Below are 49,283 nucleotides of genomic sequence, written 5' to 3' on the forward strand. Positions count from 1 at the left end.
TGATCAGGGACTTGCACATCCGCCGACAGACGCAGCTCTCGTTGAACGACATCGCCCGGCTGACCAATCCGCTCCTCAGGGGGTGGATCAGCTATTATGGACGGTATGCGCCAACGGGGCTGCAGCCCATGCTTCGCTACGTCAATCAGACGGTGCTTGCGTGGGCAAGGCGGAAGTTCAGGCGCTTTGGCAGGGGTAAGGTTCGGGCAAGTCGGTTCTTACAACGGATCGTCAAGCAGCGCACCGATCTCTTCGTGCACTGGCAACTCGGTCTGATCGGCACGTTTGCCTGATGGGAGCCGTGTGAGCTGAGAGGTTCACGCACGGTTCTGAGAGAGCGGAGGCGCGCGAGCGTCTCCGCTACTCGCCAACGTGGCATTTTCGCAGCGTTTACAGGAGCATGGCGTGGCTTTGAGGCGAGTTAGAGGGGCATCGGGCGGGATCAGAGGGCTACCCACTACAGGAAGTCTCTGCCAGCAAAATCAGCGCATGCGATGCCGGCCGGCGGCGGCCGGCTTGAGGCCACTGCACGCCCCTTCTCGGGATCAGGTTGGCTTGAGGCGCGTGAAGAGAACGAGGTTGTAGGCTACGATCGAGGACCAGACGTAGGTCTTGAAGTGATCAAGGCCGCGCCAAGTGCAGCGCGCCAGGCCGTAAGCGCGCTTCAGGCATGAGATGCCGGCCTCGATGCCAGCACGGAAGTTGCGCAGCTTGCGATAGACCCATTTGCTCCTGACCATGTCCTCGATCCTGAGGCCGGCTTTCTTGTGGAAGGCCATGTCGGAGACGCCCCAGGCTTTCGCTGTGGTCAGGTTCTGGCGCGTGGCGAAGCCGCCATCGGCCGCGGCTTGCCGCGGCGCTTGGCCGTAGAAGTCGATGTGACGTTCCAGCATCGGCAGCAAGCGGTCGCTGTCAGCCGGGTTGCCGGCTTCGATCACCAGATCGAGGATCATGCCGCTCCTGCCGGTGGTCATGTTGAGCTTGTGGCCGTACTCGGTGTTGCGGCTGCCTTTGACGATGATATCGGCATGCTCCTCGAACAGGCTGACCAGCTTCTCGGTCGCCGGCACCTGCTGCTCGCCGTCCAACACACGCCGCTGGCTCTGTCTGATGATGCGTTCGATCAGCGGCTGATGGTGACGAACCTGGAGTTGCCACACTGTGATGGCCGGTGTGGTCGCTATGGCCAATCGCTCGCTCGCCTGTTCCAGATACGCCAAGGTCGCGCGGGCGATTGCGATGAGCTCGCGGTAGAGTTGGATGCGATTGGGTCGACCGCGCGTGAACTGGATGTTGCGGGCACGCTTCTTCGCGGCGCGGCAATGGTCATGCCACTGTAAGCCGGCGCCGCCGATCAAGGCCTCGGCCTTCTTCAGCAGGCGCACCATGACGCGAACGGCATCCCAAAGCAGGCTGCTGTCGCTTGGCTCATGCATGAGTGCCGCAGTCACGGTGCTGTCCAGACAGCACGACAGCACCGTCTTCGAGCTTCGCCTGCCGAGATCCCGACAGCAGTATCCGATTTATCTGTTCCCATGTCTCGGACCGGATCGCGCTGATCGTCTTTTGCAGCACCGACTTCTGCGGGCTCCATGACCACGGCAGGCGGGCAAAGGCTCGAAACGAAGCGGAGTCCTCGAGATGGAATGCCAGCTCCTGGTAGCTCAGTTGCCGATACTGCTTCAGCAGCGCGCAACGCAGCACGGCTTCAGCCGGCAGGCCTCGCCGCCCAGTGGCCTTAACCTCGACCCGCACCAGATCGCCGGCCACCAAACCAAGCAGATCGCGATGCTCGTCCAGCCATCGCGACATCGCCTTCAGTTCGTGACCAATCTCGTGCGTGGCGAAAAGATCGAATATACTTATATGAGGAAGATCAATGCGGAACTGTCGTCAGGGTGACATTTTTGCTTTCCGTCGGTTGTTGCGGCATCCACGGTCTGAGCCCGATTGCAAGACGCGGCTCGTTGCCAAGCCAGATCCAACTTATATACGGTCGCTATCTGTTCGAGACAGCGGCACCAACATCCCGCTTGCGGCGGACAAGGGCTCAGGAGGACGAGGCCATTCTGGCTTACGGCATTTTAGAGCCATACATATTCTCGGCTCGTCCCACCTGGATCCGCCAGGACTGATCGGGTCCTGGAAGATTTGCAGAATTCAGTTCGGCTAACGCATCAGGCGGTCTTCATGACTGCACCCTCGATGACGACGCCGGCGCTGACGTATTTCCACAGCGCGACGAGCAGCTTGCGAGCGAGCGCCACAATCGTCGCCTTCTTGAGGCGGCCGCCGTTGTGTTTGACCCGGTCCTGGAACCACAAGGTGAGCGCCGATCGCGGTTGATGGCGCAGCCACAGCCAAGCCGTCTGGATCAGCGTGGTTCGCAGCCTTGGATTGCCGGCTTTCGATACCCCTTGGTCGTGATCGACCGAGCCGCTCTGCCAGGGTGACGGCGCGAGGCCCGCATAGGCGGCGACCTGTCGCCGGTTGTCGAAGTGACGCGACAGTCCCTCCGACCACAGGACAGCGGCAAACTCCGGCCCGATGCCCTTCAGGTCGAGCAGCATCGCCGGTGCCGGCGAGACAACCTGCGTGGCCGCGAGCATGGCATCGCGCTCGGTCTCGACCGCCTTGATCTGCTCGAGCAGCAGTTCGAGCCTGTCGAGTTCCCGGCCGACCTGCGCCTGCAGATGGGCCGGCAAGGGTCGGCCGTCGCCGGTCTTGAGCGCCTCCAATCTCTTCCGCCGGTCGCGGCGCAGCGGCTCGTAGCCGGATACGCCCTGGGCGAACAGCAGGCCTTTGACGCGATTGACGTGTCGCACGCGCTCGTTCGTCAAGGCCTTGCGCTCACGCGAGATGCGGCGACGGTCCTCTTCTTCGGGCGTCGGCACCCGGAGCATCGCACACACCCGCGGCTCGCCTCGCTTGTAGGCCAGCAACGCCCGGACCAGCGCCTCACCGTCGATCTTGTCGGTCTTGGCCCGGCGCCGCCGGCGCGAGGTTGCAATCGATGCCGGATCGACGACGTGGCTTTCGATTCCTTCGGCCTGCAGCACGCGATGGATCCAGAAGCCGTCGAGCCCGGCCTCCTGGATTGCGATGATCGGAAAGCAATGCCCGGTCCGCGCCTCTGCCTTCTTCTTAAGCTCGGCAAAGCGCGCCAACAGCCCGGCGATGTCGCCGGCCACCACCGAATGCTTCGACATCTTCTCGCCGCCGCCTGGCGACAGCGAGGTGATCAGCCATTTCGAGCGGCTCAATTCCAATGAGACGAAAATTGCGCCAAGATCGGTGCGGATAGCGGTCGGCGCTTTCGGTCGGTGAGCTGCAACGGGCATGCTTATCTCCAAGGGGTAAGGTGATAGTGTTTAAGCAACCGCACCTTGCCACAGCGCAGGTCGCTATCCACCCTCCTCATAGGATCTGGCTTGGACGGTGCGTTCTTGGCGCATTGTCGGCTCCGGCGGTGGCAGGCTTTGGAATCAGTGGTATGATCCAATCTACCTGAAACCGCCGGGCCTTGCTCACTTAAAGCTGCGATTCACTCAATAAAATCAACGCTTTGCCGTTTGTGGACGGAAACTAGTCTAGAGCTGATCTCGCCGTGGAATTTCTAAACAACCCAGAACAGACAAGTTCGGAGGGAGGACTTAGCCTCCGCTCACAACCGTCCGCCTCCGAGGTTAATCTCGAACCGATCCAGCCACCGGCCGAACATGCCAGCGCCTACTTGCAAATCGAGCCCGCCAACGAGCATCCATCAAGTAGCGATCTCGCGCTTCCGGCCAGCGGAGCGACTGCTTGTACTCGCGCAAGTGGATGCTTCAGATGCCGCCCATGCAGAGGTATTTCAGTTCGAGGTAGTCCTCGAGCCCGTGGCGGGAGCCCTCCCGCCCGATGCCGGACTGTTTTATCCCGCCGAAGGGCGCCGCTTCCGATGACATGCGTCCCGTGTTGATGCCGACCATGCCATATTCCAAAGCTTCGGCCACGCGCCAGACACGCTTCAGGTTCGAGGCATAGAAATAGGCGGCGAGGCCGTAGATCGTGTCGTTGGCCTCACGCACGATCTGATCCGCATCGTCGAAGCGAATAATCGGCGCCAATGGCCCGAATGTCTCCTCCCGCGCTACCGCCATCACGCTGGAAATTTCGGTGAGGACTGTTGGTTCGAAGAAGGTGCCATCCTTGCCGATACGTTCGGCCCCGCATCGAATTGTGCCACCTTTGGCAACGGCATCTGCGATGTGGGACTCGATCTTGCCCAGAGCATGCATGTCGATGAGCGGTCCGATGTCCACTCCGGGAGCGAAGCCGTCGCCAACCGATAAGTGCCGCACCCTCTCCACGAACTTCTTGACGAACTCATCGTGAACGCTCGATTGAACGTAAAGGCGGTTCGCTGAAACGCAAGTCTGGCCGGCGTTGCGGAACTTCGCCTGGATCGCTCCGTCAACCGCAGCGTCGATATTGGCGTCGTCGAACACAATGAAAGGGGCATTGCCGCCGAGTTCGAGGCTAACCTTCTTGATCTGGTCGGAGCACTGGCGCATGAGCAGCCGGCCAACCTCAGTCGAGCCTGTAAAGCTGATCTTTCGGACCTTGGGATTGGAGCAGAGTTCGCGTCCAACGCCATCACCTTCGGACGCATAGACCAGGTTGACGACGCCGTCGGGAAAGCCGGCCTGGTGCGCAAGGGCAAACATTGCACCTGCCACGAGCGGCGTCTGTTCAGCAGGTTTGAGCACGATCGCGCAGCCCGCCGCCAAGGCCGGCGAGATCTTGCGCGCCACCATCGACGCTGGGAAATTCCATGGCGTAATCGTGCCGACGACACCGATCGGCTGCTTGATCACCAGCATGCGACGGTCTGTCGACGGTGCGGGGATCGTCTCGCCATAGACGCGATTGGCTTCTTCGGCGTACCATTGCAGATACGCGGCCGCATGCGAAACTTCCGACTTGGCTTCGCCAAATGGCTTGCCCATTTCCGCGGTGAGTATGGCCGCCAGATCTCCGGCGTGGTCGACAACCAGCTGATGCCATCGCCACAGAACGTCGCTGCGTTCTCGGGCGGTCAGAGCCGCCCATCCAGGCTGCGCGACATAGGCCTTGTCGATCGCAGTGCGTGTCTCCTCCACGCCCATGTCGGGAAGTTCTGCCAGCACTTCGCCGCTCGACGGGTTGAGAACGTCAAATGTCGGCCCGTCAAACGACGTGCCGGGTGCCGGCAGGCGATCGATGGCTCCAAATAGGTCAGGGGATTTCAGGTGGCGGATCATCGGCAGGCACAGGGGCAATACCGGATTCCTCTTAAACACAGCGGATATGTCTGTCGGCAGTGCGTGGGTGTGTATTCCGCACCTGCGGGCTCCTCATAGGGCCTCGGCCTGACGTCTAGTAGACCACCCACCCAACTAAGGGGATTTTTGTCTCTCTAGTAGATGGCTCGCGGTTCTACGGCGAAGATTGAACAAGGGACATCGGCTTCGCCACCCGCACGCAGTTCATGCTGGCCCGCGCCTACAATCTGGGACCACGGTCGATGGCTGTCCACCCGAAGGGAGGCAGGCGTCAGGAGGAAGGGCTCCACAATTTGGCGGATCGGCCGACTGAACCGGCAAATGCCTCGCACGCTCGCGAAAACCGCTCCGTCATCCGAAAAAACCCACTGGCACCGAGCCGGACTTCGCTCCACACGCGAAAAGGTCTCACAAGGGAAGAAGGATGGCGAAATGAGCTTTTGGACTCATCCTTTGGCTCCCAGCGGCGGTCCGACCACCATAATTGCGGGCTCGCCCGAAAGAAGCTTCTTCGCTGCCGCCTTGACCTCATCGAGCGTCACCTGATCGATGAGACCGGCTCGGCGCTGGATGTAGTCGATGCCGAGATTGCTGGACTGCAGCCCGATAAGCGTGTCTGCAATCGAGGCGGAGGAATTTAGCTCGTTGATGGCAAAGGAGCCGATCAGATATTTCTTAGCCGCCGCGAGCTCGGCCGCCGTCGGTCCGTGCTCTGCCATCTGCTTGACGACATCCCGGATAAGGCTGAGCGTCTCGGCGGCGCGATCCGAGCGTGTCGCCGTTGCAACCAGCAGCGCCTGCGAATGCTCTTGGTCATCAAGATCGGAGCCGACGCCATAGGCGAGACCGCGCTTTTCGCGCACCTCATCGAACAGGCGGGAGGTAAAGGCCGAGCCGCCGAGAATATCGTTCATCAGCACCGCGGCGTAGAAGTCCGGCGCACTGCGCATCACACCAGGGTAAGCGAGCTGCAGCGAGGTCTGCGGCAGGTCGCAGTTCACCTCGACCTGCTGGCCGAGCTTCGGCATGACATCGGCAACTGGAGAGAGGGTCTGCTTCTCGCGCAAATCGCCGAATAGGTGGTCGAGTTTTTCACTCAGGCTCTTCGCATCAATGTCACCGACCGCGGCAACATGAAGCCCGTCGCGAGCGAAAGTGGCCTTATGGAACGCGCTGAGATCGGCCGGCGTGATGCTGGCGATGCTCTGTTTGGTCCCTTCTTCCGGCCTCGAATAGGGATGCGCGCCGTAGATCGCGCGCAGCCATTTGCGCTGAGCGAATGCCTCGGGGTCGCGCTCACTGGCGATGATGCCGGAGATGATCTGGCCGCGGATGCGGTCGATCGGCTCCTGGTCGAAGCGCGGTCTGTTGACCGCAAGCCGAAGCAGCTCAAACGCGGCGTCCTGCTGTTCGGAGAGCATGCGCATCGAGCCATAGATGCCGTCCCGTTGCGCCTCAAAGCTCATCTCGGCGCCGACCTCGTCAAGCTTCACCTGGAAGTCATCGCTGTCAAGACCGCCGGCACCCTCGTCGAACAGGGCAGCCATCATGTTGGCGAGCCCCTCCTTACCGATCGGGTCCTGCGTCGTGCCGCCGTCGAAAACGAAGCGGATGGTGATGATCGGCACCGTATGGTCTTCCACCAGCCAGGCGCTAGTGCCCTTTTCAGATTTCACCTCCTGGATATTCATCGCCGCGCGGGCACTGAGCCCCGGCAGGAGGAAGAGAATGGCGAGGAGGAGGATGGCCAGCGCGGGGACGAGGCGCGCGACGCTGCCTTCTGGCGCTGAAAGCAAAAAAGGTAGGCTTTTTGCAAAGGCGGCACGGTGTTGGATCATCGTCACATCAATTCTCCGTCTTGGGCAAGAGATAGCCGGTGGTCGAATGGTCGGACACGAGATAGCGCGCGGCAACCGCTTTGACCTGATCGGGCGTGACCTTGCGGATGCGGTCCGGCCACTCCTCGACATCTTTCACGCTGCCGCCGGTGGCAAGCGTCGAGCCATACATGTTGGCGAGGTAGTCCTGCTCGTCTTGGGCAAAGATCACTGTGCGGACATAGCGGTCTTTGGCCTGGTCCAGCTCCTCGCTGGTGACACCATCCGTGGCGATGTTGGCGACTTCGGCATCGACAGCGGCTTCTAGGTCGCGAAGCATTGCACCGCCGCGCAATGAGCCGTGGACGGTGAACTGGGTGTCATCCAGCCTATCCCCCTGAAACCAGGCGCTGGCGTCGGTGGCTATTCCCTGTTTCACCACCAACTGCTGGTACAGCCGGCTGCGGGTGCCGCCACCGAGAATCTCGGCCAGCAGCTCGAGCGCCTCGGCCTCGCCATGCTCGGCCGTCCGATAGGACGGCACCACCCAATGCGTCGAAAAGCTTGGCACCGACACGCGCGCGTCGGTGAGCGTCACCTGGCGCTGCGTGTTCTGCTCCGGCTCGACCGGCCGGACTCGCGGCAGCAACTCCGGTCCGCGCGGGAGCTTGCCATAGGTCTTCTCGGCCAGAGCCTTCACCGTCTTCGGCTCGACATCGCCGGCCACCACCAGTACGGCGTTGTTGGGGCTATAATGTTTGTTGTAAAATGCGACGGCGTCAGTGCGGTTCAACTGCTCCATCTCTTGCATCCAGCCGATGACCGGGATGCGGTAGGGATGGTTCTGCCAGAGTGTGGCGTCGGCCTCCTCATCCAGCACCGCCTGCGGGTTTGTCTCAATACGCCAACGGCGCTCCTCCAGGATCACGTCGCGCTCGGTCTTGATGACATCGTCGGCGAGGATCAGGTTGCGCATACGGTCGGCCTCGAAGCTCATCATCTGCTCCAACGCCGAGGGTGCCACTCTCTGGTAGAAGGCGGTATAGTCGTAAGAGGTGAAGGCATTGTGCGAGCCGCCGATCTCGGCCACCGCGCGGTTTAGCTCGCCGGCGGCGTGATTGGCCGTGGCCTTGAACATCAAATGCTCGAAGAAATGCGCGATGCCGGATTTCCCGATTGGCTCGTCGGCACTGCCGATCTTGTACCACACCATATGGGTGACGATCGGCGCGCGGTGATCGGGGACGACAACCACCTCCATGCCGTTGCTGAGCAAGAAATCCGTCACCTTGCCGTCGTCGGTGGCGGCCAGAACCGGAGCAGTCGTCGCGAACACCAAGGCGGACGCAATGAGCGCCCTGCACAGCCACTCAGACGGCATCATGGGCTCCGGTTGCGGTGGCCGAACGATCGGCACGGTTTGAGGCAAAGTGATTTGTTCTGCATTTTGAAGGCGCTGCGCGTCCGTCTCCTGATGTGGGAGAAAGCGGGCCGATAGGCAGCGCCGATCCACCTGAGCCGTCTCCATGTTGCCAGCCCTTGCTCGAGCCTCATCTTTGGATGAGTCCGGGACACGTATGGCGTTATTTTTTGGTGAGGTGATCATGGGACGGCTTCTCCTTGGTCCGCGACGCGTTTGCGGAGGACCGCGCAGGTACCGTGCCAAATGAGAAAACCGTTTCGGCAATGTGATTAATCCGACTCTGCTATGTTGCGTGCGACATTGTCGGACTTCAGACAGGGACGAATGCAACGCGCTCCGGATTGGGAAGATATCTTGCTCTACAAGAAAGACGATTGAGCGTTCTGCCGCGGCGGGGAATAGAATCGCCTCGAACTGGCCGCGGCACTGAGAGGGTTAATGGGGACGATGGCAGTCGCCATAGAACGCTGTCCTCGACAGGCAAGGCCAGGGTCGACGCGCGAGCAACGGAATCAGGCACCGCCGGTAGGAAAGAGCCGGCGGCCAGGCTATTCGCAGTGGAGGTTGCGGAGAGGGCGAGAGGAAGCTTGGCAGGCCGAGGTCGCTGCCTTGTTTGTTTTTTCAAAACGGCTAGGCGCTGTCTGCCGGCTTGGGTGCACGGCCCAGCGTCTCGCCGCCCCGAGATTTGCTCGGGAGGCATACACTTTGCCTCGCGATCCTGGATAGCTTTGGACAACTCTGACAACTGATCAAGCAAGCTGCCTAGGGCTGGGGAGGCGACGAAGTTTTTTGTGCACGCCATGCAAGCAGTTCTTGCGCTGTTTAGCCGACGAACAGATCGATGCTTTCTAACCGGCTAAGCTCAAGGCTATGATGGTGCTTCTATGGCAAACACCAGAGCATCAAATCAAGCGATAAGTAATCGATCGCTCGGGCGATTATTGTAACTCATAGTAGCCGCCGCGTCGAACTGATCCAGCAAAACGCGCGCCTTATCGATCGCATGTGCTCGCCGCATCGATTAACGCCTCGATCCTTTCGAACCAATCCAATGCCGAACTCCTTCAAAGGCCTCGCCAGGGGGCTATGCACTAGGTGGCTACGTGAACCATCCGGCCCTTGACCCACTGGCGCGAGCCGCCGCCGGCCGATCGAGCGGGCCCTTGTAATTTTTGTTTTTGCTGCGCCTAAAGTCTCGGCTATGGTTCGGGCTGGCCTAAAGGCCTGCTCACGCTGCAATTGTTACAAAGGAATACCCATATGGCGATCGGAACGGTGAAGTGGTTCAACAGCACCAAGGGATTTGGATTTATCCAGCCCGACAATGGGGGGCAGGATGTTTTCGTCCACATTTCCGCTGTCGAACGCGCGGGCCTTTCGACCCTCAATGAAGGTCAGAAGATCAGCTATGAGATCGAACAGGACCGCCGCACTGGCAAGTCATCCGCTGGCAGCCTCAGCAAAGCTGGTTGATCTTTTCGACTGCGTCCCGCAAGAGCGGACGGGCTGACCTGCTTGAAAACAGTGGGTGAAAACATGGCTCGATCGGAAGGTTGGCGCAGCAAATTGCTGCAAGCCGTCGCGAACGCTGTCTCCAAAGTAAGGCGGAGTTGGCCCCCCGCCTTTTCATATTCCCTACAGATCATGCCAATGGCAGCTGCCGCTCCAAACGAATGTCGACTACCGTACCGCAGTTAAGCTACGACCTTCTTGCGGCTCCGCTTCGCCGGCGCCGGCGTTTCCTGCTCCTTCGGTTTGCGGCCGAGCCCCATCGTCTTGGCCAAGGCCGAACGCGCTGCGGCGTAGTTCGGCGCGACCATGGGATAGTCCGCCGGCAGGCCCCATTTGGCCCGATACTCATCCGGCGTCAGCCCATAGTGTGTAGACAGATGGCGCTTTAGCGATTTGAATTGCTTTCCGTCCTCAAGGCAGATGATGTAGTCCGGCGTCACCGATTTCTTGATCGGGACGGCTGGCTTCAGGACCGCCCGATCTTCTGCGGAAACGGTTCCGGCCGTGCCTTTCAGAGCCGCGTGCACTTGGCCGATCAGAGCAGGGAGTTCCCCAACCGGAACCGGATTGTTGGAAACATAGGCTGATACAACATCGGCGGTGAGCTCGATGAGGGCGTCGATGTTTTTGTCGGCTTCTTCTGTCATGAAATTCTCCGGGCGGCTTGAAACATAGTCGGCGAAGCGTCGCTTCATAGTGGGGGTTGTCGATGAAGGCAACAATTGTTTCGACGGATTATTGCGTGCTCATCCAGCATCGCGGTCTATAACGCCGCATCCCACCGTCATGCACGTTGATCCCTTCGGTGTTGGGCTGTCCCGTAACTGGGTCGGCGTTTGCTTTGAATGTCGATCCTTTCCGTTTGAATTTTGCCAAACGAAAAAGCCGAAGGTGTTTGGCGCCGCTTAAGGCTTCTTGCGCCGTTCGAATACACGGCTTCGACCCTTCATAGTCTTCATGATGCTTTCCGCGTTGGCATTGTCATGGCGATCGTCGTCACGCTGCATGGAGCCAAATAGGCCGTCAGCGCGAGCAATTGCAAAGGCGCCGGCCAAGTGTTGGCCTCCACGGTTGGAACGATAAGGCTGGTGGCGGCTCCCGTCATTCGACCGTTGATCTAGCGCAGGGTGTTCACGAACCGGATGCCCATAATGGCTTGCGTGCACAACGCTCGGAGATCATTCATGAGAATGCTATTCACTATGATGGCTACCGCCTTGCCGGCAGCCACCGCTTTTGCTGCGGGCCCGATCCCCGCCGACCTCAGAGAAAAGGCGCTGGCCACCTTCAAGGCTTTGCCATCCACCACGCCAGCAGTGGCCAACAACCCGATCACACCGGAAAAGATCGCCCTCGGCAAGGCACTGTTCTTCGATCCGCGCATCTCAGCGTCAGGCGTTTTGTCGTGCAGCTCTTGTCACAACTTGGCCACCGGCGGCGACGACAATCTTGAAACCTCGATTGGCCATGGTTGGCAGAAGGGGCCGCGCAACGCGCCGACGGTGCTGAACGCTGTCTTCAACATCGCGCAGTTCTGGGATGGTCGCGCCGAAGACCTGAAGGCTCAGGCCAAGGGACCGGTCCAATCCGGTCTCGAAATGGCCAACACACCTGGTCAAGTCATCGCGACTCTCAAGTCGATGCCTATATATGCCGAGTGGTTCAATGCAGCTTTCCGGGGTGAGGCCGATCGCGTCACCTTCGACAACTTAGCCAAGGCTATTGAAGCCTTTGAGGCGACGCTGGTCACGCCGGCCCCCTTCGATGCTTTCCTCAATGGCGATGACGGCGCCATCACTTCCGAACAGAAACAGGGTTTGGCGCTTTTCATGGAGAAAGGCTGCTCGTCCTGCCATTCCGGTATTAACGTTGGTGGCGAGGGCTATTATTCATTCGGCCTCATTGAAAAGCCCAGCACCGACGTCCTGCCAGAAAACGACAAGGGCCGCTTTTCCGTCACCAATTCAGCCGATGATTCCTATGTTTTCCGTGCGGCGCCGCTGCGCAATGTAGCGCTCACCGCGCCATACTTTCATTCGGGCAAGGTTTGGGATCTGAAACAGGCCGTAGCCATCATGGGGACCACCCAGCTCGGCGAAGAATTGAAGGCACAAGAAGTCGACCTGCTTGTTGCCTTCCTTAACTCTCTGACCGGAGAGGTAGCTGAGGTCGTCTTGCCCATCTTACCCGCCGAAACGGCGACAACGCCTCGATCTGCGTTGCAGATCTTAGGGAAATAAATGGTCGGAGCTGGCTAAGGAAACTCGCAATGAAGAATGATTGCGACCATTCCCAGGATGGGACGATCGCGACTCTTTGAGAAGGCGATGCCTGGCATGATCCCAAAGTGCAGACAATGCTTCCGTCGCCAACTCGTTCCAACGGCATCATGTTCCATGTCTGGCCCGAATCAGGCCAAAGGCTTCGAAAAGTTGCAGGATTGGCGCAGATACTACAACGAGGTGCGTCCATATGAGGCGAAAGGGCACAAGGCCCCGATCGTCAGTCTCAGTCTGTGCCAAAGTCAACGGTGTTTCACCGCCCAGTTCCGCTAATTCCCTGCGCAGCTACCGGTTCGCTTTGCCAGGAATCTCCGTTGCAATGAGGCTTGCCGCGCCATCGTCTCCTTCCTGTGCCATCGCGACGAGTGACCGATCGGCGGTCGCGCGCTCGAGCAAGATGGCGTCATCGTTGTATTCCAAGACGCGAGCGTCACGGACTCCATCCCACCAAATCATGAGATCTGCGTCCGCCTTTTCCTACGGCACGGTCGCAACCTTCAGCATTGCCGACTCAGCGCCTCTGGAGACTGGGGCAAGGAGGCAGCAATGCGTAACGAGCGCTTGGGGTCAGCCCCCATCTGCGTAGACAAGCCGAAGCTCCGAGAGCGAACTCGAGCGTGCTCAGTGCACGAACGATGATGGTGTCACTAATTCGGCCGAGGTCGGTGTGCGCTATGTGCAAAAGCATCTCGGCCACGCCTCGGCCGAGATGACGCGGAAAATGCCAGCGCCGACATGACCGGTTCCGCGTCAATCTCACCAAGCCGTAGAGATTGCAGGCGAAAGAAAGCCCTCATCACGCGCCAAACAGCCGCCGATCCCAGTAGACGGGCTGGTGGAGACTTGTCTGGATCCTTGAAAACTCCGGATGCGCCGGATTGATCAGCACATTGCAATCGAGACGCGCCACGATACTCGGCACCAGCAGGATGACGCTGCGCCGTTCTAAACACCAGGTTTCGCCAAATCCCTTGCTCACCGTCGCCGGCATCGTGTCCCAGCCGGGCAGTGACGGCTGGGAAAAGACCTCGTAGCTCAGTCCACGCGGGATTGTGATTTCGATGTAATGCTGGTTGGGCGGCAGTCGCCCGCTGCCATGCACCAGCTTTTCCAACAGGGCCGTCGAATAGTGCTCGCTGGTGTAGATGATAGGACTTCCGGGCGTGTTCCATCGCCCTGGCGCGATTGTCGAGCCGGTCGCGTCGAAGATCGGGTAGGTGCCGGCCGGGTCGCCGATGCGAAAGGACAATAGCGTGCGATCGAGAGTCTGCGCCGTCACGCAGCGCTGCCGTACTTCAGACCTCCGAGGATATCGACCACCATTTCGGCGCCGAACTCGCTCAGGATAACGACGTCTATCGGTCGCTTGTCCTCAATCATCGGGTGCGGCCGAAACAAGAAATCGCGCGCCTCCTCTTCGTTCTGCCAGACATCGACAGCCAGGCCCCAGACACGCGCCACGCGGGCCAATCGCGTGCCCTCGTCCGATGAGAGGCGATGTACCGTCTTGCGCCGCTCATAGGTTGCCTTGGGGATCAGCCGGTATTTGAACTGAGCATCGCCAGGCGCTAGAAGATGCGCGACGCGCTCGAGCGCTCCGATGGGAAGTCCATTCTCGATCCGGGAGATCAGCCCGAAAGGCGACCGTGACGCCACCTCCTTAACGGGCAGCCCCAACACGTCGGCGACATTTCCGAACGCTAGCATGACACTCTCCAATTCATGTGAGGCGTCATATAGCCTCACATGATGCGGAATGCAAGCCCCTGCATCAGCGCGAACCAATCCGCCAGCGCATTACCCTGTCATCCTTACTGCCACGGGCGAGTGCAACGGTAGCAACACCCGAGTGACAACGATTATTTGTGACAAGGTGGCCTGCGGCCTAAATTTTGAGGTGATGCCATATGCAGTGGATCCGCAATGCTACGCGCTGGAGCAGATGCAGGGCTCTACCGGCCGAAGACGAAAGGACCTGACATCAACACCTTTGCCCGTCGCGAAGGTCCTGTATGTGGCTGAGCGCAAGTCAGCTTCATGTCAGGAAGGACGGCTACGTGCAATTGCCGACCATTGCCGCAATGAATGACCCTTTCGCGCTCGCTCTTGTGCCGAGCGCTCCGAAGGCAGCGGGATCGAAATGAAGTCCATTTGGATTTCAATGAGCCAATTCGGCTCCGACTGTTGCATTGCCGACTTTTCAAGGAGTAGCCGGCAATTAGATGAATGGGGATTTCACAATGGAAAAAGGTCCTTTGGCGCAGCTGTTGGTCGAACGGTTCGAGAATATGCCGCCACAGCTGCGGGTCGCCGCGCGTTTTGTGCTGGATCGTCCCAAGGATGTCGCACTGATGTCGATGCGCGAGCAGGCGCACCAGGCCGGTGTTTCGCACAGCACGATGATGCGGCTGGCGCGATGGCTTGGCCTTGAAGGCTACGAGGACATGCGCAGCCTTTATGCGCGCGCATTGCGTGAGACGATCGCCGGAGAGCCGGCGCGACAGGATATCGGACAGAATGGCGACCCGGGATATTCGACTGCCGGCGTCGTTGCCGACACGCTCGCGGCCCAAATCTCAAGTCTTGGTGGATACGGCAACGCGATGCAATTCATCGCGGCAGCTGGTCTCCTTGTCCGATCTCCCAATCTGTTCGCTCTCGGTTCACGCGCTGCTTATTCGATATCGAGCCACTTCGTTCACGTCATGTCGTTTCTGGCTGGCGCTGACCGCAAGGTGACGCTTGTCGGCGAGATGGCCGGACAGGATCTGGATGCTCTCCAGCACGCGGGACGTGGTGACGTGCTTTTTGCTGTGGCCATGTCGCCTTATGAACGCACGCCGATCGACGTCGCGCGCCAGTCGGCCAGGCAGGGCGTCGGCGTGGTGGCAATCACTGACAGCAGCGTGTCGCCGCTGGTCCGGATCGCCCAGGAAACAATCATTGTTCCGTCAAATTCGCAGTCGTTCTTCCGCAGCATGGCGCCGGCGTTCGCCGCGGTCGAAATCCTGGCCGCGTTGACGGCTGCGCAGTCTGAAACGAATGCCGCAGAACGAGTGGAGCAGTCGGAAGAGCAGCTTGCCGCTTTCGGCATTTATTGGAAGCCCTTCGATAAGACCTGAAGGGTTGCGATCGGGCGAGGGCAGCCAGGCTGTCTGCCGTAGCGATTCCGGAAGTTCAGATTGTGCGCCCGGTAACGCCTACCGAGCCCCGTCAGCCGTAGAAGGCCAATGCCGAGGCGACCGCCGCGCAAATAACGCGGTTAGAACCACAGGCAGCGGAACTCCGAGAGCAGATCCGGCTCGCCTACGTCCGCTCAGCATCCGAGAGCGGTTGTCAGCCGAACATCTGTCTCAATAGTCGCCGGTCAGCCATCTCTTTGCCGGTATCAAGCCCTCCTCGTTCACCACAGCTGAGCGATGCGCACCGATAGCCTGCAGAAGTTTGCAGCCTCGGCATCGACATCGAGCCCTGGAACCTCTGACCGGAGAACTTCGTCAAATTGTTGCTATCCCTGACAAGAACGGCAGAGATGCGGCAGCCGGTAAATCACAACAGAATTAGGAATCAGGAAAGCCTCCGGCTCGCACTTTCTCCCGCAGCGCGCATGCTGCAGCGACCATGTTCATGAGGGCAGGGCGGACCTCGTCCCATTTGCGTGTTTTGAGGCCACAGTCCGGATTTACCCACAATTGGCCGTCAGACAGTCGCTTGCGGGCAAGCATGACGAGGTCCGAGATCTCGTCGACTTCCGGGACCCGTGGCGAGTGAATGTCGTAGACTCCGGGACCGATTTCGTTCGGATATTTGGAGTTCTTGAAGGCGTCTAGCAGTTCCATCTTCGAGCGCGACGTCTCAATCGAAATTACATCCGCATCCATTTCAGCGATCGCGTCGATGATCTCGTTGAATTCTGAATAGCACATGTGAGTATGAATTTGGGTCGCGTCCTTTACACCCGTTGAAGCGAGCCGGAAGCATTCGACAGCCCAATCGAGGTAGACTTTCGAGTCGGACTTGCGCAGTGGCAAGCCTTCGCGAAATGCGGCCTCGTCGATCTGGATCATCCGAGCACCGGCTCTTTCGAGGTCCGTCACGTCATCGCGGATGGCTAGCGCGATCTGGCGGCAGGCCTCGGCGCGGGGTACGTCGTCGCGAACAAAGGACCAGTTGAGAATGGTCACTGGGCCTGTGAGCATGCCCTTCACCGGCTTTTCCGTCAGCGATTGGGCAAATTGCCACCAGCGCACGGTCATCGGATTCGGCCGCGATACGTCGCCGAAGATGATGGGAGGGCGCACATAGCGGGAGCCATAGCTCTGCACCCAGCCATGCTGGGTGCAGGCGAATCCGGACAGCTGCTCGCCGAAATGCTGCACCATGTCGTTTCGTTCGAACTCGCCGTGCACCAGCACGTCCAGCCCGATCTCTTCCTGCCAGCGAATAGCAGCTTCAGTCTCCTTCTTCAGGAAGGTTTCGTAATCGATATAGCTCAGTTCGCCCTTCGCATGAGCGGAGCGCGCCTTGCGCACCTCGGGTGTCTGCGGAAAGGACCCGATGGTCGTCGTCGGGAATGGTGGCAGGCCGAGCGCGCCACCTTGAACTCGCGAACGCTCGGCAAATACGCTCTTTCGTCGCTTCATGCCACCGTCAATGCCGGCGATCCGCCCGTCAACCAGAGGATCATGGACCTTCGTGGACTTTGCGCGCGCGGCGGCCGCCTCGGCAGAAGCTTTCAATGCGCCTGCTGCGCCCTCCCTGCCTTCGGACAAGGCTTGCGCCAGCACGACCAGTTCTTCGGTCTTCTGGTCCGCGAATGCCAGCCACGAACGGACATCCACATCGAGCGCGGTCTCCATCTGCAAATCGATCGGCACATGAATCAGCGAGCAGGAAGGCGCGATCTCGACGCGGTCCAGGGGCCAGCCGGCGACGATCGGCTTGATGCGGTCGAGAATGGCAGGCAGGTTCGCGCGCCAGACGTTGCGGCCATCGATCAAGCCAAGTGAGAGCACCAGATCCTTCGGTGCGAGCCGACCAGCCGTCTCCAACTGCTCGGGAGCGCGCACGAGATCGAGATGCAGGCCCGCCAAGGGCAGAGAAATCGCGGTCTCGAAATTGTCTCCCAGCGGCCCGAAATAGGTAGCCAGCATGATCTTCAACTCGGGCGCGGCTTTCGACAACTGGCCGTAGGTGAAGTCGAACGCAGCTCGTTCGTTGGAGTTAAGATCGAGCACAAGCGCCGGTTCATCGATCTGCACCCAGTCAGCTCCTGCGAGCCTCAGCCTCCGCAGGAGTTGCTCGTAGACAGGCAGCAGCCGTGGCAGAAGCGCTATCGGATTGAAACCTTCGGCCGGTGACTTCGCCAGCTTGAGGAAGGTGACCGGTCCAAGGATGACGGGGCGTGTGTGAATGCCGAGGGCTTTAGCCTCGAGGAAGTGATCAACCGGTTTCGTAGACGAGAGGGCAAATGTCTGATCGTCGGTCAGCTCCGGCACCATGTAGTGATAATTAGTGTCGAACCATTTGGTCATTTCCATCGCTGTTAAGCGGTGGTCTTGAGCCGCATGCTCGTGGCCGGCATGTCCACAACCTGCGGCCTCGCCCTGCTTGCCGCGCGCCATCGCGAAGTAGATGTCGAGTGGGGCTTCGCCGCCCTTCCACGCGTAACGGGACGGCACGGCGCCGACCATGGCGGCGGTGTCTAGCACATGGTCGTAGAGTGAGAAGTCGTTCGACGGGATTTTCGCTACGCCGCGATCGTGCTGCCCCTTCCAGCTAGCGGCACGCAGCGCCTTCGCTGTCGCCAAAAGGTCGGCAGCGGAGGATTTTCCGGACCAGTAGCTTTCAAGCGCGAATTTCAGTTCTCGCCGGCGGCCGATACGCGGCATGCCGAGCATTGCAACAGGAATTTTCTGAGAGATAGTCATGCCATACCCCGATGGTTGGGGCGTGGGGAAAAGGAGGGCGCCAGCAGGCCGGCATGAAGGCCGAGCTGCTGCAGCCGCCGAGACACCCCGCCCGTGGACGCTGTTCGCCGTGGCAGGTCTCCTGGCTCGCGGGTCACAGCCTCTGCCCGTCTTCCCAAGGCTGTTACGCCTCAGTGACATCAATGGGCTTGGCTCGCCGCTAACAGTTGCGGGGGCAGCGCCGGCATCGCACTGGCTTTCCTCTTAGCTCCGTTACGGCAACGCCGCACCGAGAACCACGACACGCACACAATCACAGCAGTTCGCTCTTTTGTCAATATATGGCATAAAGAAATGCTTATGTGTTTATGTGAACACCTTCACCTGCCGTATGTTTCCAAGGTCCTTTATCGTGTCGTCCTGCTGTTGGCACGCAGCCACTTTCCAGTCCACGCAGGCTGTGAGGGCCGCAAAACGCCAATCACATGATTTCGACACTGGACGCTGCGACAAATGTCGGCGGATTAAGGATCGAGAACGCCCGGAGCTTTCCGCAAGTGCGTCAATGTTGCTGGGTCCCGACGACCAGAAACTAGATTGCAATTGCCATCTTTAAAGGACAGGCACGTAATATCTCGATTTGCCGGCGCTTGCCTGGGCCCGCAAAAAGGGGAGGGTGGTAGCATCTGGCCGAATGCCCGCGCTACAGCAATCCCGCCTGCTCGGCCTCGCGGCGCAGATTCTGCCGCGGTCTGGGGCCGATCTGCTGGATCACCAGTCCGGCAGCCAGTGAGCCGAGATCGCCGCAGGTCTTGAGGTCGCGGCCTTGCGTGTAACCATGCAGGAAACCGGCGGCATAAAGGTCACCGGCGCCTGTCGTGTCGACAAGTTCCCGGATCGTCGTCGCCTGGATGATGACCGTCTCGTCGCCGCGCACGATGACCGAGCCCTTTTCCGAGCGCGTCACGGCGGCGATTTTACAGTCCTTGCGGATCTGGGCCAGCGCCTCGTCGAAGGATGCGGTCTGGTAGAGCGATTTGATCTCGTGGCTGTTGGCGAAGACGATATCGACGGTGCCCGAGCGCATCAGGTCGAGGAACTCGTCGCGGTAGCGGTCGACGCAGAACGAGTCCGACAGCGTCATCGACACTTCGCGCCCGGCGTCGTGCGCGAGCCTGGCCGTCTGCCGGATCGCTTCCTTGGCGCGCGGCGGGTCCCACAGATAGCCCTCGAAATAGCTGACTGCGGCGCCCGAGGCCTTGTCTGCCTCGACGTCCTCCGGGCCGAGCTCGATGCAAGCGCCGAGATAGGTGTTCATCGAGCGCTCGCCGTCCGGGGTGACGAAGATCATCGAGCGCGCTGTCGGCGGTTCGCCTTTGAGCGGCCTGGTGTCGAAGGCGACGCCCTGGGCCTGAATGTCATGGGTGTAGATTGCACCGAGCGGGTCGTTCGATACCTTGCCGAAGAAGGCGGCACGGCCGCCGAAGCTGGCGACGCCGGCCGCGGTGTTGCCGGCGCTGCCGCCGGAGGCTTCGATCGCCGGGCCCATGCGGCTGTAGAGCAGTTCGGCGCGCCTGGTGTCGATCAGGTTCATCCCCCCCTTGATGATGCCGTTGGTTTCGAGGAAGGCCTCGTCGCATTGAGCGATGATGTCGACAATGGCATTGCCGATGCAAAGCACGTCATAATCCGGCATCAATGTCTCCGCTCAACAGTCCGCCGACAGGGCGTAGGCCTGGGAAGTTGGGATGGACTTTCCGCATGGCCCTCCGGCGGCGTCCCTCACGCAGCTGCGGGTCCTGCCTCACGCAGCAAGTCGTCAGCTCTGTCCGTCCTTTCCCAGGTGAACTCAGGCTCTTCACGGCCGAAGTGTCCGTATGTCGCCGTCTTGCGGTAAATCGGGCGTAAGAGATCAAGCATCTTGATGATGCCTTTGGGTCGGAGATCAAAAAGCTCAAGAACAAGGCGTTCGATCGTTTTCTCGTCAATCCTTGCGGTTCCGAAGGTGTTGACCATGACGGAAACCGGACTGGCAACGCCAATCGCGTAGGCAAGCTGTACCTCGCAGACCTCCGCAAGTCCGCTGGCAACGATATTCTTCGCGACATACCGGGCGCCATAGGCGGCCGAGCGGTCAACCTTGGACGGGTCCTTGCCCGAAAAGGCGCCGCCGCCGTGACGCCCCGTTCCACCGTAGGAATCGACGATGATCTTGCGTCCAGTGAGGCCGCAGTCGCCGGCAGGCCCACCGACCACGAACCGCCCTGTTGGGTTGACCAGAAATCTGATCCCCGAAGTATCCAGGTGGGTCGGCAGGACCGGTTTTATGATCTCCTCAATGACGCCTTCGCGGACTGTATCTTGGGAGACCGCCTCGTCATGCTGAGTCGACAGGACTATGGTGTCCAGCGCCACCGGGCGGAGACCCTCGTAGCGCACGGACACTTGAGATTTAACGTCCGGACGCAGCCAGCCAAGCTGTCCCGTTTTCCGGACCTCTGCCTGTCTTTTCGTCAAACGGTGGGCGAGTTGGATCGGCAAGGGCATCAATGTATCCGTCTCGCTGCATGCGTACCCGAACATGAGGCCCTGATCCCCCGCCCCCTGCTCGAGATCCTGCCCTCGTCCTTCATCAACGCCCTGGCTTATGTCGGGCGACTGCTCGGTGAGAGCCAGAACGACGGCGCAGCGCCGACCATCAAAGCCGGTGGCATCGTCGTCGTAGCCGATATCGAGTATCGTATCGCGGGCGACTTGGCTGTAATCGATCTGCGCATGAGTGGTGATCTCGCCAGCCAGAACCACCATCCCTGTCTTCACCAACGTTTCACAGGCGACGCGCGCCTTCGGATCGGTGCGGAGAACCGCGTCAAGGATGGCGTCTGAGATATTGTCTGCCATCTTATCGGGGTGTCCCGCGCCGACGGATTCAGAAGAGAACACGAACTGCCTGGTCATAAAATGCCCTCGCTTCAAGTGGTGGAGTTGGGTGGGGAGTTTCTGGATTCGGGTGGCCTACGGGTCGGGGATGCCGGGGACCTCGAACGCAGTGCAGAAGTCGGCGACCTCTCTTCGTACGCTCGCATGAACTTCCTGGTCATCGGGCTGGCGGCAGACGGAGTCGATGAAATCGGCGATCTGCACCATCTCCGTCTCGCGCATGCCCATGGACGTCACCGCTGGCGTCCCTAAGCGGATGCCGCTTGTGAGCGCCGGATGCCGCCGGTCACCCGGCACCATATTGAAATTGGTGATGATGCCTGCCTTGGCCAGGCGCTCGGCATAGGCTTTGCCTGACAGCGGCCGGGCCCGCAGATCAAGGATCAGCATGTGATTGTCAGTCCCGCCGGTGACCAGGTCATAACCTCGCTCCAGAAGCGCCTGGGCCAGCGCCTTGGCGTTCCTGACAATCTGGTGACCGTAGGTGCGGAAAGAGGGGGTCGCGGCTTCGTGCAAAGCAACAGCTAGCGCGGCGATGATATTCACATGGGGCCCGCCTTGTAGTTGAGGAAAGACCGCGCGATCTATACGTTTGGCGAGATTGTGTTTGCTCATCGGATGATAGAGTGGCTGATAACGGTCTTCATTCCTTGACAAAATGAAGCCACCGCGAGGGCCGCGGATCGACTTGTGAGACGTGCTGGTGACGACGTCGCAGTGGGGCACGGGATTTGGGTGCGCGCCTGCGACAATCAGGCCGCTGATGTGCGCGATGTCAGCCACCAAATACGAGTTCACCTCCGCAGCAATTTCGGCCATTGCCGCGTAGTCAAAAATACGTGGATAAGCAGTTCCGCCGACCCAAATCAGCTTCGGGCGTTCCCGCTTGGCGGTCTCGCGCAAGCGGTCATAGTCAATTTGCTGCGTCTTTTCGTGCAGCCTGTACGGGATTCGCTGATAGTCGGTGCCGGAGAAGTTGACTGCCCAACCGTGGGTCAGATGGCCGCCTTCGGGTAAAGGCAAGCCCATGACTTTGTCACGGGGGCTCAAAAGCGCGCGATAGACAGCCTGATTGGCCGGGGAGCCGGAATATGGCTGGACGTTAGCGTGTTCACAGCCGAATAGCGCTTTCAAGCGCTCGACAGCGACGTTTTCAAGCTCATCGACGATCTCGTTTCCGGCGTAGTAGCGCGCACCGGGGTATCCCTCCGCGTACTTGTTGGTGAAAATCGACCCGGTCGCTTCCAACACCGCAGAGGAGGCAAAGTTCTCGGAGGCGATAAGTTTGAGAGTTGTCCGCTCCTGGCGTTCCTGTCTTAGAAGCAGTTCGTGAACGCGGCAATCGACCGCGACCAGGCTAGCCTGTCTGTTGGTGTCGGGCCGCGCGATGGAGACGTCAACGGAGTTCTTCATGGTAGTCGCGCTCCAGTTGGTTTGATCTGTTCCACGATCAAGCAGCAGCCCCCTTCGACCACCAGTACCGCCTCGAGCCGCTCCAGGTCCCGCTTATGATACCCATCGTCGTGGGGAAGGAGATCGACCAGGAATTGAACCAACCCTCCATCCTTGCCCCCCGCATCGAGATGATATGAGGGCCAAGGACGTTGTCCGTTCCCGCAAAGAAAGTCGGCTCTGGCCAGCATCCGGACGTGTCGGACGACGTGCTCGCGACGCAGACCCAGAATCTCTGCTAGCTCGCAGACAGTTAGGTCCGCATGCGCGCAAACACCGAGGATTCGGAGATGATCAATATGCGCTGCCGTCCTTAGGCGACTGACCAGTGTCATCATTGGTCAGTATAAGCCAGATAGAAAAAAATTGGCGTCTGTCCTGCCGACTTTGTCATCTGGAAGTCTCCGATACACGTTTCGAACAAGATAACTTAATGTATATAGCCAACATGACGCGAAAAATATTGGAATAGCAACATATTATCATTGTATACTATTCAGTATAGTAACAATTCTTCTTGTGATGCCTTTAAAAACTGCGGCCGTAGAAGAGTGTACGGCGATGCGGTTTTTACCCACTGACCTCTAGGTTGCGATTAGTGTACCATCCCCAGTGGTTTGGAGTTGCTAAGTGTCTATGAATTTCTTTTAAAGATCTGTTGCAATGCCTGCACGCGCATTGGCGAGGTCCGAGCAGGGGTAAGACAGGCGCACAAATCGACACGCACCCGTCACCGCCGGCTTGGATCGCCGTCTCAGCATTCAGGAGTGCAGCTTGAGGCGTCGGCTGAATCCGTTCAGGCGCGACTCGCTTTGGGCCGGCATCAGGCGCGAGCAGGAACCAGGAAGGGGAGGCCAGTTCCCCGAGTACGTTCGACGGCTGTGCAGGAAGCAGCACCGCACACCTCGATAACAGGGCCGCCGAGTATTCCCACCATGCCGCTGCGAAAGCGGGAGCGGGCGATGCAGAGCTTCCGTTCCCCGGCAAGCCCGCAGCGCTTCGTCTCGATCATCTCAACTTTTGCAATCTCGTCGTCCCAGCCCGCTCAAACCGTCAGCGTTCCAGATCCGTCTCGATCGTCTCAACGCTATCGCCGAACGGAAAGGCGCGACCCGAGCCCTCGGCTGATATCTTGTCAGCGCTCCTGTCGCCGCCAACCTCGGATCAACGTGACAGCGCCCCGCGCAAGCCCAGGCGGCCCGATGCGGCCTTCGCCGGCCGCTGTAGGCCACAGCCTGAATTCATAAATGGCCAACGCTTAAGCTAGGTCGGATTTTCTTTTGTGCATCCGGGAGAAGGCCTTCGTCAGCCAATCGTCAGCCAGGCCGTCTATCCGAGACCTGCCGCGCCTAACGCGCCTGAACTCAATGCGAAACATGGAAGTCCGAATCGCCATGTATGGTGGACTTGGCGGCTCGTCCGATATGCACTGCCCGCCTGGCGAAGCTGACGAAACGTTTCCGTCCGCTGCCGCCGAGCAAACGGGTGCAGGAAGCCAAAAGTTTGCGGACATATCTGCTCGGATGCACTTAGCCGGGTCAGGTTTTCCAGCCGCCGCTCATCTTCGCGTAAGGGGACGAAGAGCAGTTCCGGTGAAGACCAAACCTCAAATCTGCCTCTGCAAAACTGAGGACAGCGAGAGCAGTGATGCCAGAGCGCACCATGTTCCCGCAGATACTCGTACGACGATGACTTTATGTGACCAGACGGCGATTGCGCTTATACGCCAAAGGCCTAGGGACGACAGATGAGCGACATCAACCCACAACATCATAGGCAGCGCATTGTCGCCTATATCGGAGATGGAATATGACGGGCATTGGCCGACCAGGGAGATCGCGCACAGGGGGTGCTGGAGCCGACAGCGCGAGGGGAGCAAGCAGTTCGCGCTCGGAATCAAGTCTTGCCCCCGGGGAAGGCAGTCAGTCGTTCGATTCGGTCGTGGAACAGATGCGCTCTGGGCCTCACGATAGAGGGACGTCCTCCGCTCGCACTGCGCGCGGTGACGATGATGACCTTGGCGACAGGTCTTCCGGTGCCCCCGTTGGCGGGCATCGAATCCTGCGCGCTGCACCACGTGCAGTCACTGCGCGGCGGCGCGGTTTTCCCTCGGTGCCAGAAGATAGAGCCGCCGGCCCGGTCGACAGCCAGCCGTCAACTTCGGCTGTGGCAATCCCCATTTCCTTGACAGACGAGGAAATCAACGCAGCAAAGCGACGAATGGACGGCCTGCTTGAGGAACTTGATGCTTGCCGTAATGCGGCCAAGCGAGCTCGGAACTCTGAGGAGGCGCAGGAGCTGATCGATCGGGTCGTCAATGCAAGCTCAACAGTTCTGGACTGCCGCGCGAGCCTGCCTCCGGCTGTGGCGCGTAGTATGCTGTCCGACGATCAGGCGCGTCGACTCCGCGACGATGCGCTCATGGCGGCGGATGAATGCAACGCATTAGGCTACGCGACTATCTCCCACTTGGAACAGCGCAGGAAGAGTGCGGCCACCGTGCTCGACCGAACGCTCAAGTCCAACGCTACCCCCGTCCAGCTCAGCCGAGTGGTTTCCGCTGTGGCGGAGCACCATGTGGCCTGCATGGAATGGTGGGAAAAGAAGGCAAGGCGCTGCGAACGGATGCGGTCCGTCTGCGCTGCCACTGCTAACTTACCAAGTACAACGGCCGAGATGCGGCAGGACGAAGAGGCCGCACTGCGGCTGCACACGGGCTGGGCACTCAATACGAAGGTCATCCATCTGGAATCGCGGGTCGCTCTCGCGCAGGTCAAGATTGAGCCGCAGGCGAGCACGTTCGAACCAGCCGTGAGGGAAATCCTTATGGGTGAGAACGGGCGGGCGCGTCTGCTGGGGACCTTCGTCGGCGACATTTTTCCGGCATTCCTCTCGACGTCAGACGCTGTTCTGCGCAGCAAAGGGCGCCCACTCGACGCACAGCACTGCGCCGTTCTCGAAGGAGTCATGGAACGGCTTTCGGAATTTGCGTTGGGGTCGCACGACATGCTTGCCAAGCTAAGCGATGACCGAACAGGTGCCGACCACCCGTTGGAACTGTTGGGCCAGATCGTGGACGACGCGTGGATCACTGCGCACGAGGTCATGCACCTCCTGGCATTGCAGTCGAATACGCCCGCCATCATCGCATCGCCGGTCGATGCTGGCGCTGCGATACCGGCCCACATTGCCGGCAAGACTGTGGTGGCCGAAGGACGCATGAATGGGAAGGGCAACCGCAAGCCGCCCGCTGGCGCCGGGAGTTCGGCCGCCGGGCGGCCGGAGCCGCAAGTCGTAGCGGGCGACAGCGAAACAGCGCCAGCAGCCAAAGTTCTCGTGCGCTCGGATCTAGGTACGAAGAAGCTCGTGAGCGCGAAGGAGGCGCATGCGAGTGCATCGTCGGCGGCGGCACACTTGGCGATCTGGCAGGCCCCGGCGTCGACGGAGGCCCTGATGCGAGGACTCACGCGGCTGGACCAACTTTTGCAGTTCGATCTGGCCGATCAGCAGAGGACCGTCTCGCAAGCGCGCCAGATGAAACCCGAGGACGCCGACCACGCCGTGAACACCGTGGTCGAGCGCCTGCAGACGCAGACTGCCGAGATACAGGCCTGTCTGGCCGCGTTGGAGGAGCCTCGTCGACGCGGCCTATTCAAGCCTGCGCAACTGATCGAAGTGCATGACAAAACAGTCCGGCTCAAGGTCATGTTGTCCGAGGCGCGGGGACTGGCCAAGGCTTTGAACGAGGGAAGGGCCACTACTACGATCGAGTGCATGAAGACCTACGCCTTTCCGTCGCAGAAGTACCTTGAACACTTGCGGGAGGCCAAGGAGTTGACGCCTGCGGATCTACCGCGCGCGTTGAAGGGCGAGCCAGGGACGCTGTTCGAGATTAGGCTGCAGCCCAAGGCGCTTCGCAATGGTGCAATGCCGAGTCCGATGTGGGTGCACATCCATACGAAGCGGCCGGTACTTGCGGGGCAGTTGGCGACGCTGGATGATGCCCACTTCGCCGCTTGCCACGTGAAGTCCAATGATCAACGCGGCCATAACCGGCAGTGGCAGGACGCCCGGGCTGCGATCGGTCAAGAGAACGTCGTGATCCACCGCGGCAAGCTTACCCCTGCTTTCTGTAAGTCCTTGTTGACCACAGTGCTTGGCGGTCACTCACGCCATCCCCTTGCCGAAGCGGCGCACCGGTCGACGCAGGCTGCTCGATACGGGATGTAGTGGGGGGCATCAGTCAGTTGAGTGCGCTCGCCCCCATTCGCCCGCCGCCGAGATCGATGAAGATCGTCGGGCAAGAACGCCGAGCAGGCGCAACTGATCTGCTTTATAGGCTTCGGCGCATCGGTACTCGCTAAGGATCCGAGCTTGGGTGGGAGGGGCTGGATTGCTGCGGCTCGGCTGACGCGGGGGTAGGGTGATGGAATCGGCACGGGGCTGTTTCCGGCGCGGATGTCAAAGGGGATGCGTGAGGTCGCCCCCGTCGCCAGGATCACCCTCGATCCGGTGATCGCACGCACCCGGCTGCTGTAGCCGCACGCCCGCACCTCGCCGGCGACTCGCCCGCAACGAGCTGCCGGCGAATTCGATCTCGCCATACTGTCGGGATCGCGCGTATCGCTCGACGGGGTTGCGTCTTCACGGTCGCGCGCTCGATCGATCTCTTGAAACCGGGCGTGCTCGCGGCTTTCGTGACGTGTTCCTGCACCATGGACAAGATCGACAGCCGAGCGCGCGAGCATATCGCCAGTTCGGCCGATCTCGTCACCCCGCCATTCGACTGTCCGAATGCAGCTTCCGGGACTGATGCCGGTACCGACGTCATGGCCGACATTCTCTTCTTCGCAAGAGAACGTCCGGCCAGAACGAGACGTAACCTGGCTCGACATCGACGCGTTTCGCTCCACCGTTGGCGATGGCGCGATCGTGTGTGAACCGCCGGTTCCTGCATCATCCTGGCCTCTTGCTCGGCAGGCGTGCAACCACGTCAGGACCGTTGGGCGAAGTCTATATCTACATGGCAAACCGCGAGTCGACCACGGCACGCGCTTTGCGAGGTGACGCCTGCTTCCGGAAGCTATCTATGACGGTGAACCTATACGATCCATCTCGCTGCCGAGCACGATGATGACAGCGTGGGCGAGGGCCTTTCTGAAAGCGCCGGTATTCCATGGGGACAGCTACTTGATCGGCAACGCCCGTGGCGTTGATGAAGATGGTCGAAGCGGCGCCGTAGCCATCACAGTGCGTAAGGGCCGCGGCGCCGCCGACATTTCCCGACCAGCGCGCCCGCATCGTCCGCAAGCTGATTCCTATTCGCGATGCGGTGTGTAAGATTCTGGCGGCTTAGGAATTGGACCGGTCCTAGAGGACGCGCAGGTCAAGCTGCACGTCGCCCACCGCAACGATTTTACCTGAGGTCAGCTTACCGTCAGCGTGGTCGAGTATCTCTTCGAGAGCGACCTGACCAGCTTTAAACTCATTGTCGAAAAGACTGACGTTGAAAAGAGAAAGGAATCGCCATGTACAGTCGAATCAGTGACTCATCCACAAGCACGAGCCAAGCTGACGAAACGATGCAGCCAATTGACAGCCATCGCTTTGGGCAAACACTTGAACGTGTGGCCCCGAGTTTGGAACCGCCCGATGCTCAGGCTAGTTCGTCTTCAGCCCCAACAGGGCCGTACGCGTTAGTTTCCCAGCCTCCTATCGTCGAGATCGACAGGTCTTCGTTCGGTAGGGAAATGAGGAATTTTTACGGCGGTGAAATCAAACACATTGCCGACAATCCGCAAGAGTACTCGGATTTCGTGTCCTCAAAGGCCGAGCGCACGGCAACGGTTGCAAGGCTCTACGGTGGCACCCATGGTGATACGGATGAGGCGCGATATTTCAGTTATCAACTAGGCGATACAAGCGTTGGGCTCTTAAGAACAGAAAGCGGCTTTAGCATCAAAAGACAACCGTGGCGGCAACAGTTTCCCGAGCAAAAACACGTTACATCCGTCGTTGACCTTCGTGTTACTCATCCACTCGTGGAGAACGCAGGCGATATTCTACTTGAACATCAACTTCGGCTCGACGGCGATCGGCCGTTGGTCATGTCACGACCTGCTCTGCCTGAAATGGAGGCCCGCCTAGATCAGATGGGCTTTGCTCATGTGGGTGACAATCGGTGGGTGCTTGACCCTGCCCAGCATCCCGAAAAGTGGACGAAGAATAGTGACGGTGAATGGCAGCGGGCAGACAAACCTGCTCTATATCTCTCCAAAGCCGAGGGCCGCGATACCGATAGCGAAGCAAGTATTCAAGAGAATTCCAGTGAAGAAAGCTTTGAGACAGACTCGTCCGACGATGACCCATCTTGGTATTTCGAACGTCTTAATTTAGACCGAGGATAGGCTGACATAGAGTCGCAATAGAGAGAGCATCTATAGGTGGTAGCCTCCTCGTTCTCGGGTGCTTCTGGGTGAAGATTGAAGCCGATGCGGGGGGGCGCGACCATGGCCGGCGCCAAGTTCTTCAACGCAGCCATGGTCGACAAACCTGCAGCCGACTTCATGCGCTGGCGAACACTCGAAGCTGAGCATGGGCCCGACACGTTGTTTAATGGGCCTTCCTTAGCGAAGCCCTGGAACGGCATGGTCAACCCGATCGCGTCCGCGTGGATCGATGGCGCATTGCGCAGCAGGGATGCGCGTCAGCGCGATAACACTTCTCGCTTCCTTGCAGCGAGGCTGATGAACAAGCCGTTTCGCCTTGCCCGGTCGAGAAGGCTCTTGACCGGAATCAGGGCCATTTTCTTCCTCCGCGCGGTGCATTTCATACCGCAGCATTATTGTGGCCACCAGCGTGGACCGACCATTTGGCGCTGGCACCAGAGACAGCTACTTCCTTCGCAGCGGCCCCGGGCTGATACCACTGCAGAAGCGAACGGCACCAATCGATGGAGATGAATTCTCCTGTGCAGGCCTCCGCAAGCACACGAGCAGCAAATCATCCCGCCGCTAGCCCGAATATCTCACATAGTTGAGGTGCATCGGGGCTCCGAATCAGGGAAAATGCTTCTGCGACAAAGACTTACCCTAGGCAGAGGAGGCAGAGGTGTTCCCCGATGCAAACAGAGTGTAGCGCAGAACGGTTTGATTTTGGAGCTGTTGAAAAGCGCGCCGTTGTGGCCGGTTTCGACGGCGGGACGATCACGTCGGATGCCCGGCGGGCAATTGCTGGGGCTGACGGACCGGGCGATCGGACTGGTCGACCGCTTTGCCCGCTGCTTCGTGGATGCCCGCAATCCGGGCCTGATCGAGCATGCGGTGAAGACGTTGGTTGCGCAGCGGGTCTTCGCTCTTGCGCTCGGCTATGAGGATATCAACGACCACGATGAACTGCGCCACGATCCGGTGCTGTCTCTGCTGGCCGGCAAGCTCAAGGCACGGCGTCACAAGAAATGTGCCGCCGTCGCCGGCAAGTCGACGCTCAACCGGCTGGAACTGAGCCGGCCGCAGCCCTCGCGCTATCACAGGATCAGCCATGATCCGGCGGCGATCGAGAGGCTGTTGGTCGACTTGTTCCTTGGAGCGCACGCGGTACCGCCCGAAGAAGTGGTGCTGGATCTGGACGCCACCGACGATCCCCTGCACGGCAATCAGGAGGGACGATTCTTCCACGGCTATTACGGCCACTACTGCTACCTGCCGCTCTACGTCTTCTGCGGCAATCACTTGTTATGCGCCAAGCTGCGGCCTGCCAATATCGACGCCGCCGCCGGCTCGGTTCAGGAGATCGAGCGCATCGTGCGCCAACTGCGCGGCCGCTGGCCAAAGGTCCGCATCGTGCTGCGCGCCGATTCCGGCTTCGCCCGTGAGGACCTGATGGCTTGGTGCGAGACCAACGCCGTGGACTATCTGTTCGGCCTGGCCCGCAATGTGCGGCTGGTCCGGCACATCGGGGCCGAACTGGAGCAGGCCAGAGGCGAGAGTTCCCTCACCAGCCGGCCGGCGCGCCGCTTCAAGGACTTCCTGTGGACCACCCGCAAGAGCTGGAGCTGCCGGCGCCGGGTCGTGGCCAAGGCGGAGTGGACGCAAGGCGAGGCCAATCCGCGCTTCGTCGTCACCTCGCTTGACGCCAAAGCCTGGCCGGCCCGCAGCCTCTATGAGGACTTCTACTGTGCCCGCGGCGAGATGGAGAACCGCATTAAGGAATGCCAGCTCGACCTGTTCGCCGACCGCACCTCGGCGGCCACCATGCGCGCCAACCAGCTCAGGATCTGGTTCGCCTCAATGGCCTATGTGCTGATCTGCGCGCTGCGCCGCATCGGCCTGGCCAACACAAGGCTCGCCAGAGCGAGCTGCGCCACCATCCGCCTCAAGCTGTTCAAGATCGGCGCGCTCGTCAGCATCTCGGTGCGCCGCATCAAGCTGGCCATGAACTCCGCCTGCCCGTTCCAGCGCGAATGGGCTCTCACATATGCCAGGCTCGCGGCAGCCGCCTGAGCGCCCCATCCACCCTTCCCCTCAACAGCAACGACATCGCCCAACCACAACAACCGCTCCGCGCGGCCATGGCTCTTGCCTGCAACGCACCCGCTCACAAAAGCGCCGCAACAGACCCACGCCGAAAGACAGTGTGAGATATCCGGCTAGTGGCTTTCGTTTGACGATGCGTCGATCCGCGACCTGTGCGAAACATCGCCAAACCTGCTCCTCGTGCAGACAGCGAAACTTTTGCCGTACCGATAACGCACGGCGTGGAGGTCAGCACCGGCCTGGCTTGGCCGCCGCAGCCAAGCGGAGTCGCGTCCCGAGAAGGCCGGAAAATGCGGCATTAGGTTAGCAAAAACCACCAGATCTCCTGAGCGAGCTGATCTACCCTGTCTCAAGTCGGAATATGAGACAGGGCGGGCATGAGCGTCGCGTATGAGTTGAAACTGAAACGAGCCGAATTGACCAACAGGCTCGAGGAACTGGCGAAGCTGCGAGCCGAGGTCCGCGAGCAGGTCAGTTGCATTGACAAGGTAATTGCCATCTACGAACCCGGTTACGAGCCGACGGCAGCCAGGGCGCGCCGTCCAGGCCGAACCGCCGGGATTTCAGATGAGGTAAAGGCTTCGATGGGGGCGTGAACCAGCGCCAGGTCGTGCTTCGGATTCTCCATGACGCGGCAAGCCCGGTTTCAACATCCGAATGCGCCGCGCAGTTCTCACGGGCGGTCGGCTTGGGCAACGAGGCGGGTATCGTTGACCAGGTGTCGCGCAAGCTGTCGGCTGTCTTGACGCAGCTCACGAAAGCCGGGCGCGTGAGGCACGTCGGCAAGACAGCGAACAGGCAATTCCTCTGGGAAATTGCCGCCTAGACGCTGCGAGTTGTCTGGCCAAGTTTGGGGGGCTATCCCAGGGTCGGGCACATTGGCCTGCTGGCAGCCCTCAACACAAAGCGCCGCAGAGATGGTCGATTGCACGGCTGGACATCTTTATAATCCAGATTATAATAATCGTGATTATAAAGTGGAGCTTGCTGCCATGGACCATTTTATTGGGAGGGAAAGGGAGCTACGGCTGCTCGAACGCGAACTCGACAAGCGTTCCGCGTCGCTCGTTATCGCCTATGGCCGCCGCCGGATCGGCAAGTCAAGGCTCCTGCGCCAGGCAGCCGCCAACCGGAACGAAATCTATTTCCAGGCAACGCGTGTTTCCTCCGTCCTGAACATGGAACAGTTCAAGCTCGAGGTAGCCCGGGTTCTCGGTCCATCACCCGTCCTGGCGTCGCTCGACAGCTGGGAAGGAATTTTCCACTTCGTGGCCGACGTAGCCAAGGCCAAACCCGGGACTGTGGTCACGATCGACGAGTTCCCGTACCTTGTCGACCAGGACAGTGCGTTGCCGTCGGTCATCCAGCGGTTCTGGGACTCCGAGGTAGCACGCGCGGGAAACCTCAAGGTCATCCTGTGCGGTTCTGCCGTCGCTCAGATGGAGGATCTGCTGGCGGAAAAGAATCCACTGTACGGCCGCATGACCTTGCGGCTCGAGGTGCGGCAGCTGCCGCTGCGGGACCTCGCTGGATTCTTTCCGGAGTACGGCGCGGAGCAACTCATCGAGACCTACGCCATCTTCGGCGGCGTGCCGCATTACCTGACGCTCTGCGACCCGCATGCAAGCCTGCGTGACAACGTCATCAACCTGCTTCTTACAGAGACCGGGACCCTGATCGACGAGCCTAACACCCTCCTACAGAGCGAGCTTCGGGAACCGGGAATCTATGCAAGCATCGTGGCCGCGATCTCGGAAGGACTTCATTCCGCCGGAGACATCGCGACGCGGTTGCAGATGCCAACCACCGCTGTCGGCCAGTATCTCGACAGGCTCGAGCGGCTCCACCTCGTGAGTGGCGTCCGGTCGCTCGACGCGGCGGAGAAGACGCGGAACAAACGCGTCGTCTTGACTGATCGGCTTATGGGCTTCTGGCACAGGTTCGTGAGGCCAAACCTGACGGCGATCAACGGCGGTTACGGCGCGGAAACCTACGACCAGTACATCCAGAGACGTTTCCCCGAATATATGGGAGGCGCTTTCGAGGGCATCTGCCTCGACTACGCCCGCCTTCATCTCGCCGAGGTCTTGGGCAGTCCGGCCCGCGAAGTCGGCAGCATCTGGGGCCATGCCGACTTCGACATAGATGTCGCAGGCCGCCTCCTCGACGAGACGTTCTTCTATGGCGAATGCAAGTGGCGCTCGGTGAAGATCGATATAGGAATGCTGGATCTGTTGAGAAAGAGATCGGAGACGACTTCCTACGGAAGGGACAAGCCAGGAAAGCAGTACCTGCTATTCAGCCGCAACGGCTGCAAGCCTAAAGTCGCCGAACTTGCCAGGACCGACGCTTCCGTCCACATCATCGGACCCGAGGATCTGACATCTGCGCCAACGCCAGATCTGGCGGATCGTCCTGCGAGGTCGATTAAGCCTTGAGCTGACGCAATCGAGTTACGCTTCCCAAATTATATCTGGAGGCTTGTTACCCTGCCAGTAGCCACAGAGGAAGCGCGAGGTCGGCCGCGACAGCGCGGTGCGCAGGACGCTGAACGTCTGGCTTCGGTTGCCATGGTACCGCGTGTCCTCGCGCCAGGCGAGCTCGGCGACGTACCAGTCGAAGTACTTGAGCGAGAAGCGGTGGTGGATGCCGACATAGGCTCGCTGCACGCGCGAGAAGAAGCTTTCGATCTGGTTGGTGTTGGTCCCATCCTCGGTCTGGTAGGCCTTGGAGTGGTTGACCCGCTGCATCCTGTTGAGGCCGACGATGTCGTTGTAGCTGGCATGCTCGTCGGCGATCACCGTAGCCGAGCGCGAGACGTGGTCGCGCACGGCCGCCCACGCCGCGTCGCCGTCCTCGTCGCGGATCACGCGCGTGAAAGTCCGGCCGCCGAGGCCGCGCTCCCTGATCGCCAGCGCACACAGCCGCTTCATGTTCTGGAATTTCTTCAGGCGGCGGTCGACCCGGTCTTCCGCCTTGTTCTCGGGACGGATGTGGCCGCCGGCGTACTTGCCGTCGATCTCGACCTCGCCCTCGAGCACCATGTCATCCCGGCGCCAGGCGATGGCCTCGCGCAGCTTCATGAGGAGCACCCAGGCGGTCTTGTAGTGCACGCCGATCTCGCGGGAGAGGTGAAGCGCCGCCTTGCCCTTGACCGAGTTCACCGAGAACCAGATGGCCATCAGCATCTTTCTGAAGCTCAGCTTCCGTGATGCGAAGACCGTTCCGGAGGTGACGGTGAAGACCGCCTTGCAGACTCTGTCATAGCACTTGAAGCGGCCGCGGCTCATCGCGTGGCAGCGCAGCGTGCCACACTTCGGACAGTACGGTTCTCCGTCGGTCTCGGGCCAGCGCATCTTCCTGAACCAGCCATGGGCGGTCTCCTCGCGGACCTTGGCGAGGTCTATGACGGTCAGCGTCCGGCATTCTGGCGACAGCAGGAAATGCTGCCCTTTCGGTTGTTGTCTGGACTTCGCCACGGCTCAGTCCCTCCTCGGCTTGGAAGGCGGCTGGGCCGCGTATTTCCAAGCCTCCGGACGGAGTCGGGACGTGCAGCACCGCGGCAGCAGGCTGCGCGGCGGTCATGGCGATGGCGAAGAGATTGGTCATGTCAGGCTCCGGGTTGCAGGCATACAGGCTCCGCGGCGGCTACTGGGCCACCGAGAGATCAATTCTGTATGTGCGCGGTCCCGAACATCATGGGCGGGCTCATACCTGGAAGGTGCCAGGGAGTCGATCGAGTATTCGTTCGATGGTTAATACCGCCGCTGTCGGAAGAAAGTCACTCGGCTCTGCCGGATGGATCGCGCGTTTACACCGCGGTTAGGATAGCCACGAAGACATTCGTGCCCGTCGGATTGCCATCATGGCTCACGAGCCGAGTTGCCATCAAGTGTTCAGGATCATCTTGGCAGCGTCAAGTGCTGTCCTGAGCGAATATTAGGCTGAAGAATCAGTCGGATAAGTCCCTTTTAGTGGTCTTTGCTACATAATGCCGGGAAAATGTATCAAACCTTTCGTTCGCAATGGCCGGAACGTTGTAGATGCATCACCCGGTGAGCCTGTTCTTGCAGCAGTATTTTAGGGTTCGGCCTGTGGCTGCCGGGGATGACGCGGCTACATTTCTCTTGAAAGCGTCATCGCCCTGACAACACATTTTGCAACGGTCGGCGGGTGTCGTTGAGGCACTAGTCTATAGTCTAGCTGTTCAGCAGGTCGGGAGAATAGAATGAACTCTGAGGTTTTCAGCAGCCCGCTTTTCGTGAGACGTGCAGCGTACATCGTGCAAGAGATTGCCAGTCTTGCGGACGCTATCGATTTCCTCAATCAATGGCCACAAGATCGCCGAGACCTGATCCACGAAGCCGCCCTCAAGGCGTGTTACGATGTATACGATGGGCGAAAACCTGTAAGTGCAGCGCATAACGCTTTTTCCGGCTTTGCAAAACGGGCCGCCATTTTGGAGGATGCAACCTCCGCGATGCAGTGGCTTGCTGCCTGCAAGTCCGGCACCGGAAAAGTACAAATCTAAGCGTCGGCGACGCTGGCTGGCGTTGGCTGCGCCGAGGCGGGCAATGTGTCGAGATTTCACGCCGAGCGACGCGTTCCAACTTCCCGCACGCTGATGGTCCCCGTCATGCCTCTCGGGGCTCGATGGCCAATTCGGGGGCCGGCCGAGCCGCGAACTTGACGATGTCGACGTCGCCACATCCACCATCCATGAATTCGATCTCTAGCATGGAGCCGGCTTACTCAGCCGTCCTTGCTCTCCGGGATCCTGTTGCAAGCGGGGGCAAGGGAGACTGTGCGTCTGCTGGGCTTCACCGCGCTGCCAATTCATCAGTTGCTAACCGCGCTCTTGCCACCTTGGCTCTTCGCGGCTGCCGGAGATTTGCGATTCCGTTCTGGCATGCGCATGCCAGTCTGTGCACAGCTATCGCGATCGTGCCAACGCACTCCGTTCGGACGTCGCGTCAAACGCAAGCGACAGGTTTAGATTGTGGCGCAACATCTGATTTCCTGGCTCTGTTTCGAGAGCTTGCCGATATAGCACTCGTGCCGCGTCATGCCGCCCCTCAATGTCCAGGATAACCGCCTTCGCATTCAATGCACGCAAATCGCCCGGGACAGCAACTAAGACGCTGTCGAGTACCTGAAGCGCTTCATGCGGGCGTTTCCTTGATACCAAGGTCTTCGTAAGACGGATCGCCGCATCGACATTGTCCGGATGCTGCTTCAGATCATCCCGCAAGGCCCGCTCTTGAGCATCCTGACCGACAGCGTGCAAAATGCGTTCGCGCATAGCCGGATCGATTTGATTGGCGCCCAACAATTCTGGGGGCGACGTCTCCTTCACTGAAAGAACTGGCTTATTCCAGCTAGCGCAACCGCCGAGAGGCAAAATGGCGAGTACTGTGAAGAGAAGTGAGTTCAGGCCAAATGAGAATAACGGCGGAGCGACTGTATATTCATGTGAATTCATGCTTCGTTCTCGGCTATCATGGAGTGGCGTGCCTTTCAGTTGGGGGCAAAGTGGATATTGCTAGGTTCCCCTGGCCTTCCACTGTTCGTTCCGGGCGGGAGCTTGACGGATCCGGCGGGCTGAATCGTGAAGTCGGAGGCGAGGTCCTGATAAGACAGCACAGCCAGGTCGATATCGTTGCGGGTGAGAAAACCGCGGACGAAGCGTCGGACATCCAATGAAGTTAATACGATAGGGTGGGGCTGATCCGGAGCTGTGCTCGAAACGATCTGACGCATCTGTGACAGCAGCGCTTCGCTTTGCCGATCCTCTAAAACGAGGTAAGGGCCTGCAGCCGAATCTCGAACCGCACTGCGCACCACCTCCTCGGTCTCACGTTCGATGATCAAGGCGCGCACGATACCGTCTCGATCGGCATAGCGGTGACAGATCTGCCGTTTCATACCGGAACGAACGTATTCCGTAAGCAGGGCTACGTTTTGCTCACGTTCGCTCCATTCGGCCAAGGCCTCCAGGACGAGGCGGGTATTGCGGATCGGGATGCCCTCACCCAGCAGACGACGCAGCACATCGGCAATCCGAGGGATCGGGGTCGTGCGCAGCACCTCCTTCACCAGATCAGCATACTCTTGTTCCATTCGGCCCAGCAATTGACGGGTCTCTTGGATTCCGACCAAGCGCGGTGCATAGCGGGCCAACGTTGCATGGACACGCAACGCGAGTAGTTCGCTGGGGCGGCGATGTCCGATGCCGGCGGCGGCTAGTGCCGGTGCATGGCTTTGTTCGACCCAGATTCTGCCCGTTTCTGGATCATGCCGAAAGGGGATGCCGCTCGATTCGATGGTTGCCGTATCGTCTGTAAGCGTTAGTTGTGTCGGATCAATCAAATCCTGTTCGACTGGCACGCCCTCGACATCTATCCTGAATTGCGACCCGGGTAGATGCTGGTCGACCGCAACTGGAATGCCGGGAACGATAATGCCGAGATCGGCTGAAACTAGTTGCGATACGCGTGCAATATGCTGTTGCAATTCGACTTGGTCGATCACATGCGTAAGGCTCGGCGCAAGGAAGAAGGCGATCGGACGTGCTTCTGCAGGCACGGTTTGCTTTTGAGGCTCTGCTGGAGCTGCGGTTGTAGCGTTGACATTGGCGTCGTCTAGCACATCGCCCTTGACAAAGCTTGCAGCTGCGAAGGCTGCGGCCAGTATAAGGAAGACGGGCATTGGGAAACCAGGAACGAACCCCATAGCAACCAAGACGCAGGCCGCCAGCCGCAATGCTCGGGTACTGGCCGTGAGTTGATTGACTATGTCGGTACCAAGGTTGAGCCTCGCCGAACCAGTTACACGAGTGACCATGGTCGCCGCTGTTATCGAGAGCAGCAGTGCCGGTATCTGCGAGATTAACGCATCACCTATGGTCAGCAGAGTATAATGATGCAGCACCTCCCCAAAGGACATGCCCTTCGAGAGCAGGCCGATCGAAATTCCGCCCAGCATGTTGATGCAGATAACCACCAGCCCGGCGATGGAATCGCCCTTAACAAACTTCATGGCGCCATCCATCGCGCCATAAAGTTGGCTCTCCTTCTCCAATGCGGCCCGGCGCCTGCGAGATTCGTTGGCATCGATGTGGCCGTTCCGTAACTCTGCGTCGATCGCCATTTGCTTGCCCGGCAGAGCGTCGAGTGTGAATCGCGCCGCCACTTCCGCTACGCGTTCGGCGCCCTTGGCGAGAACCATGAATTGCACCATGGTCACCACCAGAAATATGACAAAACCTACAACGATGTTGCCTGAGATTACGAAATCGCCGAACGTGTGGATGATGCTGCCTGCCTCGCCCTCGGCCAGGATCAATCGCGTCGTTGCCACGGTAAGCGCCAGACGGAATACCGTGGAAATCAAAATGATGCCGGGCAAAGAGGAAAAATCAACCGGCGTGCTGACATATAGGGCAACCATCAGCAGCAGTATGGCCAGCCCTATATTGAATCCTATCAGCGCGTCGACCGCCACGACCGGGATCGGCATGACCATCATACTGATCGCCAGAAGCAGCAGCAAGGCCACCATCAAGTCCGGGTTGGCCGGCGCACGCTCGATGAAGTTACGCAGGAGGTTGGCCATCGAGGCCCCTTTTTGATCGTTGAGAATTATTCTGCTGCTACGGGCGCGAATCGTAGCCCGCGGGCGGCTTCGTCCAAGCTGTCTCTCGAGGCGCGCTGGCCACGCATAAGAGCCAGAGCCAGACGCGAAGATGGCCGGTCATCCAGTCTGTTCGGGATCGTCAGTACCGCGCATGGTAGATAGCTGACCGAGGAGTTCTCCTTGATACGGCCTGCGTCCCTGGAAACCATTAATACGGCAGAGCAGCAAGTCGGCCATTTCGGCTCAGCAGCACACGACCGTCTTCGATCCGATCGACCATCCATCCATCATCCAAAAGGGCGCCGACAAAATACTTTTCGCCATCGATTACGAGATACGGAGGGGACCCACGCCAAACGGCTTCAACGGCGATTGCGGATGGCGCCTTCTCCTCTTTGATAACCACTCCATTCACCAATGTTAGAGCCCCATTCGTGCGATGATCGAACCACTGCTGAGCCTTCTGCCAACCGATGACTGATGCAGACGTGACGGTGCCCTCAGCGGTCACGACACCCTTTGCGGAGCCGATCTTGATATCAAGCAGGCCCGCTTTATCGACTTCTTCTTGCAAATCTTTGGCCGCTGCCACGGCAGTTTGATCATCAGCGCGTTTATTGGTCGGCTTGGACTCAAGTTCGGCACTAGGTGAATTGGCGCTCAATGCACCAGCGTTGCCGTAGTAGGAGAAAATGGCCGAAAGCGCGCCGATCCCGAGAGAGCCGAGTAGCACTAAGGCGAGCACAGAGATCGAGAGACGCGGTATGCCGATCGAACCAGCTGGCGCTGCATACTGCGCTGACCAGCGAATGGACATCGCGCCCGCGTGAATGACAACAGGAAGGGGCACCACAACGCACTCGCCTGCGGCAATATTCCGGCTGCCCTCCATGCTGACTCCTATTGCAAGGGCCTCGATCTCGATCGAGTTGCCAAGAAGAGTGATACGAAGATGATGCGGCGCCAGTCCTTGCTCGACGAAGATAATATCGGCATCGAGGCCGCCGCCGATTAGGCTCGTTTCTAGAGCCGCCTTACCGGTCAATCCGGAATAGAGTCCCGACAGCACTTCGAAATGGAGGGAAACGGAGTTATCCACGGAGGATCTCCCGAATAAGGAAAGAAGCCGCACGGCAATTGCCATGCGGCTCATTTTGCTTCCACATCGCGCTCCCCGGGCGACGCGGTCGGGGCAGTTCTAGAGCCCCGCTTCCGACATTACTGAACGCGTTCGTCGGCCGCCTTCTTGATTGTCTGTAGATTGGTCGTAACCGTGCGCAGCTCTATATCCCTTGCCGTTGCCTCCATGCTAACCGCCGTCAGCTCCGCGATTTGCGCCTGGAAAGCGGCAGCGCCCGTGGCTTTGGTAGCCACGTCTGCAGCACCCGCAACGCCGGCGCCAGCCGCACTAGTAGCAGTACCTACTTTACCACCCATATCGTTTTCCTTTCTTAAGAGTGTGCCGTCACCGACGGCACGGGCCTCCTGACGCGGACCATCCGGCGTCAGGCATCTTCTTCAGTTTCTGCCAGAGCGTCCTGAGAGCTTGCCATGGCAGAGTTCAGAATAGTTAGCGCAACGGAACGGAGAGCCGTGTCGAAGGCTTCGCGTTCAGCTGCAGCTTGCGAATCATCCCCAGAACTGGTCGGACCTTCCGCTCGATCGCTATCGCCAACTGGCCTGTTATGACCAGAATGACCCGATGCGTGCTGCTGGTGTCCATTCGAAGTTCCATGCCCCTCACGGGCCAAGGAAACGTTGCCAATTCCACTGCCAATTGCTGCGACCATCAGTTACTCCCGCATCTGTTTTCCATTGGCGGCGACCTTGTAGAAGATCGATATCATCAAGCTATGAGCGCGAGCTTTCGAGAAGCTGACGAGTCCCAAAAAACAACGGCGCTATCGCAAAATAGACCGCTTGTCCCGTTCGCTCAGGTTGCCACAATACTGGTGCTGCGCGTCGACAATCGGCGTAGACCGCGGCCAAGCTGGCATGATTTGGGTGTTGCCAGCACGCGCCAATTGGGAGATCGCTTATGAGACGAGCTCCTCCAGCACCATGACCCTGTAGACGCGGTAGTGCGCGAGATCCTCTACGATTTGCCCTTTGTTCGGGTGGCACCTCTTGAGGATTTCGCCGACGTGATCTTTTTTCCACTGCGTCGTATCGCCGGCGATGCCGCGATGCGAAGGAGCGATGCGCCCGCCGATGCCAAGCATCGTGTCCATTGCGCTGTGAAAATGACGCCGCCGGTTCCAGCGGAAGGCGAACTCGTCGAGTAGGCGTCAAGATGGTTCTCCCGGAAGCTATGGAATGTGCCCAGCGCCCAGCAATTCGGTTTCGCAAAAATGCCAGAATCCACTTGAACACGATGTGTGCGGACATCGTCCTATTGCTCATTGACCTTCCTGAAGCGACGGCCGGGCACGTAGTCGTAAGAGGCAAGGAGTCCGTCGGTGGCAGACTCGTCCACGTCAACAGTTCCGGAAAGCGGTGTCCGGTTAGGGTTGACCATGGCGCGCTTGAGCTTGTGGAGCTTGAGCCAGGCGGTTTGCAGGATACACCCAGCTTAGGCTGAAGCTGCAGCGCCGAAATGGAGTTGGAGTGCGTCGCCATCGACGCAATCCAAGAGACCTGCCGCACAGGGCAAGCCGCGTGAACCGCTTCAACGCAAGGCGGGCAATTGATGTGCTAACAATGGCCAAACTTGATTAGCTACCGGAAGAGAAGGGCTCTCCTCAGCTCACATCGCACCCGCGCGATTGATGTCCTTCGCGACCGGTCCCGCCGGTTCGTCCGTCCATCAAGCCCTTGCGGCTTCGCTACATGCAATCAGTGGGCCGCGGTATGTGTTTCTCGCAGCTCGGAAGGCGAAGCGCCGGCTCCTGGCTCTAATGCAAACCCTGGCTCGGCAACCAAGCACCCAGCAGCTCGCAACCCGACGCGCTGATACCCATAGTCAAACCGAGGCCGATCCAGGTGCAAGACCGGAAAGGCGGCGTTGCGATCCGGCAATGACGTACGGATAAGGCTGATGACGCACTCCCGCCGACACGCTGCGTTGTCGACTTCGATGATCCGCTCGCAGGCAGGAGGTTGCCCGGGCTGTTCAGGTGACTGTTGGTGATGCTGACGAGTACGTCGGCCACGCAGCCGAATGGCTCGACGTCGTTCCCCTGCGCATCTTGATTGGCTGGAGTTTGACCTGTGATGCGGTCGGGGAAGACGGCGTCAAGGTGCTCTGACGCCGTCATCAGATGCGGCTCCCCAACCGCGCTCAAATTCCGCAGGATGCGGTCACATAAAGTCATCCTCGTACGAGTATCTGGGTGAACTTGGCGCGCTCTCGGTATCACTGCTCTCGCTATACCCAGTTTTGCAGAGATATAGCGGTGGTTTGTCTGCACGCTGCCATTCACCCACACTGTTCTTTGTCCACTTTTCGGGATGCTGGGTAGGGTCAAGGACCATGTCGCCATCATCCACTTCAACAAACCCCAATTGCGCTGCGCGGGCTCGTGCTTCTGGATTAGCCGCACGCCAATTCAGCAATGGTCGCTCGCCGTCCATCCGAAGTTGATGCTCCAGCAGAATATCGCCTGCATTCTCAACGAGCGGATGAGCGACCTGTAGATCCACTATGGAGGTGATCTCAGTTCGACCAGGAAATTGTTGCCGCCAATTTTCGGACTCGAACTCAGTCATTCTGAATCCGCCTTCCGTTCTCAGCAGTCCAGCACTCTGATTTCCCAATTGATAGCTGAAATATCGTGCGTGCTCCGTATCTCGACGCATGCCGTATTGCTTAGCAACATCCGCGGTGCGACTGGCCCGTGAGGATACGAAGTCCGAATACTCTTGTGGATTGTCGGCGATGTGCATAATATTATCGCCATGAAATTGCCTCACCTCCCTCCTAAAAGAAGACCTGTCGATCTCCACAACAGGAGGCTCGGAGCAGAGAGAATACGCTTGTGTTGCGGCTGAAGAAGAGCTGCCGCTGGAATCCAATCCAGCTAAGCGCATTCTGGCAAACATATTCGCGAATCCCTCGCTTCCTGCATCTGTTTCCGTTTGCTCGGCGACACCACCCTGGTAGTGGATATCTGACGAGCCATCAATTCGACCATACATGAAATTCGTATTCCTTTGTTTCGCAATTGACTTCAGGCTGGCTAAGCGCGGCAGGTTTAGTTAGGCCGCTTAGTTGACGACAGGCTGACGAAGGCGTCTGAAGATGTACCAATGAATTCAGGCTGCGCCCTACTGGTCGGCCAAGGCCGTGGTTCTGAACTTTTCGGGTCTTGCCGGTCGCCAATGCGAGGGGGAATTTCTCCAGTTTCGCGATATCAAAGAATCGAGCGAGAACGTCGGTTGCGGATCGAGCCGCTGAGCTAACGGACGTTCCGTGGCAACAGCCGCCCCTTAAGAGCAAGAGACGGACAGGGGCACCCCGCAAGGGGCGGGCAGTACTCCCTGAACGGAAAAGGTAACTTCGAGTTCGATCGGACAATCCCGCTCGATCGAAAGGGGAGCGTCTCAATGCGGCCCATGGGTTGCTCGCGCGTGGGCTGAGCGTGGCGGAGGCTGCCTTGTTGTTGTCGCGCCAATTCACCCTGTCCCGACGTCAAGCCCATCGGTACATCGAGGCGGCCCAGACGCTCGAACGACCGGTGCCGGTGGCCGAGCCGACGACGGCGGTGACGTTCAAGCTTCCGCCCAGTTTGGTCGACGCGGTGCGGGCGCGGGCGGCGGCCGAGACGACGACAATCAGCGACTTGGTCAGCCGGGCATTGCGCGCCTTCCTCGGCGAAGTCGGCGGCAATGGCTGACCCCTTGCGGCGTCAAGGGCCGCAGCGTCCACCTCGAGCATGCGTTTGACCGTCTCCTCACCATCAAGCTGGAGCAGGTCTACGGGATTCGGGTCCCGGAGCGGGTCCGTGTCGTCGGCATTGGACCGCGGATAAGAGAGGGGAGCGATGAAGATCGCCGTGATTTATGCCCGGGTGTCCTCCGACCAGCAGAAGGAGGAGAACACGATCGCCAGTCAGACAGCGGCGCTGGTCGAGTTCGCCCGCGAGCAGGGGTTCAGCGTCCCCGATGAATGGGTGATCGAGGACGAAGGATTCAGCGGCGCCAGCCTGCTGCGGCCCGGCTTGGAGCGGCTGCGCGACCTCGCGGCCGAGGGCCAAATCCAAGCGGTCCTCATCCACGCGCCGGATCAGGTCCTTCTGACCGATGAGTTCGCCCGCCATGGTATCGAGACCATTTTCATCAAAGCGCCGCATGCCGGCACGCCGGAAGATCAGCTGATGCTGCAGTTCCAGGGCATGATCGCCGAGTACGAACGGGCCCAGATTCTGGAACGCTCCCGCCGCGGCAAGCGTCACCGCGCCAAAGCCGGCGAGGTCTCCGTGCTCGGCGGGGCGCCCTGCGGCTATCGCTACATCCGCAAGACGCCCGAAATGCCGGCGTTACGAGATTAACGCCGCCGAGGCGGCAGTGGTGCGGCTGATATTCGACAAATACACGGTCGAGGGCCTGAGCATTGGCGCCATCGCCCGGCTGCTGCGGGAAATGGCCCCGCCGACACGCAAGCGCGTGAACCGATGGGAACGTTCGGTCGTGTGGGGCATGTTGCGCAATCCCGCCTACAAAGGCACCGCCTGCTTCAACGAGACGAAAGTCGGGCCACGGCAAAAGGTGACGAAGCCATTCCGCCTGTCGGGTCGGGCGGTTCATGGCGAAAAGACCTGTGCGCACGAGCGGCCGCGGGAGGAATGGATCGAGATACCCGGTCCCCGACCTTGTCAGCGAAGAGACCTTCGCGTTGGCGGCGGAACGCCTGGCCGACAACAAGCGCTTCGCGCCGCGCCGCACCATTGAGCCCAGCCTCGTGCAGGGCCTGGTGTCAGGCAAGAAATGCGGCTACGCGCTCTACCATACGTCGACCCGTAGCTCGGCCCGCAAAATCCACTATTACCGCTGCCTGCAGCGAACCGCCGTCCTCCAATGGTAATGTGCCGTCCTCCGACCGAAGTTACCTTTTGCGTTCAGGGAGTAATTAGCCCGCTCCTTGCCAACATCTTCCTGCACTACATCCTTCGGGGCAGGTCAAAGCCTTTGCGGCGAGGCAGAGCGCAGTGACGTCGCGCACGGCTTCAAGCAAATCCGCACCAACTCTACGCGCCCAGGCGCTGACAAGGATGTTCATTCTCGCGGCGCAGGTGCTTCGCAAGATATTGAGGACAAAACTGAAGCGGTTTCGTACCATCAGAGGTGATGAATTGCCTGCCGTGGTCGTAGCTTAACGTCCGGACTGCTTCAACTGCTGCGTTGCCGAGATACTGAAGGACGATGGCCGATTGGACCGCGAGATCAATTTGAGGTCATTATCGATAGTGGGGCTATCGGGCCACTCTACGGCGAAGGAGGCGGCAACTTGTGTCTCCGACCCGAAACGATTACCTGACGGCCATTATGAGCAAGCATTTGGCATCCGTCTTGACGATCGTGAACGCGCCCTACAACGCGAGAGGCGATGGCGAGAGCCGATGGCGACATCCGTGGCTGGATTGAATGCCTTCTGACAGTCGGCTGCCGCTTGGAGCGCTATCTGTTAACGCGGGAACATGTACGCCTTTAAGACATATATACTTGACAAGGGCGGCGTGATCCAGCTACATTGCGACCCGTCAACTCCAAAATAGCAGGAGTGGAGAAGGTTATTATGCCTCGGGCAGCGATTGAAGCGAATGAACGGATGAACCTGCGCGTGGCGGCGCAGCAGAAGGCGACGCTGATGCGGGCAGCCGCGCTTGTGCATGCGGATTTGACGGAGTTCGTCACCCGTGCGGCCCTGCGCGAGGCCGAAGCAGTGATCAAGAGCGCCGAGAGGATAGAGGTCTCGGAACGGGATTTCCTGCGCATTCTGGAGCTTTTGGACAACCCGCCACCGCCGAACGAAAAACTGCGCGCCGCGATTGCCGCCTTGCCGCGTGATCGATGAGCCTTCCGGCCTGGCACGAGGAGCCGATCTCGAAGGCGCAGGATCGCAGCGACTTCGATTGCGGCGACGCCGACACGAACGTCTTCCTGGCCCGTTATGCGCGCCAGAGCCATGAGCAGAACGCCACCAAAACATATTGCGCGATAGAAACGGCGCGGCCCGGTCGGATTCTTGGATTTTATTCGATCGCGCCGTCGGCCCTTGGTCATGCGGCCGTGCCGGCGCGCATGACCAAGGGGCTCGCGCGTCACGATGTCCCGGGCTTTCTCCTGGCGCGCATCGCCACCGACAGATCGATAGCGGGGCAGGGGCTGGGCGGTCAGCTGCTGGCCGCCGCCGCGAGGCGCTGTCTTCGGCTGGTGACGGAGGGCGGCGGCATCGTTTTGATCATCGACGCCAAGAACGAACGCGCGGCCGATTGGTACGCCTCCTTCGGCGCCGAGCCCCTGCAGAGCCACCGCCAAGGTCAGCCGCTTCGGCTGGTGATCCATCTGGCGACGTTCGCGGCGGATTTGCGGGTCGCGGGCCATCTCTGACAGCCTCTGGATCAATGAAGCTGGCCGGCGCTGTCCCCATGAAGCCAGGCATGCCGACCGCGCCGACCACGGCAGGGGAGGGGAGGGCTCCACCCTGCCCATGGCGAGGGTGATCTCTACGATGTCGGGCAATTCCCTCGTCGGCTTCGTACGCCATCACTGATTCCGCTCGCTGATTCCCGACCGCGAGAGCATTCGGCTTGGTGGGCTCTTGTCCAGCCAACTTAGCACGGTTGCGACACCCATTGAGCACCATAGCACCAAGTGCTATCTTTCATCGTGCCCGATCGAATATTCAAGACAGCATGGTTCGCCAAGGCGGCGCGCAAGGCACGGCTTTCCAACGCAGCGCTTACGCAGGGAGGCTGAGCAGGGCAAAGCGGATGATCTGGGCGGAGGCGTGTTCAAGAAACGGCTCGGCGACAACCGCTTTCAATCGATCCTGCTCGCCAGGAGCGGCGAGTTCTGGGTTTACGTCTATCGCCAAACAGGACAGGGCGAACATCGATGATGACGAATTGCGTTTCGCGATCTGGTGGCGCTCTACCGGCGCAAATCCATCGTGGATTTGGACGCGGAATTGAATGCTGGAGTTTTGATGGAGATTGGCGATGACGATTAGACGAAAATTCAAGAGCGACGCCTTCGAGGCGATCCACAGCGCGGTGGAAGGCATGGTGCTCGCCGGCACGGTCGACAAACAGACCCTGCGCTCCTTCGACGAAGCCTGCCTGTCCCGGCCGACGCTATTCGACGCAAAGAAGATCAAGGCGCTGCGCGAGCGCAATCACGTCAGCCAGCCGGTGTTCGCGCGCTATCTCAACACGTCGGACTCGACGGTGCAGAAGTGGGAGACCGGCACCAAGCGGCCGAGCGGGCTAGCGTTGAAGCTGCTGTCGGTGGTCGAAAAGCACGGTTTGCAGATGCTGCAGTAGGCCGTCGGTGGTCGAAAAGCACGGTTTGCAGATGCTGCAGTAGGCCGACTACCCCTCCGGAGATGCGAGCTCGGCCTCGACGGTGGCGGCATCGGGCAAGCGGATCGGCTCTATTGTCATTCCGGCGCTCCTCACATCCAGGTGGTCCACTCAAGCAGGGCGAGCGATAGGTCAAGGAAAAAGCCACAAAGCCCTGCGTTTCCAGGGCCGCCCAACGATCCAAGGTCAGAATTTTCGCGGATCTGGGCGGCGAAACCAATCACTGTCGACAAGAGAGATTGTGATAAAACGCTGTAGCCTTTGGTTTCCGATTTCAATTGAAGCGGTAAGCTGCAATTCCAAGCCAAATTTCGGTCCTTACGGGGGCATTCACGGAAGAGGCGCGAATTCGTGTCTTTGACTTTAGCCCGGCCTTACTCTTTCGTCGGCGGCCACCGGCGAACTATATGCACCAGGGCCAGCACGAGATTTGCCTTCGACTTCGTAAACCAGACGGTAGCTCTCGTGTGGAATCATCTCGCGCGTGCCGGGGATTTTTCCGGTGCGGCCGAGCTTGGGGAAATCCGCCAGCCTCGCCGCTGCGTCGCTGAAAAGGTGGTCCATCCGAGCGGCCGCTGACAGGCTGTCGGCCGCAATGTAGTCCCAAATGTCGGCTCGGTCCTGTTCGGCCTCTGGCGTCCATACGACCCTCACGCCTGGCTTGCCGTCTTGGCACGCCGGGCGGCGAAGTCAGCCTCGATCTCATCATTCGTCCGGCCTCGGCCGGCCCGCATCGAGGACCGCGCGACCTCGACCTTGCGGCGGAGGAACTCGTCATACTCCCGCTCTTCGCGCCGACGCTCAATGTAATCACGCATCAGCTCGCGAACCACCTGTTCGAGCTTCATCGTGAAAACCGCCTCTTTCGGCATGCTCGGCCTCCTGCGGGCAAGATACTCATGAAGTATATACGTTGTCATCATCAGCCGGCAAGCTGGCAAAGTCGACAGCTGGCAAAGTCGACCGCCCTCACGCGGGGGAGCTTGTTCACTTGTTCAAAGGACGCCTTGGTGAGGAGGGCAAAGCGCGGCTGCCTCGGGCGAGCGACATGCCTGTCGGATAGCCGCTCGACGTCGACGGTCTTTTTGCCTTTGAAGATGCGCAGGACGAGCGGGGCTCTCGCGATGCCGCCGAGGCGGATTCAGCGCAGTCTGAAATCATGATGGTTGGATGGATTGGGAGCGCGCGTACCGGCCGTCGTTTCCGTTGGCGCTGCCAGTCGTGCCGGCCAAGCGGTCGCTCAATCGTCGCCGGCGAGGCCGTCGAACGCCTCCATCAGCGCATCGACGTCGCCTAGCCGAGCGCCTGTGCTGTCTCAGCGATCTGGGCTTCGTTTCCCTTGCGGGCCGCGGTGGCGAGTTCCGAACCCTGATTTCAGGATCGCATTGGACCTATCAATTGCCCATTGCGCAAAATCGTTACGGCTGTCGATGATCCTGCTTTCCATCGATGCGCGCTCCTGCGTTTACGATTTGTTGGCCAACTCGGGCTAGGGGTCAGGGCGCGCGATCGGTATTGCGTTCGCGCCAAAACACTCCTCGAGGCTTGCAGCGTCAAGCTCTGGGCAAGCCGTTTCGCCTCGCGCAGCCCGCGAATATCGGCCGATATTGAGACTGATCATGCCGGGGCTCTTGACGGAAAAGCACTCGTTGTTCGATTCAAACGGGAAGGGGAGGGTATCCACACCAATTCGGATAATCTCTTCCACGGACGGTCTCCCTCGATTGAGCTATCAACGAACTCATTCTGGCACATTGCGATGCCGTTGGGAGCCGTCCACCCCAACATGGCACGGACGATCTCGATGACGTCCGGTAGATCGTCGTCCTAGCCGGGCACCCTTGGACCGGTCGGCGGCCGTCATGATCGAAGCCTCCCGCCGAGACGAAGCGCGGCCTCGAAAGAGGCCAACGGCAGGAATAGCGACAAAGGCCGATCCTCCAGACCGAGC

At 59.8% G+C, this 49,283-nt stretch carries 39 protein-coding genes, 5 pseudogenes and 1 riboswitch; of the genes and pseudogenes, 22 read left to right on the forward strand and 22 right to left on the reverse strand.

What is annotated here, in order from left to right; genetic code table 11:
* Nucleotides 1-293 (forward strand): group II intron maturase-specific domain-containing protein (locus tag EH240_RS29955; RefSeq protein WP_281035179.1); only part of this gene is annotated, 293 nt, incomplete at its 5' end.
* Between the two features lie 252 nt (nucleotides 294-545).
* Here the strand turns inward: EH240_RS29955 and EH240_RS29960 are convergent.
* The 5 genes and pseudogenes from EH240_RS29960 to EH240_RS29980 form a co-directional block, all read right to left on the reverse strand.
* Nucleotides 546-1,881, reverse strand: a pseudogene (locus EH240_RS29960) (ISNCY family transposase).
* 296 nt (nucleotides 1,882-2,177) lie between these two features.
* Nucleotides 2,178-3,341: an IS110 family RNA-guided transposase gene (locus tag EH240_RS29965; protein WP_125005359.1), complete on the reverse strand. Its 1,164-nt coding sequence runs from the start codon at nucleotides 3,339-3,341 to the stop codon at nucleotides 2,178-2,180.
* Nucleotides 3,342-3,827: 486 nt separating this feature from the next.
* Nucleotides 3,828-5,303, reverse strand: a complete 1,476-nt coding sequence (locus EH240_RS29970) for an NAD-dependent succinate-semialdehyde dehydrogenase (RefSeq protein ID WP_125005361.1) — start codon at nucleotides 5,301-5,303, stop codon at nucleotides 3,828-3,830.
* A gap of 449 nt (nucleotides 5,304-5,752) precedes the next feature.
* On the reverse strand, nucleotides 5,753-7,144 hold the full coding sequence (locus EH240_RS29975) for a M16 family metallopeptidase (protein WP_125005412.1): 1,392 nt from the start codon (nucleotides 7,142-7,144) through the stop codon (nucleotides 5,753-5,755).
* A gap of 7 nt (nucleotides 7,145-7,151) precedes the next feature.
* Nucleotides 7,152-8,507 carry a M16 family metallopeptidase gene (locus tag EH240_RS29980; RefSeq protein ID WP_425374847.1) on the reverse strand — a complete coding sequence of 452 codons (1,356 nt, stop codon included), beginning with the start codon at nucleotides 8,505-8,507 and terminating at the stop codon, nucleotides 7,152-7,154.
* A gap of 1,299 nt (nucleotides 8,508-9,806) precedes the next feature.
* Here EH240_RS29980 and EH240_RS29985 point away from each other — a divergent pair.
* Nucleotides 9,807-10,019: a cold-shock protein gene (locus tag EH240_RS29985; protein ID WP_125005363.1), complete on the forward strand. Its 213-nt coding sequence runs from the start codon at nucleotides 9,807-9,809 to the stop codon at nucleotides 10,017-10,019.
* Between the two features lie 221 nt (nucleotides 10,020-10,240).
* On the opposite strand, the gene EH240_RS29990 is transcribed toward EH240_RS29985, so the two are convergent.
* Nucleotides 10,241-10,705, reverse strand: a complete 465-nt coding sequence (locus tag EH240_RS29990; RefSeq protein WP_125005365.1) for a Ros/MucR family transcriptional regulator — start codon at nucleotides 10,703-10,705, stop codon at nucleotides 10,241-10,243.
* A 537-nt stretch (nucleotides 10,706-11,242) separates the two neighbouring features.
* On the opposite strand from EH240_RS29990, the gene EH240_RS29995 reads away from it, so the two are divergent.
* On the forward strand, nucleotides 11,243-12,298 hold the full coding sequence (locus EH240_RS29995; protein ID WP_206075343.1) for a cytochrome-c peroxidase: 1,056 nt from the start codon (nucleotides 11,243-11,245) through the stop codon (nucleotides 12,296-12,298).
* A 327-nt stretch (nucleotides 12,299-12,625) separates the two neighbouring features.
* On the opposite strand, the pseudogene EH240_RS40205 reads toward EH240_RS29995, so the two are convergent.
* A pseudogene (locus EH240_RS40205) lies at nucleotides 12,626-12,805 on the reverse strand (aminoglycoside phosphotransferase family protein); the annotation flags it as partial.
* A gap of 175 nt (nucleotides 12,806-12,980) precedes the next feature.
* Between EH240_RS40205 and EH240_RS39330 the strand changes: the two are divergent.
* Nucleotides 12,981-13,110 (forward strand): annotated as a pseudogene (locus EH240_RS39330) (integrase); the annotation flags it as partial.
* A gap of 26 nt (nucleotides 13,111-13,136) precedes the next feature.
* On the opposite strand, the gene EH240_RS30010 reads toward EH240_RS39330, so the two are convergent.
* Nucleotides 13,137-13,619, reverse strand: coding sequence for an RES family NAD+ phosphorylase (locus EH240_RS30010; RefSeq protein ID WP_125005371.1), 483 nt, complete (start codon nucleotides 13,617-13,619; stop codon nucleotides 13,137-13,139).
* Nucleotides 13,616-14,047 (reverse strand): antitoxin Xre-like helix-turn-helix domain-containing protein, encoded by a 432-nt coding sequence (locus tag EH240_RS30015; RefSeq protein WP_107652811.1) that lies wholly within the window; start codon nucleotides 14,045-14,047, stop codon nucleotides 13,616-13,618. Before EH240_RS30015 ends, EH240_RS30010 begins: the two co-directional genes overlap by 4 nt.
* Nucleotides 14,048-14,562: 515 nt before the next feature.
* Between EH240_RS30015 and EH240_RS30020 the strand changes: the two genes are divergently transcribed.
* Nucleotides 14,563-15,462: a MurR/RpiR family transcriptional regulator gene (locus EH240_RS30020; protein ID WP_245436503.1), complete on the forward strand. Its 900-nt coding sequence runs from the start codon at nucleotides 14,563-14,565 to the stop codon at nucleotides 15,460-15,462.
* A gap of 438 nt (nucleotides 15,463-15,900) precedes the next feature.
* Here the strand turns inward: EH240_RS30020 and metE are convergent, their stop codons facing one another.
* The 4 genes from metE to EH240_RS30040 form a co-directional block, all read right to left on the reverse strand.
* Entirely contained in the window at nucleotides 15,901-18,270 is a 2,370-nt protein-coding gene (metE, locus tag EH240_RS30025) for a 5-methyltetrahydropteroyltriglutamate--homocysteine S-methyltransferase (RefSeq protein ID WP_125005373.1), read from the reverse strand.
* Nucleotides 18,271-18,364: 94 nt separating this feature from the next.
* A riboswitch (cobalamin riboswitch) is annotated at nucleotides 18,365-18,565 on the reverse strand.
* Between the two features lie 387 nt (nucleotides 18,566-18,952).
* Nucleotides 18,953-19,945 (reverse strand): adenosine kinase, encoded by a 993-nt coding sequence (locus EH240_RS30030; protein ID WP_125005375.1) that lies wholly within the window; start codon nucleotides 19,943-19,945, stop codon nucleotides 18,953-18,955.
* An 86-nt stretch (nucleotides 19,946-20,031) separates the two neighbouring features.
* Nucleotides 20,032-21,207, reverse strand: a complete 1,176-nt coding sequence (metK, locus tag EH240_RS30035; RefSeq protein WP_125005377.1) for a methionine adenosyltransferase — start codon at nucleotides 21,205-21,207, stop codon at nucleotides 20,032-20,034.
* A 57-nt stretch (nucleotides 21,208-21,264) separates the two neighbouring features.
* The gene (locus EH240_RS30040) at nucleotides 21,265-22,602 is read right to left on the reverse strand and encodes a serine hydroxymethyltransferase (protein ID WP_125005379.1); all 1,338 of its coding nucleotides are present in this window, start codon (nucleotides 22,600-22,602) and stop codon (nucleotides 21,265-21,267) included.
* 1,848 nt (nucleotides 22,603-24,450) lie between these two features.
* Here EH240_RS30040 and EH240_RS30055 point away from each other — a divergent pair.
* The 7 genes and pseudogenes from EH240_RS30055 (at nucleotide 24,451) to EH240_RS30085 (ending at nucleotide 33,613) form a co-directional block, all read left to right on the forward strand.
* Nucleotides 24,451-26,871 carry a hypothetical protein gene (locus EH240_RS30055; protein ID WP_425374848.1) on the forward strand — a complete coding sequence of 807 codons (2,421 nt, stop codon included), beginning with the start codon at nucleotides 24,451-24,453 and terminating at the stop codon, nucleotides 26,869-26,871.
* Nucleotides 26,872-28,391: 1,520 nt separating this feature from the next.
* Nucleotides 28,392-29,048, forward strand: a complete 657-nt coding sequence (locus tag EH240_RS30060; protein WP_425374849.1) for a host specificity protein — start codon at nucleotides 28,392-28,394, stop codon at nucleotides 29,046-29,048.
* Nucleotides 29,049-29,150: 102 nt separating this feature from the next.
* Nucleotides 29,151-29,603 (forward strand): hypothetical protein, encoded by a 453-nt coding sequence (locus EH240_RS30065; protein WP_125005381.1) that lies wholly within the window; start codon nucleotides 29,151-29,153, stop codon nucleotides 29,601-29,603.
* A 158-nt stretch (nucleotides 29,604-29,761) separates the two neighbouring features.
* A pseudogene (locus EH240_RS30070) lies at nucleotides 29,762-31,142 on the forward strand (IS1380 family transposase).
* Between the two features lie 410 nt (nucleotides 31,143-31,552).
* Nucleotides 31,553-31,771: a hypothetical protein gene (locus EH240_RS30075; RefSeq protein WP_125005383.1), complete on the forward strand. Its 219-nt coding sequence runs from the start codon at nucleotides 31,553-31,555 to the stop codon at nucleotides 31,769-31,771.
* Nucleotides 31,768-32,001 carry a hypothetical protein gene (locus EH240_RS30080; RefSeq protein WP_125005385.1) on the forward strand — a complete coding sequence of 78 codons (234 nt, stop codon included), beginning with the start codon at nucleotides 31,768-31,770 and terminating at the stop codon, nucleotides 31,999-32,001. Before EH240_RS30075 ends, EH240_RS30080 begins: the two co-directional genes overlap by 4 nt.
* A 166-nt stretch (nucleotides 32,002-32,167) precedes the next feature.
* Nucleotides 32,168-33,613: an ATP-binding protein gene (locus EH240_RS30085; RefSeq protein ID WP_125005387.1), complete on the forward strand. Its 1,446-nt coding sequence runs from the start codon at nucleotides 32,168-32,170 to the stop codon at nucleotides 33,611-33,613.
* A 15-nt stretch (nucleotides 33,614-33,628) separates the two neighbouring features.
* On the opposite strand, the gene EH240_RS30090 is transcribed toward EH240_RS30085, so the two are convergent.
* Nucleotides 33,629-34,654, reverse strand: coding sequence for an IS1595 family transposase (locus EH240_RS30090; RefSeq protein WP_125005389.1), 1,026 nt, complete (start codon nucleotides 34,652-34,654; stop codon nucleotides 33,629-33,631).
* 749 nt (nucleotides 34,655-35,403) lie between these two features.
* On the opposite strand from EH240_RS30090, the gene EH240_RS30095 reads away from it, so the two are divergent.
* Complete coding sequence (locus EH240_RS30095; RefSeq protein WP_125005391.1) at nucleotides 35,404-35,706, forward strand: DUF982 domain-containing protein; 303 nt, start codon at nucleotides 35,404-35,406, stop codon at nucleotides 35,704-35,706.
* Between the two features lie 402 nt (nucleotides 35,707-36,108).
* On the opposite strand, the gene EH240_RS30100 is transcribed toward EH240_RS30095, so the two are convergent.
* The 5 genes from EH240_RS30100 to EH240_RS38230 form a co-directional block, all read right to left on the reverse strand.
* Nucleotides 36,109-36,657 carry a tetratricopeptide repeat protein gene (locus tag EH240_RS30100; protein WP_125005392.1) on the reverse strand — a complete coding sequence of 183 codons (549 nt, stop codon included), beginning with the start codon at nucleotides 36,655-36,657 and terminating at the stop codon, nucleotides 36,109-36,111.
* 35 nt (nucleotides 36,658-36,692) lie between these two features.
* The gene (gene sctV, locus EH240_RS30105; RefSeq protein WP_125005394.1) at nucleotides 36,693-38,789 is read right to left on the reverse strand and encodes a type III secretion system export apparatus subunit SctV; all 2,097 of its coding nucleotides are present in this window, start codon (nucleotides 38,787-38,789) and stop codon (nucleotides 36,693-36,695) included.
* 229 nt (nucleotides 38,790-39,018) lie between these two features.
* The gene (locus EH240_RS30110; protein WP_425374850.1) at nucleotides 39,019-39,954 is read right to left on the reverse strand and encodes a SctD/MshK family protein; all 936 of its coding nucleotides are present in this window, start codon (nucleotides 39,952-39,954) and stop codon (nucleotides 39,019-39,021) included.
* A gap of 74 nt (nucleotides 39,955-40,028) precedes the next feature.
* Complete coding sequence (locus EH240_RS30115) at nucleotides 40,029-40,184, reverse strand: nodulation protein NopA (protein WP_245436505.1); 156 nt, start codon at nucleotides 40,182-40,184, stop codon at nucleotides 40,029-40,031.
* Between the two features lie 196 nt (nucleotides 40,185-40,380).
* The gene (locus EH240_RS38230; protein WP_167484217.1) at nucleotides 40,381-40,533 is read right to left on the reverse strand and encodes a hypothetical protein; all 153 of its coding nucleotides are present in this window, start codon (nucleotides 40,531-40,533) and stop codon (nucleotides 40,381-40,383) included.
* 358 nt (nucleotides 40,534-40,891) lie between these two features.
* Here EH240_RS38230 and EH240_RS30125 point away from each other — a divergent pair, with 358 nt between their 5' ends.
* Both EH240_RS30125 and EH240_RS39760 read left to right on the forward strand, forming a co-directional pair.
* Nucleotides 40,892-41,095, forward strand: a complete 204-nt coding sequence (locus EH240_RS30125) for a hypothetical protein (RefSeq protein ID WP_125005400.1) — start codon at nucleotides 40,892-40,894, stop codon at nucleotides 41,093-41,095.
* A gap of 831 nt (nucleotides 41,096-41,926) precedes the next feature.
* Nucleotides 41,927-42,058 carry a hypothetical protein gene (locus tag EH240_RS39760; RefSeq protein ID WP_281035180.1) on the forward strand — a complete coding sequence of 44 codons (132 nt, stop codon included), beginning with the start codon at nucleotides 41,927-41,929 and terminating at the stop codon, nucleotides 42,056-42,058.
* Nucleotides 42,059-42,110: 52 nt separating this feature from the next.
* On the opposite strand, the gene EH240_RS30130 is transcribed toward EH240_RS39760, so the two are convergent.
* Complete coding sequence (locus EH240_RS30130; protein ID WP_125005402.1) at nucleotides 42,111-42,947, reverse strand: Effector protein NopP; 837 nt, start codon at nucleotides 42,945-42,947, stop codon at nucleotides 42,111-42,113.
* A 458-nt stretch (nucleotides 42,948-43,405) separates the two neighbouring features.
* Here EH240_RS30130 and EH240_RS30135 point away from each other — a divergent pair, with 458 nt between their 5' ends.
* The 7 genes and pseudogenes from EH240_RS30135 to EH240_RS30160 all read left to right on the forward strand — a co-directional run bounded on the left by EH240_RS30135 (nucleotide 43,406) and on the right by EH240_RS30160 (nucleotide 47,293).
* Complete coding sequence (locus EH240_RS30135) at nucleotides 43,406-43,645, forward strand: hypothetical protein (RefSeq protein ID WP_206075344.1); 240 nt, start codon at nucleotides 43,406-43,408, stop codon at nucleotides 43,643-43,645.
* A 147-nt stretch (nucleotides 43,646-43,792) separates the two neighbouring features.
* Nucleotides 43,793-44,299: a recombinase family protein gene (locus tag EH240_RS39340; protein WP_245436507.1), complete on the forward strand. Its 507-nt coding sequence runs from the start codon at nucleotides 43,793-43,795 to the stop codon at nucleotides 44,297-44,299.
* 19 nt (nucleotides 44,300-44,318) lie between these two features.
* Nucleotides 44,319-44,699 (forward strand): recombinase family protein, encoded by a 381-nt coding sequence (locus EH240_RS39345; protein ID WP_245436509.1) that lies wholly within the window; start codon nucleotides 44,319-44,321, stop codon nucleotides 44,697-44,699.
* An 844-nt stretch (nucleotides 44,700-45,543) separates the two neighbouring features.
* Nucleotides 45,544-45,822 carry a type II toxin-antitoxin system TacA family antitoxin gene (locus EH240_RS30145; protein ID WP_125005424.1) on the forward strand — a complete coding sequence of 93 codons (279 nt, stop codon included), beginning with the start codon at nucleotides 45,544-45,546 and terminating at the stop codon, nucleotides 45,820-45,822.
* Complete coding sequence (locus EH240_RS30150; protein WP_125005406.1) at nucleotides 45,819-46,358, forward strand: GNAT family N-acetyltransferase; 540 nt, start codon at nucleotides 45,819-45,821, stop codon at nucleotides 46,356-46,358. The genes EH240_RS30145 and EH240_RS30150 overlap by 4 nt, the downstream gene beginning before the upstream one ends.
* A gap of 279 nt (nucleotides 46,359-46,637) precedes the next feature.
* A pseudogene (locus EH240_RS30155) lies at nucleotides 46,638-46,980 on the forward strand (type II toxin-antitoxin system RelE/ParE family toxin).
* Entirely contained in the window at nucleotides 46,970-47,293 is a 324-nt protein-coding gene (locus EH240_RS30160; protein WP_125005408.1) for a helix-turn-helix domain-containing protein, read from the forward strand. The pseudogene EH240_RS30155 and the gene EH240_RS30160 overlap by 11 nt, the downstream one beginning before the upstream one ends.
* Before the next feature lie 402 nt (nucleotides 47,294-47,695).
* Here the strand turns inward: EH240_RS30160 and EH240_RS30165 are convergent, their stop codons facing one another.
* Nucleotides 47,696-47,986: a type II toxin-antitoxin system RelE/ParE family toxin gene (locus tag EH240_RS30165; RefSeq protein ID WP_245436510.1), complete on the reverse strand. Its 291-nt coding sequence runs from the start codon at nucleotides 47,984-47,986 to the stop codon at nucleotides 47,696-47,698.
* Nucleotides 47,983-48,204, reverse strand: a complete 222-nt coding sequence (locus EH240_RS30170) for an antitoxin of toxin-antitoxin stability system (RefSeq protein WP_125005410.1) — start codon at nucleotides 48,202-48,204, stop codon at nucleotides 47,983-47,985. Before EH240_RS30170 ends, EH240_RS30165 begins: the two co-directional genes overlap by 4 nt.
* Nucleotides 48,205-49,283: the final 1,079 nt, after the last annotated feature.

It is taken from the genome of Mesorhizobium tamadayense, assembly GCF_003863365.1.
GTDB classification, from domain to species: domain Bacteria; phylum Pseudomonadota; class Alphaproteobacteria; order Rhizobiales; family Rhizobiaceae; genus Mesorhizobium; species Mesorhizobium tamadayense.

Coding starts and splice junctions, on each gene's coding strand:
- EH240_RS30160 (WP_125005408.1), top strand. CDS start 46,970: ATGACGATTAGACGAAAATTCAAGAGCGACGCCTTCGAGGCGATCCAC.
- EH240_RS30170 (WP_125005410.1), bottom strand. CDS start 48,204: ATGCCGAAAGAGGCGGTTTTCACGATGAAGCTCGAACAGGTGGTTCGC.
- EH240_RS30145 (WP_125005424.1), top strand. CDS start 45,544: ATGCCTCGGGCAGCGATTGAAGCGAATGAACGGATGAACCTGCGCGTG.
- EH240_RS30110 (WP_425374850.1), bottom strand. CDS start 39,954: ATGGCAATTGCCGTGCGGCTTCTTTCCTTATTCGGGAGATCCTCCGTG.
- metE (WP_125005373.1), bottom strand. CDS start 18,270: ATGACTATCTCTCAGAAAATTCCTGTTGCAATGCTCGGCATGCCGCGT.
- EH240_RS30030 (WP_125005375.1), bottom strand. CDS start 19,945: ATGCCGGATTATGACGTGCTTTGCATCGGCAATGCCATTGTCGACATC.
- EH240_RS30085 (WP_125005387.1), top strand. CDS start 32,168: ATGGACCATTTTATTGGGAGGGAAAGGGAGCTACGGCTGCTCGAACGC.
- EH240_RS30130 (WP_125005402.1), bottom strand. CDS start 42,947: ATGTATGGTCGAATTGATGGCTCGTCAGATATCCACTACCAGGGTGGT.
- EH240_RS30095 (WP_125005391.1), top strand. CDS start 35,404: ATGAACTCTGAGGTTTTCAGCAGCCCGCTTTTCGTGAGACGTGCAGCG.
- EH240_RS30065 (WP_125005381.1), top strand. CDS start 29,151: ATGGCCGGCGCCAAGTTCTTCAACGCAGCCATGGTCGACAAACCTGCA.
- EH240_RS29980 (WP_425374847.1), bottom strand. CDS start 8,507: ATGATGCCGTCTGAGTGGCTGTGCAGGGCGCTCATTGCGTCCGCCTTG.
- EH240_RS30100 (WP_125005392.1), bottom strand. CDS start 36,657: ATGAATTCACATGAATATACAGTCGCTCCGCCGTTATTCTCATTTGGC.
- EH240_RS29985 (WP_125005363.1), top strand. CDS start 9,807: ATGGCGATCGGAACGGTGAAGTGGTTCAACAGCACCAAGGGATTTGGA.
- EH240_RS29990 (WP_125005365.1), bottom strand. CDS start 10,705: ATGACAGAAGAAGCCGACAAAAACATCGACGCCCTCATCGAGCTCACC.
- EH240_RS30150 (WP_125005406.1), top strand. CDS start 45,819: ATGAGCCTTCCGGCCTGGCACGAGGAGCCGATCTCGAAGGCGCAGGAT.
- EH240_RS30075 (WP_125005383.1), top strand. CDS start 31,553: ATGAGCGTCGCGTATGAGTTGAAACTGAAACGAGCCGAATTGACCAAC.
- EH240_RS29965 (WP_125005359.1), bottom strand. CDS start 3,341: ATGCCCGTTGCAGCTCACCGACCGAAAGCGCCGACCGCTATCCGCACC.
- EH240_RS30015 (WP_107652811.1), bottom strand. CDS start 14,047: ATGCTAGCGTTCGGAAATGTCGCCGACGTGTTGGGGCTGCCCGTTAAG.
- EH240_RS29995 (WP_206075343.1), top strand. CDS start 11,243: ATGAGAATGCTATTCACTATGATGGCTACCGCCTTGCCGGCAGCCACC.
- EH240_RS38230 (WP_167484217.1), bottom strand. CDS start 40,533: ATGGACACCAGCAGCACGCATCGGGTCATTCTGGTCATAACAGGCCAG.
- EH240_RS30040 (WP_125005379.1), bottom strand. CDS start 22,602: ATGAAGAACTCCGTTGACGTCTCCATCGCGCGGCCCGACACCAACAGA.
- EH240_RS30060 (WP_425374849.1), top strand. CDS start 28,392: ATGAGGAATTTTTACGGCGGTGAAATCAAACACATTGCCGACAATCCG.
- EH240_RS30020 (WP_245436503.1), top strand. CDS start 14,563: ATGAATGGGGATTTCACAATGGAAAAAGGTCCTTTGGCGCAGCTGTTG.
- metK (WP_125005377.1), bottom strand. CDS start 21,207: ATGACCAGGCAGTTCGTGTTCTCTTCTGAATCCGTCGGCGCGGGACAC.
- EH240_RS29975 (WP_125005412.1), bottom strand. CDS start 7,144: ATGATCCAACACCGTGCCGCCTTTGCAAAAAGCCTACCTTTTTTGCTT.
- sctV (WP_125005394.1), bottom strand. CDS start 38,789: ATGGCCAACCTCCTGCGTAACTTCATCGAGCGTGCGCCGGCCAACCCG.
- EH240_RS39340 (WP_245436507.1), top strand. CDS start 43,793: ATGAAGATCGCCGTGATTTATGCCCGGGTGTCCTCCGACCAGCAGAAG.
- EH240_RS30055 (WP_425374848.1), top strand. CDS start 24,451: ATGACGGGCATTGGCCGACCAGGGAGATCGCGCACAGGGGGTGCTGGA.